The sequence below is a fragment of the Chitinophaga solisilvae genome, from assembly GCF_009928525.1.
Lineage (GTDB): Bacteria > Bacteroidota > Bacteroidia > Chitinophagales > Chitinophagaceae > Chitinophaga > Chitinophaga solisilvae.
On sequence record NZ_JAABOK010000015.1, the window covers coordinates 115,343 to 173,013 of the forward strand.

Sequence of the window (57,671 nt, forward strand, 5' to 3'; positions counted from 1 at the left end):
CACAGGCCCTGCCGTTACTGTTCAGACAGGTTGTTCCACATCCCTTACGGCTGTTCACCAGGCGTGCATGGCCCTGCTGTCGGACGACTGCAACATTGCCCTTGCGGGAGGTGTTTCACTGGGCATACTGGAGAAAGGAGGTTATCTTTATCAGCCAGGACTGATATATTCTCCCGATGGAAGATGCAGGGCTTTCGATGCCAGGGCCGGCGGCATCGTCCGTGGGCAGGGAGCAGGAATTATCGTCCTGAAACGTTATGAAGATGCTTTAAAGGATGGAGATCATATTTACGCTACTATCCTTTCTTCTGCCATTAATAACGACGGATCAGAAAAAACAGGTTATACAGCCCCTTCAGCTGAAGGACAGTCCAAAGTGATTCACGCTGCCCACAAAAAAGCAGGTGTCTCACCGGAAAGTATAACCTATGTAGAAGCTCATGGAACAGGGACCCTGCTCGGCGACCCATTGGAAATACAAGGGCTGACAGACGCTTTCCGCATATCGACCAACAAGCTCCGTTACTGTGCAATAGGCAGTGTAAAAACTAACATCGGGCACCTCGATGCAGCGGCTGGCATTGCCGGAATGATTAAAACGGTATTATGTCTTCACTACAAAACGCTGGTTCCAAGTTTACACTTCGAAACCCCCAACCCTCATATCAATTTCGAGGATAGTCCCTTTTATGTCAACACCCGGACTATTTCCTGGGAAAATGGCGACCAGCCGCGAAGAGCCGGTGTCAGTGCATTTGGAGTAGGCGGAACCAATGTACATGTTATCCTTGAAGAATTACAGCAGCGGCCTCCATTACCTGTTTCCGGAATACCGGCGCAACTCGTTACGCTTTCCTGCAGATCCGTGTCCGCTCTGCAGGAAATAATTACCAGAACATGGAAGTACCTGAATACATCAAAGGATGAACTCCGGAATATTGCCTATACGCTGAATACCGGCCGGTATACATTTCCATACAGATGGCAGGCCGTTTGTGAAAGCCGGCAGGAGATGCTGGATATGCTGAATAAAGCACACGGGACAGTTATGCTTACGGAGCCTGCAAAAGCAGCTTCACCTCCCGTACTGTTCCTGTTCCCCGGAAAGGAATCCCTATACGCAGAAATGGGGAAACAACTATATGATACATTGCCTGTTTTTAAAACAGCGGCGGATACCTGTGTTTCGATCGTCAAAAAAATGCTTCCCCCCTCATTTGCAGATATAGACACAAATGACCTGCTATTCCGGCATGAATCATCTCAGAACAGTCCGATTCCGGAATTATTCATTATCGAATATGCACTGGCAAAATATCTGTTCAGCCTGGGTATAAAACCCGCTGCCATGACTGGATATGGCTACGGTGAATATACCGCAATCTGCCTTGCCGGTATGATTTCAGTGGAAGATACCATTTCCATGCTCATGTACAATACCGGGCAAACAATCTGCGAATCCCTCTCTTCAGACATGACTTTTCTCAGCGTCAATGATCCCGAAATACCCGTACTATCGGGCGTTACAGGCAGCTGGCTGACAGGCGCCGACATAACATCCCCGCATTACTGGACACAGGATATTCCTGATACCGGACGATTTAAAGATGGCCTGAAGTACCTGTATCAGGAAAAACATCTGCAGGATGCAGTATATATTGAAGTCGGGCCTGGGAATATACTTACCCATATATACCAAAACTATACAGATGCGAATACCCGGAAAATGGCTGTAAGTACCATGACATCTGATACTGTAAAGGCAAGTGGTGAAATCCAGGTGCTTTATACAGCAATAGGCCGGCTATGGCAAACAGGTATTGATATACACTGGTATGCCTTCCATACAGACGAGGAAAGGCGTCGTATACCACTGCCCACTTATCCCTTCGAGCGAAAACAGTATTGGACAGAGGAGAAAACCGCTGTAACGGATATACCGCATTCAAATAAAACAGATAAGGCCGCCACAACAGAAATGTTAACCGCCGTTGTGGCTGCAATATGGGAAAAGGTATTAGGCTGCCCGCCGGAAATTGATAACAGCAGTAACTTCTTCAGCCTCGGCGGCGACTCATTGATGGCAGTAGCAGCCACGTCTGCACTAAGTCGTAAGCTTTGCCTTCCACTTGATAACGGCTTACTCCTGCGATTTCCGGAATTCGGAGATCTGACAGACCACCTCCGGCTCCTGGTAGCCACTCAGTCAGAAGTTCAGAAACAGGCCGGTTGCGTAGTAGTCCTGAATGAAGGAATAGAAAAACAAACGGCTATTCCACTGGTATTGATACACCCTATCGGCGGACACGTACATATTTACAGGGATCTGGTATCTTCTCTGGAAAAAAACCGGTCAATATATGCTGTTCAATCACCCTGGCTGTCAGACGATGAACAGTTTACCGCAACAACCATTGAAGAAATTGCAGACTATTATCTGAACCTGCTTTCAGAACACCGTATTGCCTTTCCATTTATCCTGTGCGGCGCATCCTTTGGCGGGGTAGTCGTGTATGAAATGGCCTGCAGACTAAGAAAAGCAGGAAAAGAACTGCCATTCGTTGCCATGATAGATGCGCCCCCCGTTCCGGCTATGACTGATCCGGAACAGACAGACGCCTTGGATCTTACAGACAAAATATCATGGATACATCTCGCTGCTTTAAAACAATATGTACCTCAACCTGACGGCACACCGATCCTCTTCTTTTACCCGGAGAATAAAGTAGCAAATGAGCTGCATGAATGGCCGCATTTCTGGCAAAAATATGCCCCTGAGTACGAAAGCCATTCAGTTGGCGGAGATCATATCACCATGAACTATGTGCCGCATGTAAATGCCATTGCCACTCCCCTGCAGCAAGCTCTTGAAAACTGTGAAAGAAAAAAATCACTTAACCGATAAAAATCAAGCATCAGTTATGAATCCGCTAAAATATTCCTTTCTGGATAATTACCCGGGAATCACAAAACAATTCGCTGAACAGGCCCGTCTTTCTCCTGAATATCCGGCAGTGGTCTGTGGAAATACCGTGCTGACGTATCATCAGTTAGATACAGTTACCAATCAGCTTGCCCGCTGTATTCAGGACAATTATAATCTCCGGCCGGATGATCTGGTTGGTGTCATGATGGGGCGCAGCGTCAATCTGATCATCACTTTACTGGCAGTACTCAAGGCAGGGGCAGCCTATGTTCCGATGCCTCCGGTATATCCTGAGAGGAGGCTTGAATTTATGATGCGGGATAGTAAAATGCGGGCAATAATTTCCGAAGAGGCCTTTAAGACAATGTTTACATCTATCGGCCTCTTACCGGGGAACCAGGTCCTGATATTTGAGGAAATAAAATGGAATATCTTATCAGATGCACCAGTTGAACACCAGGCAGGCCATGGTAATCTGATGTATGTCATGTATACCTCCGGATCTACCGGCGCTCCGAAAGGTGTTGCAGTAGAGAATGGTGCAGTCATAAATGTCATCAGCCACTTTCGCCGGCATGTAGGTATTAATCATGACGACGTAATACTGGCAGCTACTACCTACGGGTTTGACATATCAGTGATTGAACTGATTATGCCGCTTATCTGCGGAGCAACCATTCAGCTGGCTTCCCAGCAGGAACAACTCAATGCTGAATCACTGGCCCGCCTGATAAGAGATAAAAAAATCACCATTGCGCAGGCAACTCCCTCCACCTGGCAGATGATCATATCTAATGAGTACTGGCAGCCGAATAACAGACTGAAAATATTATGCACAGGTGAATATCTGAATCCGGACCTTGGGATGGAACTGTTAAGCGCCTGCGGTGCACTATGGAATCTTTACGGACCCACTGAAGCTACCATATGGGCCACCATGAAGGCCGTCACACAGCGGGCTGACCTGGAAAGTATTGGCCAACCAGTTAAACATACGAACATTATACTTGTAAACGAAGAACTGAAAGAAATCCCACCCGGTGAGACAGGCGAAATCTTAATATATGGTGCATCATTGGCCAGAGGTTATCTTAATCTACCGGAACTTACTTCAGCACGTTTTGTTATGTGCAGTACCACCAGGCAACCTTACTATCGCACCGGTGATCTCGGACGGATCTTGCCCAATGGCGATATACAATATCTGGGCCGGATGGACACGCAGGTAAAAATCAGAGGTTACAGGATAGAATTGGGAGAAATAGAAAATGAACTGATGAAAATGCCCAGCATAAAACAGGCAGTAGTAAATGTGCAAGAAGAAAAGGAATTCTATGACAAAAAGCTGGTAGCTTATCTCGTTCATACGGATGCGGCACTATCAGGGATGGCCGCTTCAAAAAAAGCCATGGAATTACGGAATGAACTAAAAAAAACACTGCCTTCCTATATGATCCCATACCACTATCTGTTCATTAACGCACTGCCAATGAATCTGAATGGAAAAGTCGACAGAAACGCACTGCCCGCATATAATAACAGTATACTGGCAGCGTTAGAGGATGAAGAACCAGCCAATGAATACGAAGGAGTTATCAAAGATTTATGGAAAAAAATACTGGGAATAACAGGAATGCTGATGACAGATAATTTCTTTGAAATTGGCGGGCACTCTGTGTCGCTTACCCGCCTTTATAGAATGTTACCGGATCATTACCGCGAAAAAGTTTCAATGCCGGAAATGTTTGACCTTCCATCTGTCCGTAGCCTTGCGGAGCACATCCGGCTCCGCATGGAAGCCACTACCGATACAGCAGACCCGGTAGCATCGTCATTAAATCAAATACTGGAAGATGCCGAAGGAGTTCCAGAAATACCCGAACTCCCCACACTGACGGGAGACATGGAGCATCCTAAACATATATTCCTTACCGGTGTCACAGGTTTTGTCGGAAGCCATCTGCTGGCGGAGCTGCTTGCCAGCACACAGGCAACAATATATTGCCTGATACGGGCTGACGATGAACAGCTGGCGAAGAGCCGGTTACGGGCTACTTTCGACAAATATCATATTGATAAAAATTTACTGGCAAGTGAGCGGATACATTTGCTGAGGGGAGATCTTTCACGTCCGAACTTTAACCTTTCTCAGGAACACTATGATACCCTTGCCCAAAATGTAGACATTATCTATCACTCAGGAAGCGCCGTTAGTTATATTTTCTCCTATTCAATGGTAAGAAAATCCAACATTGCAGGGATTCATGAAATAATCCGTCTGGCAACTTCACATAAACTGAAATGCATCTCATACATTTCCACCACAGCAGTGTACAGCTGGGGGCACTATTTCACCAGAAAAACCTGGATGCTGGAAGATGATGATATGATACAGAATCTGGATGCTATCAGCCGGGGAACAAATTATGTGAAAAGTAAATGGGTAACAGAACAGATACTGTCAAAAATAATCTCTAAAGGTGTACCGGTAATAATTTTCAGGTCAGGGTTTATTCTGTGTCATAGCAAAACCGGCGCTACCGCTGTAGATCAATGGTACGCCAGGATGGTACTTACCTGTATTAAAGCAAATGCCTTTCCGCTCCTGATGGGCTCAAAGGATGCGCTGATCAGTGTAGATTATCTCTGCAGGGCAATGGTTCACATCTCGGGTCAGCGCAGCGCTGCAGGTAAAAAGTTTAATGTAACCCCGGATCCGATAAATGATATTACCAATATTGAGTTCTTACGCCGCCTCAATGAAATATTTGGATTTACCATGCAACCACTCATGTTTCATGAATGGCTGGGAAAGTGGCAACATGACGAGAAGAGCCCGCTTTACCCACTGCTGAGTTTATACAAGGAGAGTTTAATCAATAACCTTTGCATGGTGGAATTATATCAGAATTCGTATTATTTCAGCTGTGTTAACACAAGAGAATTTCTGACCGGCACAGATATAAATCCGCACACGATAAACAAGGAACTGCTGGAACCTTATCTCCGTTTTATCAAGGCTATACAATAAAACATCTATGTCATGAAGACACAGACCTTTCATACTCCTTTTCATGAAGGAATCAATCCGCTTGCCGCACAATTACAAATTGAAACCAATGCATGGCTATACAGCAGCTTTCATTTTTTAGATCAGGTGAAACGGGAACAATACCTGGCAGCCAATTTCAGCAATGCCATTGCCAGAAGTTTCCCCCATCTTCAGCATTGGGAGCAGCTGTGTATTTTCTCAAAATACCTGCTGTGGGCTACTTTACTGGAAGATCATTGTATGCACACTTGCCCGGAAAAAATCCGGACAGTCTGTGACAGAATCATGGATATATTCAATGGCGATCTGCCAGATACCAACGATCATGAACTTGTACAGCTGTCAGAATATATACTTCGTGAGCTGTCTGTACATGCTTCTGCTGAATGGGTGGCCCGCTTTACAACTGCTTTCAAAGATTATTACTATAACGGGCTGATGGCTGCCTATTCATTTATGGAAGCGCAAACTTTTCCGCCATTACAACTGCTAAAACTGATCCGGCCCAGAGCTTCGGGAAGTTACGCTTATCTGACCCTGCTGGAAATAGCCAATGATGCCGTTGTTCCGGATGAAATCTTCAATCATCCGGTAACAGAACGTTTGCGGACATTAACAGCAAGAATCATGGCCTGGGAAAATGATTTTTACTCTATGGAGAAAAAAATCAACACCCCTGAGAAATACACCAATCTGATACTTGTGATGCAACAACACATGGGATGTTCTGCCCAGGCAGCAATGGAAGCTTCATTAGCCCTGAAAAATGCAGACCTGGAAGAATTTACCATATTGCAAAATCATATTCCTGACTTTGGAATGTTTAATGCCAAAATCACCAGCTATCTGAACAATGCAGCTGGCGTAATACAGGTCGCCCGATCATGGTATAAACTTGACACAAAGAGGTACAGTTGAAATTATTACTTTCTTTACCGTTCCGGGATTCAATGTTTATAATCGTCTGCAGATAGCAAGAGAGATAGCTTTCAGTAAACGGAGATCAGGATCCGGTATCGCTCAGGGCATTCAGTAACATACCCAGAGCGATACCGGATCCTGTTGTCTTATCTTCTTCCGGAAATAATCATCCGGCGTTAAATTTTCCAGACTCTCCATTTATAGCTGGGCCATGTACCCTGTGCAGCGCGCTGTACAAGCGGTGTTCCGGCCGGTCCGTATCCATGGATACCCAGGGAGCTATGACGGCTTACAATAGCCACGTATCCGTCGCCGATATTTACAAAGCGCCATTGCTGGAATGCATCTCCCTTCCATTCAGCCTGCTGTATGCGCGAGCCTTCAGCAAGCGGATTGTCTATAACAGTAAGTACCAGTCCGCTGTGCACAGCGGTTATCTTATAAAAGCCGCTTCCCAGACTGGTCAGCCTCATACGCTGGGTGATGCCTGCATTGTACTGCCCTGTCTGCGCCAGTGCTTCTCCCAGCCATCCGCCGCTGATTTCTACTACCAGCGAAGAATTGTAGAGATACATGTTGTATTCCCCATCCTGGAAATTGACATTTTCATACAGCTCTGTCCTGGCAGTATTATTATCTGCCTTATCTTGTTTTTCCGGCGTATACTGATCTCTTCCATCCTTGCTGCAGGAAGTGAATACGCTTACAATGGCTATTAAAAGGCCACATAAAATTTTTCGATAGTGGGTCATAACTGGTTTTTTTACGGTTAAAAATTCCGTTGAAAGATAAAAGAGCACTGCGCGCAACAGCTGTGTTATCAGCTATGCTGAAACATGTATTTATCCTGCCGGGAAAGAAAAGTAATAAATGAGTTAACTGGTTATCAGCTTAGATTTAATGGTATATCAGTAAAAATTGAGTTACAGATTTCAGGTCAACGCAAGGCCATACGGTTAACAGTTGCAATATATAAATATACCGGTTCCGGTCTTAAATAATTTTGTGCTAGATTATTTTGAATGTGTGTCACCGCCCGTGGTACAATGGCTCTGGCAGTATTATCTAAGGGAAAAACTCCTGTACCAAAAAGCCTTCAGCTCCGTTAAGGCTGAAGGCTTTTAATTATCAAGAAATGGCTGCTGTCTGATATTGCATGCCATACGTTTAGTTCTGAGTCTTTATTATATAATTGTAACCTTTGACAGATCCACGACGCCTAAACCTTTAAGTGCCGTATAGGTGAGCTTATCCATCAGCGCACCATCAAAGCAGACGGTTTTCATGGCGAGGTATGATTTATTGGTCACAGAGAAAGGTAAAATGAAAGACACGTTCCGGAGGGTGGCGCCTTTAAATGAAACATCGTTCAGGGCTGACTTGTCAAACCTCACGCCGGTGAAGGTCAGTCCTTCAAAACAACATCCTCTCAGATCGCAATGACTGAAATCAACGTTATGGAAGACACAGTTCTCAAAGATTGTTTTTCTCAGGTCGGTCTTGTTCAACCTGGCATCGATGAGGTTTACCTCTGTGAATTTCGCGCCTTGCCCCGACATGCTGAAAGAGGTGCCTACCACGATGGATTTATGAAAGCTGGCATCCGTCAGGTCTGTAACGGAAAAGCTGCAGTCTGTCAGATTTGTGCCGTCAAAACTGGCTTCGCGTGCATCGGCTACGTCGAAAGTGCTGCCGGTCATGTCGGCGCCGGAAAAATTGGCGCCGCGTAACGGGCTCGCCTTAAATTTCCCTTTATGCAGCACAACGCCTGCGAAGTCGCTCCCCTGCAGGTCGATGGCAGTAAGGTTTATCCGGACCTGCCGCTCCTGCGAAGCAGCAGGCAGGGGTACCACGGCTGCCGGTTGTGTATCCGGGGATTTGCCGGAAGATATATCACCGGCTGCATCCGGCAGGTTTTCAGAAAAATAGTTCAGGTCAACTCCCAGTATATCCGCAAGGCGGCTGAAAGTAGTGATGTCCGGCATGGATTCGCCACGCTCCCATTTCCCAACCGCCTGGGGGCTGATAAACAGATGTTGGGCAAGTTGTGCCTGAGACAGGCTCATGGTCTTTCTTGCTTTGGCAATTTTGCCGCCGATTATTTTAGTATCCATATGTATGTCTCCTTTTTCTACACAGCAAAGATACACAGGTTCATCGCCGCAATTGCTAAAAAGGCCCCACCTGTTAGTTGTAATGATGCTACTTATGGTGGTAACCTGACAACCTGCGGTTGTATATAGGATATACTACCGGTTTTTATCAGTCAATTAAATCCTGCTCTTTTAAAAAGTCAAAAATCAATTGGTCAACGGCAGAGATTTTGTCTTTATCAGCATACTTTAACCATGTAAAATTTTCTATCTCTGCACATGCTTTCAACGCTCCCCTGTAATGCGCCGTATAGCAGGTCATTTTTACATAAACGCCATCCGGATGACTGTCTGCCTGCGCTTCAAATGTTCCGGTAAACGTCATCGTTTCAGCTTCCAGCTCCACATTAAGCTCTTCTGAAATTTCGCGGCACAATGCCTGTTCATCCGTTTCTCCCTGTTCTCTTTTTCCACCCGGGATATAATATTTCTGTTTTCCGTATGATTTTGTAGATAATATAGATCTGTTCTTAATTTCTATCCAGGCAAGTTTGTCTATTATTTTCATACACTTTTCAAAATAATTAATAAAAATCTCCGGCAAAGATAGTCATTACGCCCAAATGGATTTTACGTGTCCGCACAGCTACCGTCCTAATTCCGCGGACGCCTCATTCCTGCTGCTGTAACCCTTTTTCACAAACGATTTTGTATACAAATTGAGCAATTGCTGGTATTATTTTACCCGTATCAGCAACTTGCTACCTGCGATATAATTTATTCGATAACTTCCTGATGCTGCTGTATAAAACACGGGGCGATGATGCAACCTACAAACCAGGTATTCCGACGGGATCCTTATCCCGGAGATAGCTGTTATCAACTGAAATAGTGCATTTACAAACAACCAGAATAGTGCCTGAAGGTATACTGATGTCACAAACAATAACAGGACAATATAATAACATGGTCAGCTTTACACCGGAGCAGTAAATTTTTTTTGATGAAACATGCAATCGTTTGCATAAAACTAAAACCAACATCTATTCACGTAAAAAACCACATTATGGAAAGGACTTCCGAAAGCAGTAGAACAGCAGCGAATGCAGGGAGCCGCTGCAGCCTTACATCACGTTATCTTCTAACAGTTAATACCAAAAAAATCGTTTTATGAGAGGAATAGTGAAGACAAGCATTGCGATCACCCTGATGCTTTGTGCTGTATTCTCCAGCTCCTACGGACAAGGTAATACCGGCAGTGTGAACGGGGTAGTCACCGATCAGAGCGGCTCACCGCTTCCCGGCGCCACCGTGGAAGCATCAGCCAACGGCAAACGGGTGAATATCGCCATCTCTGATACCATCGGAAAGTTCGCATTTAAAAACTTACCCGCCGCCAGCTACACCTTCAATGTAAGCATGATTGGCTTTGACGCAAAATCATTTGCAGGATATAAAATAGTTCCGGGACATAACTCAGCGCTGTCATTTGTATTATCTTCTTCTGTAAGTGAACTGAGTAGTGTGGTGGTTATCGGATATGGTACCAGAAAAAGACAGGATGTGACCGGATCTGTAGCCAAAGCAGACCTCCAGGTACAAAAACAATCGCCCAATGCCAACGTCATGTCCTCGCTGAGAGGTACTGTTCCGGGGCTGACCGTAGGACAGGTTACCAGGGCAGGCAGTGATCCTACCCTGATGGTACGGGGCCGGAACTCTATCTCCGGTACCACTTCTCCGCTGATTGTAGTAGATGGATTGATCTACAGAGGATCGCTTACTTCCATCAATCCTTCCGATATCGCCAGCATTGACCTGCTGAAAGATGCCAGCGCCGCCGCCGTATATGGCTCCCAGGCGTCTAACGGCGTAGTGCTGGTTACGACCAAAAGCGGGGCAAGCGGGATAGACAAACTCACCGTCGATTACAGCGGTTCCTATTCCATACAGGAAATGACCAAAAAAAGTATGAGGCCTGCATCCGGCGCCCAGTATATAGAGAAACTGGGGGACTGGTACCTGTCTGAAAGCCGCGACCCCAACGATATGACGAAGATGAATCCCAACTGGGACCCTACCACGAAACTTCCGGGCATCGAAGGCAACAATTATAAAAACGGCTATGAAGCCAACTGGTGGGACTTAATGACCAATGGCGCTCCGAGAATCCAGAACCATAACATCGGTATCAGCGGACGGTCAAAAAAGATCCGGTTTTATCTGGGGTATGGTTATTTTGACCAGCTGAACCTCATCAAAAATGATAACTACCGGAGAAACAGTGTAAGACTCAATGTGGAAGCCAAACCAGCCGACTGGCTGACGGTAGGCGCACAGACAGGACTTTCCATCAATGACTTCAGCGGTGTTTCTCCCACCTTTTCCGACATCATGCAGCTGAAACCATTCAACCTGCCCTTTGATCCGCAGACAGGCAAAATGCTGGAGTTCTATGCACAGACAACCACACCTACTGCATTAGAGGTACTCAAAAGATCCAGGGACTTTGACCGTAATCTGAATATATTAGGCAACTTTTTTGTCAGCGTAGACATTCCGTATATAAAAGGACTCAACTACCGGGTCAACTTCGGGAACAATTACATCTATGCCAACCGGTTTAATTACAACGCCCCTTCAGTGGAAGCTACCGCCTATAAAACCTACATGACGGATTACTTCCTGACGCTGGATAACATCCTTACCTATAAGCGGGATTTTGGAAAACACGGTGTAGACCTGACCTTGTTGTATGGAGCAGAGAAAAACAAACATGACGGCACCAGCACCTCCGCCGGCGGTATTACCAATGGGGTATTATCCTATAACAGGCTGGATGTGGGAGATCCGGCACGCCTTACCGTATCAAACGACCTGGCTACACTGCCCTGGCAGGAACAGGCGCTTTATCAGATGGCTAGGCTCTCCTATTCTTTCGACAAAAAGTATATCTTAACCGGTACCGTCAGAAGAGATGGCTTTTCCGGCTTCTCCGCGCAAAACAAATGGGCTACATTCCCCTCTGTTGCTTTTGCGTGGCGTTTAAAAGAAGAAAAATTCCTTACCGCTGCCAGCTTTATCGACGACCTGAAACTGAGAGTATCCTACGGCTCAACCGGTAACCGTACCGTGGGCCGCTACCAGACGCTTTCCCAGATGAGCGTTGGATTATCGAATGGCTATTTATACGGCAGCTCCGGCGGCGCCCAGCTGGGCTCTTATTTAAGCCAGCTTCCCAATGCAGGCCTGCGCTGGGAAACCACCCACTCCTTTAACACCGGCGTTGACTTCTCCTTTTTTAACAACCGGCTCTCCGGTTCACTTGACCTGTATTTCTCCAACTCCGAAAACCTGTTGAATTCAAGGGCTACCCCTACCATCACAGGCTTCAACACCTTCCTGATCAATATCGGAAAAATTCAGAACAGAGGACAGGAGCTGAACATCACAGGCGTACCGGTCAGCAACAAAAACTTCAAATGGGAAGTAACCGCTAATTTCTTCCGGAACCGGAATAAAGTACTGGATATAGACGGTACTAAAAATGATCTCATCAATGGCGCGGATCCTATCCTGAGCTATTTTATCGGTCAGCCTTACGGGGTGGTGTACGACTACAAAATTACCGGTATGTATCAGCTGGGAGAACAGATTCCTGCCAGCCTTGCCGCACAGGGCTTCAAAGCCGGTCAATATAAAATTGAGGACATAAACGGCGATGGCCAGATTACACCGGCAGATAAACAGATACTGGGCAGACTGGATCCCTCCTACAGCCTGGGTATTTCCAACAGCTTCCAGTACAAGGCATTCCAGTTAAAATTCTTTATCAACACCATTCAGGGTGGTAAGAACGGATACCTGGGAGCACCGGGCATCATGCTGCTGAATCCGGATAATATCCGGAACAACAACGGCTTCGTATACGACTACTGGACACCCAACAACCCTGACTCCCGCTACAGGAGCATTGCTGCCTATGTAGCCACGCTGGGAGAAAATTTTGGTCCTTACGTTTCCCGGAGCTTTATCCGCCTGCAGGATGTTACCCTTACCTACATACTGCCGGAAGGAATACTTAGCCGGTTGAAAGTAGTGAAGGCTGCAAGCATATATGTGAATGCACAAAACCTGCTGACTATCACCAAATGGGACGGATGGGATCCTGAATCCAATCCTCCTGCCAGTCAGCGGTCCTCCCTGGGATTGAGAATGCCGGGCGGCATGGGCCTGGATCAGAATGGTTATCCTGTAATGAAGAGCTTTTCACTGGGCGTAAACGTGACCTTTTAAATTTTAAGACATGAAAAAAAGAATCATCATATACCTGCTTGGCATCAGCACGGCATTATCTTCCTGCAGCAAAAGTTTTCTGGATGAAGATCCGCTCTCTATCTATACGCCGGACAATTCCCTGCAGACATCCATCCAGTATCAGCAGGCCACCAACAACCTGTACAACGGTGTCAGGAACATCTACATGGGTAATATGAACCTGGATACCTATTTCGGGTTATACTACGCTACCGACTTCGCCTATAACGCTACTGATTATGAGCCTGCCGCCAAGTTAAATGCATACAAAGCCACGATGGTGCCCAGCTATTTTATTCCGCAGAATATCTGGACGGCCTACTACAAGATCATCACCAATGCGAACCTGATTATCAGCCAGCTGAATAAATCCACCCAGCTGAGTGATGCTGATAAAAAAAGTTTCCTCGGTCAGGCCTTGTTCTTCAGAGCCTATTCCTACAACGTACTGGCCAACCTGTTCGGTGGCGTGCCCGTTGAGTTGAATGAGCTTTCCGCTCCGCGGTACGATTATGTACGCGCCACCAGGGAGGCTGTATACCAGCAATGTAAAAAAGATCTGTTGCAGGCGATCAGTTTATTGTCAGACATCAACCAGGTACCCGACGGTACAGTGAATAAACAGATCGCCCAGCATACCCTCACCGAAGTGCTCATCTCTTTAAAAGATTATGATGGCGCCATTACCAGCGCATCAGGGGTTATCAATTTTCCGGGATTATCGCTGGTGAACGGCCGGTTTGGCAGAAGAGCCAATCTGCCCGGCGATGCCTACCGCGATCTGTTTGAATACAACAACCAGAATTATAGCAGCGGTAATCACGAAGGGCTGCTGGTGATACAAACCGCCCTGAACAACTCTGCCTCCGTAGGCGATCAGACCGCCTGGGCAGTAGTTCCCGGTTTAACAGGCGTCAGAATTCTGGAGTCTACCACTAAAACTAAAATGTCTATCCTTTTCAATGCCAAATTCGTGGACAGCGTATCTTCCAACGGCATCGGCTGGATACGGCCTACCTCCCACTTCCTGTACGATATCTGGACACCCGGTGATATCCGTAATTCTTCCTATAATATCGTCCGGGATATCCGGATCTCCGGCGTACCAGCCACTTCTCCCGATTACGGCAAATGGTATGTAAAGGATGGTTATAAGGATAAGGTACAACCAGCGGACTTCAGAGATACCATCCGTAACTTTTATCCGGTTATCAGGAAAGCATCTCCCGCAGCAGGCGACTTTATATCTGCAGCCGGTCCGGCGGTTCTTACCAATGTAACCAATCCGTTTGGCGGATTTCTGCTGAATGGCGCCTCCCGGTTGTTTATCCAGAAATACATGGCCCGCCTGGCAGAAACCTATCTGTTAAGAGCGGAAGCCTATCTGGGGAAAGGAGAAAAACAGAAAGCCGCAGATGATATAAATGTGTTGCGGAGCAGGGCACAAGCTACGCCCGTCTCCATGGCAGAAATAAATATGGATTACATCCTCGATGAACGTCTGCGGGAATTGTACATGGAAGAGTTCCGGGCGGTAACCCTTACCCGGCTTGGGCTGTTGTATGACCGTGATAAAAAATACAATCCCAGGTCAGGTCTGACGATTGAAGCATTCCATAACCTGTGGCCGATACCGGCGACTGAGATAACACAGAATACAGGCGCTGTACTGGAACAGAATAAGGGGTATTAGCAGGATACTTTTTGCTGATCTGTAAAAGGATACCGTAACCTTTCCCTGAGTTGCGGTATCCTTTTGTATTTGAGGCAGGATTTATACTTTCTGTACTTCGAGGATACTTTCTCCTGAAACCGACAGGTCAATCCTTTTTGTCAACCGGAGCCCGGCCTGCTGAATGATATGTGCAAATTCAGCAATACCCTGGAATTGATGAATAAGGTGATGCCCGCCAGTTTGGTGTAGTGCTGTATGAAGATAAAAAAAGATGCTGCGCTGCCTTTGTACCTGGCATCCGGCATATATAATTCAGAAAACCGGATAATCTGAGAGCAACAAAAACATAAATTTTCCTGTCAAACTCCTTATTAAAATTCAAATAGCGATTTTTTTAACGGACCGGTACTTATACTCCCTAGCCCCCTACTCTTCCAATTCTTTGAATTTCACAATTATTGCTTTGATAAAACCAACTGATGAAACAACGGGTAATCATACCTTTATTTCATCAAACACAACACCATCCGGCATATTCTATCCAGGCAGATTTAATTGGATAAAGGAAGTTGAGAACATCAACTTACTAACCGGATAATACAAACAGTAATTGCGAAAAGACAGACAATAGTACCTTACCATCAGCAAACTCTTTACTCCGGATTGCAATCGCTTAATACCAGCTATGCATTGGAGCGCTTTTAAAAACCAATAATTTTTTGGCAAGATCATGAAAACTTTATCAGAAAAAACCGGCGTAGAAGACGAAAAGCATTTGATACTACTTACGCTTAACGATTATCTTCAGGGACGTCCGGTAAAAGACATCGACCGGCTCCGTGCAGCATTTCATCCCGATGCGTACATCAGAACCATTATAGAGAGGAAGCTGGTGCAGTGGACACTGCCACAATACCTGGACCTGGTTGCCCAGGCAACATTACAGGAGTGCCGGCCCGAACTCCTTTCATATACGTGGGATGGAGATACCGGGGCTGCCCATGTACAATTGACATTTGCCACCTTCCGGTTCATTGACCGGTTTAACCTGGTAAAGTTAGACGGGAAATGGCTGATCGTGGATAAGATCTCCTATCGGGAAGAATTACAGTGAGAAATAATTGAATACCAATACCCGACCAGCACTACCTCCTCCGCCATTACCGGAGGAGGAACTACCTCCTGCCGATCCTCCATCAGATTCAAAACATTCAGTTTTACTGTATAAAAACTAAACGCTGATTAACCTGTATAAAGTATGGGAACGAAATTTTCATTTGAAAAACATCTAAAAGGGGCTAAGAATCACCCGGATAGAGCATTGAAAATTTACCCAAAGGCAAATTAGTTTAGTAACTTCAACTATAACAATTTGCTTATTTATTAAGGTTTCCATTCGGGTCATAATAGATAAAAAATGATATTGGCTTTTAAGCTTAATTTATTAACCAAATGAAAGATTATGTAAAAACAGAGGGATGGAAACCAATTGTGCTATGGGACTGATAGTATATGAAGCATAAGAACGGAAAGTACTTAAATATGGTGCTGTCAAGCGTAGAATATGGATGAAACTACATCCGGAAATGGATGCTGCTAGCCAACAGATACTATTTAGTAATCTGACAACCAACGAGCAGATGATACGTGGGTTGTTAAAGATTAAATAACGACAGTAGTGTATCCTATTAATAAATTTAACGGTGATAGGGATTATGATAAAATGAAAGTCCATAGCATGTTATATAATGCTGGATAAAAACAGATTATCCCTCCACAGCATAATGTTGTTATAAACTAGAGTATTAAACCGTTTCCGTCATATCACAGTAAAACTGTCAAAGACATAAGGATGTAAAGAACGTAAAGTATAGAAGGTATCAAAATGTCATCACAAATATAGTTTGCCCGAAACAGTCATGTTCAGATATCAAACCATTATTGGATCTGGATTGCCATCCGAAACTCTCTCAAATAAAAAGATGGAGGCTATAATCAGCCGTAATATCCTTAATAGAATGCTTCAGCTAACTAAACCTCAATTCTATAAAGTCATTAAAAGCCCGGGAATTTAAAACTGGTATTTATGCAACAATGACCTACTCTTTTGAGAGTCAGCATCATTATTCGCAGGTATATATCCCTTCCACATTGTATTTATCCAGGCAAATAAATTTCAAACTACCTAAAACAATAATTCATGGAAAACATCACACAACTTATAGCATATCTCAAATTAAAGTATGCAGAAAACCCATTCTTTAAATCTTTGGAAGAACCAAATATCAATTTAATGGAAAAACTTTCATTTCTTCCTGACATAGCTTACTTTATTATGTGCTTTGGCGATCTAAACAAGTTCGTTTTCCCATTTACAGAACACCAAAACGAATTCGAAGAAGCGGTAACAAACCACGCGAAAGAAGATGCAAACCATTGGCAATGGTATTTGTCGGACCTTGAGACGCTAGGGTTTGATAAGGAACTCACACTCACCCAATACCTGCGAAATATGTGGTCTGAAGAGTCTTCTTCCACCCGGATATTAATCTATAGACTAATCGAATTAACCAGTAAACAGTCCGCACCGGTAAAACTGGCTGTTATTGAAGTAATTGAAGCAACAGGGAATGTTTTTTTTACGTGTATCAACTCATTACTAAAAAGGGAAAAACCTGAATACTTAAATGAATTACTATTCCTGGGTAATCACCATTTAAGTCGTGAAATTGGTCACACCATGGGGTCGGATGATTTTTCACTGGAAAATGTTTCATTCACAGATGAAGAATATAGAGAAGCAACAATTAGTGTAAAGAGAGCATTCGATGCCTTCTGGGAATTTACGAGTCAATTAACTGTTAAACATTAATAACAAAGTAGCTTCAGGGGTAATTTTCGCTGTCATTAAAATTTATTTTTTTAATAGAAATCCGGTTCACTCATAAGCTGCATTATTATTCATACTGAGAAATGTACAAGGAAAAGAAATGAAAAATTAATTTAAATGCACTGATTCTTTCCTGTATATGGCAAATATTGGAATCATAGCAGCAGGAAGAAGTGACCTTGTAACCACTAAAACACGATTAGAAGAAAAAGGAAGCAACGCATCAAACTAACCTCCGATGACGCATTACCTTCCGCGGTTTCCTTACCTGTCCATCCTGCGGGCGCATACTGACCGTCAGCACATCCAGAGGCAGAAAGCATTACTGTTATTATTATCATAGTATATCGTCATGCGGCGCCAGATTCGATGCAGATAAAACTAACAACCCTTTCATCGCAAATTCCAGTGATGCCTACTTTGGACCAAAGAAGAAAATGAATATAGCGTTTATCCCGGTACAGCCTTATTTCAAGTAAGTCAGAAAATATAGCTGCAGCAGACCGGTTATGGAGAACCGCGACAACTATAAATTCCCCGATTTTTAAGTTTACACACTTATTGAGTGTGTCCCCGGTAAATATCTGATATCTAACAAGTAACATCACCCATCAAACTATTACACACTTCCCTGCATCCTTTCACTGATATAATTGATAATCATCTCTGAAGCGTATTCATTGCAGGTAAGCCTGTCATGATAATCAGCTCTAACCGCAGGATCCAGTGAAGAAAGGGTTCTCAGCTGTGCATGTCCTTCATGATCCAGCAGTAACAGACAGTTTACTAACGGCGCATTTCCCCACCAGGAGTCTGCATCCCATTTTCCCGTATACGTCATTATTAAAGGAACGTTACTCACCGGCATACCATTTTTGACGTAATTATTAAAAATGGCGGAAGCACAATGAACCAGCCCCGTACATGGGCCCAATACCATCTTTGTATACCCGGAGCCTAAAATCGCAATAGATTCTCTTAACTGTGTTCCTTTTGAGAATATTATTTTCTTCATAAGCCTGCTGCTAAGCCATTGCTTATAAAACTCTTCCTTTCCAATATTCTTTTCATCAAAGATCAACACCTTTACATTTTCCTGCTTAAGCAGATACCTTAATATCTCAAAATGCACTTCCACCTTCATTAGCTTCTCCCTGCTGGAAGATGAGTCCAGCAATATCAACAGCCGCTCACCTTCCTTCAGATTTTGATTTTTCAGCCATGTATCTGCCCATTCCTGCTCTTCCGGCGCCAGATACAGCTCATGTGGTTCTTCCAATACATTCTGAAGAAATGAAAACAGTTTCTCATACGAAGGGAACTTAATGTTCAGGTTTCTTCCTCTGATAAGCAACAATCCGGAAAATGAAAACACTGCCAATCTGCATTCATCAGCCAGAAACCGCTCTCCATATCTTACATGCAGCGCTTTCAGCAACAGTTCTTCGTCATAGGCAATACAGACCACAACATCATAAGATGTAAAATCAATATCTTCGTAACCGAGGCTATTAACACTGTTTACATGAGGATTATTCCGGGAAAAGCTCTCATACAATGCAGTATATTTTTTATTCAGACAACTGACGTCAATAGGTATCTGTTCTCCAAAAAAACGCCGGCACAACCTGAATCTGTCAAAGAGAATACAGGTATCTCCAATAAAAAACTCCACCTCTTCATAAACAACCAGTACTCTTCTGATACTGGCTTCCTTTAATTCCCGGTTATTGTTTAAAATAACGTTCAGTGTGTGCTGATATTGATTATTCTCCATATTATTAATTTTAACAGGTTAAATCGATTTTAATAACCCGGAAAGCAGCGCAGCCTCATCTTCCAGAATATTGGCATGATGCACCGTATCTACCCGGATAACCTGCAGTTGTTCTATACTCTCCAGTATATGGTCTACATTGTTGTATGCAAGGCTCATCAGATAATGCTGTGTATCCAACTTTTCAGGCGGCAGATTATTATCAACAAGCGATGCTTTGAACAACACCACCTTTGTATGTTTAAGCACACTGGAAATTTCCTGGTCTCTCAATGCATACTCTGCAAACAGAAAGTCTCTCACACTTTCTTCGAAATCCTCAGCGCTTTCTGCTATGTTCTTTACATGAGATCCTGCCTTTTCCATATCCTGAATAGCTTTCTGAACGTCTTCTTCAGTAGGATCTCTTCGCAGCGCAGCCAATTTACTGTCACCATCAGACAACATTGCATCCAGCAGATAAACAGTAATATCCCGAATCCCTTGTTTTTCCAATACTGCAGCCATTTCTAATGCTATCTGCCCTCCTAATGACCATCCCAGCAGGTTATATTCCTGCTGACCGGTTTCTTTCTGTACTTCATCGATATAAGAAAGATAAAATGCTGCCAGATCATTGAGATCATCTTTCTTTACTTCATGATGCAGATTATAATAATCAACTCCGTAACAGCTGTACTCACGGCTCATCTTATCCGCCAGTGAAGCATATACTTCACAACCTCCCCCTCCCGGATGTACCATAAACATATTGTCTTTACCCATTGCTTTATTCAATTTGATAACAATCCGGTTATTATCCCTGTCTTCATTAATTTTCAGCGACAACTGTCTGATGGTCTGCGCCATAAAGATGGCTGCAATCTTTATAGTTACATGAAACCTGCTATTAATCATATTTACCAGCCGTATTGCCATAATACTATTGCCTCCCATCCGGAAAAATTCTTCATCAATACTGATTTTTTCCGGTTCCAGTGAAAGTATTTCTCCGAAAATATCACAAAGCTGAAGCTGGATTTCATTCTCCGGTTCCTGATATTCCTGGCTGCCGGTCAGCTCGGGAACCGGTAATGCGTTAGTGTCTATCTTTCCATTGATGGTAAGCGGGAAAGATTCCAGGTGCACCAGTACTGCAGGAAGCATATATTCGGGCAGCAACTCCCGCAGACGACCAAGTAGTGCTTTTCTGTCTATCGGGTTTTCTGCTATATAATATGCAGCCAGGTATCTGCTGTTGTCTGCAGTTCGTTCTTTCACAAGAACAACAGACTGACGCACATCCTGACAGGAAGAGAGCGCGGCTTCCACTTCTCCCAGCTCAATGCGGTACCCGCGTATTTTCACCTGGAAATCGTTTCTGCCCAGATATTCCAGCGTTCCATCAGGAAGATAACGCGCCAGGTCGCCAGATTTGTAAAGCATGGCATTCAGCCCTTGCATTCTTTCTGATGCCGACTGAAACGGGTTTGGAATAAACCGCTCCCTGGTCAGTGCCAGATTATTAAGATACCCACGGCTAAGGCCCGCACCTCCTATATACAGCTCTCCGGTGGCGCCTGCAGGTACCGGACGCAGACAATCATCCAGCAGGTAAGTGTACTGATCACTGATAGCCGTACCAATCAGGGAACCTTTCTGCAGTATAGTACTGCTGATTTTAAACCAGGTCACATGCACGGCTGTTTCTGTAATCCCGTACATATTTATCAGTTGCGGAGCCGTATCGGTATAATCGGTGTACCAGGGCTTCAGTTGTATCAAATTGAGGGCTTCCCCACCAAATATCACATAGCGAAGATGATTCAGGCGTTCTCTTTTATTTATGGCAATATCTATAAACGGATAGAAGGCATTGGGCGTCTGATTCAGCACCGTTACCCCCTCTTTCAGACATAAACTATATATCTGCTCAGGATCCTTTACCTGCTCCAGTGAAGGGATAACCAATCTTCCTCCTTTAAGCAGTGCTCCCCATATCTCCCACACGCTGAAGTCAAAAACATAGGAATGAAACAACATCCATACATCTTTCTCATTAAAATGATACAAGTCCTCTGTTGCATTTATCAGGCGCGTCACACTGCGGTGTTCCTGCATCACTCCTTTAGGAGTTCCGGAAGTACCACTGGTATAGATGACATAGGCCAGATCAGACGGCGTTAGGGCTGTATGTAAATTATCAGCAGCATAATTCTCTGTCAGGTGATTTCTGAATGAAGAATCATCGGCAATAATCACCGCTAATGTTCCTCCGGTGTCAATCCGGTTAATCCGGTCTTCCTGCATACCCTCTGTTATTAATACCTTAGTGGCGGTATCTGATAATATATAACCGATCCTTTCATCAGGAAATCCGATATCCATTGGTACATAAGCAGCGCCTGCCTTCAATATGCCAAGTATGGCTACCAACACTTCACCGGACCTGCCCATAAGTACCGCAATCAGATCATCAGGCTGAATATTGTAGTTTAACTTCAGAAAAGCAGCAAGCCTGTCGGACCGCTCATTCAGTTCCGCATAGGTAATACGTTCTGCTCCGTATGTCACTGCAATATTTTGCGGAGTCCGCAAAACCTGTTCTTCAAACAATTGTGGTAATGTCTTATCAACGGTATATGTCTTCCCTGCCCCGCTCCAGTGCATTACCTGTCTTAGCCGCGCACGGTCAAGGTAATTCAGTTCGTTTGTATGTATATCAGCTCCATAAATTATCTGGTCTAGCAATACTTCCAGCCCTGCCAGCAGTTGTTCCATTTTTTCTGTGGCAAACAATTCTCCCGCATATTGCAGTCTTACTACCAATGAGTCCTGTGATTTATATGCGATAATGGCCAGCGGATAATCAAGTTTTTCTACAGACTGTCTGAATTCCAGTACAAGCCCTGTATCACCGGAACGGCTATCGGGCACCGGATAGTTTTCAAAAACAAACAAGCTGTTAAACAAACGTTCTCCGTTCTGCTGCAATCCCGCAAGGTTAATATCACTTCTGTTACCTGCCTCAGTGATAAACTGCTGCAATTCACTTATTGCCTCAGAGACAGTACAGGCGCGATGTTGCAGAATAACCGGCAATGTATTGATAAATAACCCTACAGATTCTTCTATACCGTCAATGTCCAGATTTCGTCCGGAAACAGTCATTCCTACAACTGTGATATTATTTCTGCCATACAGGCTCAATTGTTTATGCCAGCAATATTGCAGCAATGCATTGGGTGTATATCCATTCGCCGCGCAGCACTCCGTCAGCCGCTTAAAACGCTCTCCATCAATAATTAGTATTTGTTCCCCGGATTGTCTGATATGCCTGTAATCAGATAATACCACATGCTTCTGTTCTTCATTCAGCAGCCCGCTCAGATCTTCCCTGTTCTCTATTTGCGCGGTATAGGTCTTCCAGTAGTTTTCGTTGTCGGACCGGTGATCCTGCAGGTATCGTTGAGCGGTTTCGTAACCGTTGTTTGTTTTCAAGCCACTGAAACTCTCTGTAATAAGCTGCAGATAGGTATCATGTACGAAATTAATCAGCAGCGGAGTGCTCCAGCCGTCAAGGATAGCATGGTGACAGCTAAAAACAGCCGTATAGCATTTATCATTTTTCTTTATCAGGTATACCCTGAAAAGATTACCGGCATCCAGTTTATATGAGTCGGCCCGATCGGCTGATAATATATTCCCCACTTCTGATTCCTGGTTTTCAGCACTATAGCCGGCAAGGTCTGTAAATCGCCAGTCAACCTTTACTTCCTTATCTATTATCTGTACAAGTTCCTTTTCCCATGCAAAACGCAGCCTCAATGCGCTATACTTCATTGCTGCCAGTTCCCAGGCATGACGGAGTCCGGATATATCCAGTGTATTATGATAGTCCCATATCAGCTGCACACAATAGGCATCATCACTATCTCCCTGGTTCAGGGAATGATAGATAAATCCTTCCTGAAGACTGTTGGCCATGTAAACAGCTGCTGTTTCACGGGATGCCTGTATTCTGCTGAGATAATCACTGGTAATGATATTGCTGATATCTGATGGCGTGAGATAGGTTCTTGTATACTTATCCAGGTGGCTGAGCATATCCTTCAGAGCATTCAAACAAGCTTCAGACAACATCAGCAACAGCGGTTCCGGTAAACGGGCTTCTATGCTGAAAACAAGTTTTCCATCTGCTACCCCACCTGTAATACTGATCACTGATCTGTTACGGTTGGTAGTATCCGAGGTGCTACCACAGTATTCATTACTAATACGCCATTCACTCAAATCCGATGGCCCGCCTTTATCCAGTTGTCCCAGGTAATTAAAACTGACAACCGGTAAGGGGTTTTGCGTATATCCTATCAGTACACCATACCCCAAACCATGAAAAGGTATCCTGCTTAGCATTTCCTTGACGCCAACAATGATTTCACCATAATTCTTTGCACTTGTATCCAGTTTAACCGGATAAATAGTGGTAAACCATCCTGTTGTACCGGAAACATCCAGCTCCGGCGAAATATCCTCCCTCCCATGTCCTTCCAGCAATACATAATGCTGGCTTTTGCCGGTAACGGCTGATAAGGCCAGGCCTATTGCGCTGAGCAGGAAATCATTTATCTGTGTATTAAAGACGTTACCAGCTTTTTTCAACACCAGTCCTGTTGTGTATTCATCCAGCTCTATCTCAGTATGTTTCCATTCTGCCGTTGACAGCGATTGCAACACAGCGTTTTCCATTGCAACTCCGGCAGCTATTTCCTGCCAGTATACTTTTTCTGCCGCACGCTGCTTTTCATCTTCGCTCCTGTAATTCCTTACTGCTATGCTCCATTGTCTGTAGCTTGTTCTTTTGGAGCCCAGGGCTGCCGTAGCCATTGCAAGAGCGGTAGCTTGTTGTACTCCGTTCACTTGTTCTGATAAATAACAATATATCTTCTGCAGATCATTTTTCAGAATATGCCAACTTACCGTATCTATTGCCAGATGATGTGCTGCTAAAAAAATTCTGGCGCTGCCATCTGTATAACCATCCAGATAACCAATCTGAACGATGTATCCGTTGGAGAGATCAAAGTTGTTTTGCCAACCGGTAAGCGTGTCGTCTATTTCGTCGCCAGACCGGCCATTTACATTCAGGTAATTTAATACTGGTGATACGGGTTGATGGCTGTATTCCTGAACTAAACCTGCTTTCTGCGTAAATCTCAGTCTCAGCGTGTCATGATAAGCCAGGAGGCAGATAACACCGGATTCCAGCAGCGCCCTGTCTAACGGCGGAACCCGCAGCATAAACGCCTGGTTCCAGTGATGGAAGGCCGGAAGCAATTCACTGGCGACATTATCAAAGAACCATTCCTGAACTGGCAGTAAAGGCAGCTCGCCGGCAAGTACGCCCTGCTCTGTCAAGAGCTGACTGGTAAGGCGATCTCCTTTCGTAATCAAATGATTGTGTATTGCCAGGATTGTTCTGTGTCTGAAAATATCTCCCGCACTCAACAGGAACCCTGTACGTTGCCGTAATCTGCTGATGAGCTGTATACTGATAATACTATCTCCACCCAATCTGAAAAAGTCGTCCTGAATACCTATTGTGTCAGCATCCATTCCCAGCACTTCTCCGTAGATCATACACAATATCTGTTGCAAATCATTTTCCGGCGCCTGATAATGCTGTATGTCTGTATTCCCCGGATCCGGCAGGGATTTTCTGTCAGGTTTACCATTTACTGTCAGCGGAATTTTATCCAGATATACAAATACAGCAGGAATCATGTAATCCGGTAACGTTGCTGCCAGCCAGTCAGACAACAAAATACTTTCCACCGGTTTTGCCGCTGTATAGTAACCAATCAGATATCTGCCTGCTCCGTTTGCATGCTCTTTTACCAATATGATCGCCTGGTTAATACCGGGACAGGCAGCCATACGGTTCTCTATTTCTGCCGGTTCTATGCGATACCCGCGGATTTTCACCTGTTCATCATTACGCCCGAAATACTCCAGGCTTCCATCCGGCAGAAAGCGGGCCATATCGCCTGTTCTGTACAAACGGGCCTGATCTGTCCGGAAAGGATCGCTGACAAACCGCTCCCTGCTGAATTCCGGCATATTCATATAACCACGCGCCACTCCTGCGCCACCGATATATAATTCGCCGGGCGTACCTGCGGGCACCGGTAATAAGTTTTCATTCAATACATAAACCGTAACGTTGGATAAAGGCCGGCCGATATTGCGGTTGCTGCTTCCCTTTTCATAGTGGTGCATGGTGGCACACACTGTCACTTCTGTAGGACCATAGGCATTTACTACGTCTGTCCCCTGTTTACGGTAAAGTTCCATAATACCGGCGCCGGTAACATCCCCGGCAACTATTAAAGTTTTCAGCGGCAGCAGATTTGTTTTATCAAGTAATACCGGAGGAATAGTAGCTATGTCAATCTTGTTTTCCTCTACATATTTCTTCAGTAGAACAATATCTGCGCGTATATCATTCTCTGCCAGATACAGCGTATTTCCGGAAAGCAATGTTGCATACACATCCCACACATGCGCGTCAAATACATAACTGGCATACCAGAGACAACGTTTAGGTATATACAGATCAGTATACTGATTCAGGCCCAAATCAGCCGCCTGCGCCTTTGCGAGGTTCACAATACCCGCATGTTCAATCATCACTCCTTTGGGCTTTCCGGTAGTTCCGCTGGTATAAATAACATATGCAAGGTGTTGCTCTGTTGTTTTTGCGTGTGGATTTTCATTGCTGCATGATAATTGCTGCTGCCGGAAGGTATTACTATCAATAACAGTCACTGGTGTATCTCCTGCTATGGGCGTTACTACCGGAAGATATTTTTCATTGGACAGTACAACTTTTGCAGCAGTATCACTGATGATATACCGGCTACGTTCTTCCGGATACGCAGTATCTATCGGCACATATGCACCGCCGGCCTTGAGTACAGCAAGCATTGCAATCAGCATATGTGCCGAACGGTCCACGTACAAGGCTATCACATCGTCTGCCTGAATGTCAAATGTATAAATCAGATAATCAGCCAGCATATTCGCCTGCTCGTTCAATTCCTGATAGGTTAATTGTACCTCCCGGCTCACCAGCGCAATGCCTCCCGGCGTTTTGAGTACTTGTGTCTCAAATAGCTGATGAACCGTACCCGGGGCCGGAAGTAACTCCTGATTATTACTCCACTGTTTTATTATTTTAATATAATCTTCTTCCAGCAACCGGTTAAAATCATACTGATCATTCAGCAGGTTATTTACATTTCGCTCAAAATAACGCATAAAATAATCCAGCTGCTCCTGATCTGCCACATCATCATGTGCTGTCAGCAGAATTGTAAATCCTTTATCTCCATATTGGGCTACATTCAATACAAAGGGAACGTTTGTCTTCTCATATCCGGACCCCTCTTCTATGCTGTTAATACTTTCACTGAAAATATGGAAGTGTACAAAATTGAAAGCAAACTGATATGGATCGTATCCGGTAATTGATTTAATCTTTCCGTACGGATAGGCTTTGTAGGCATATAACTCAAATTGTCCTGACTGAATCTGCTTAATGGATGCGGCATGGTCATGAACCTGTTGCCCCACATTATAACGGTATGGAACTGTATTCAGGAAAAGGCCGAACAGCCGGTCACCGCCTTCTTTTTCCAACCGGTTGTTCACTACGAGTCCGATAACAAGATCCTGTCGCCGGAGAAACAACGCAAGCGTATGCAGATACAGATAGATAAATACTGTATCCATATTAACATGGAGTCGTTTTGCAAGCGTCAGCAGGGATCGTGCTTTATCTTCTTTAATCATTAAAGCAGCTGTATACAATCCTGACTCAGCAAAATCATTATTACTCTTCCACTTTACAGGGTCAACATACAGGTCGGATAAATACTCTTTCCAGAAGGCTTCCGCTGCCGGGTCATTGATTATCTGTTGCTCCTTCGCCACAAACTCGCCATAATGCAACCCTGGTGTATCTTCAGCACCTTCATTACCCATGCTTGCTACTATCAGTTCATTCACCAATGAAGCAATACTCCAGCCGTCAGCAATAGCATGATGAAAAGAAAAAATAAAGTCATACCTGTCACCCATGTCATTTACGAGAATCCTGAACAATCCCGGCCTGGAAAAATCGAAATTATTAAACTGTTCTTCCCTGATCATTTCTTCCGGATTACGATGCTCATAAAAATGCATCTCCGGAATTATATCGTGATATATAATACAATCATATCCGTTGGCAGATAACTGGAATCCAGCCCGTAGCAAAGCATGCTTTTTAATCAGCTGCTGCCAGATAAATACAAACCGTTCTTTATCAAAAACCTGGTTTATTCTGTATCTGAATACATCATGATAGGTACCTGGTTCTCCTTGACCAGATTCAAACAACATGCCCATCTGCAGATAACTTGCCGGATAAATATCCGCTACAGCTGTCAGGTCCGGGATGCTTTCTACTCCTGTATGACTCATCAGGCTGAAGGGAACATATGTTTCTGCTGTACTTTGATGCCCATGTGTTTCCAGGTAACTACCCAGCGTACGTATGCTTCGGTGTGTGAACACATCTTTCACTTTCAGCTGCCGGTTTAATTGCTGGTTAATCCGGCTCACCAGCCGGATAGCTATGATACTGTCCCCTCCCAGGCTGAAGAAGTCATCATGTACACTTATCGTTTCGGTTGACAATCCCAGGATAGCGGCATAAATACCACTCAACTCCTGCTCGGTAACAGTTGCAGGCGCCACATAATCATTGCTGCCGGCAAATACAGGGTCGGGCAGCGAAGCGGTATCCAGCTTCCCGTTCACTGTCAGCGGGAAATGATGCAGATGCACCAGCACCGATGGCAGCATATAGGCTGGCAGCACCGAACCAAGGTAATCCAGTATAGCTGCTGAGGACATTGCCGTATCTGATACGTAATAGCCCGCCAGATAACGCATCCCGTCACGTTCTTTGGCTATTACCACTGACTGACGGATACCGGGGTAGGACGATAAACGGGTGATGATTTCATCCAGCTCTATTCGATAACCGCGGATCTTCACCTGGAAGTCATTACGGCCGCAGTACTCCAGACAACCATCCGAAAGCCGGCGCACGATATCGCCCGTACGGTATAACCGTCCGTTCACACCTGCCCCCGCTTCCTCTTTCGTCTGGAAAGGATTGGCGATAAAACGGTCGGCTGTCAGGTCCGGGCGGTTCAGGTAACCCCGCGAAACACCAGCCCCTCCTACATAAAGCTCGCCCTGCGCTCCCGCCGGAAGAGGACGTAAATAACGGTCTAGTATATACGCTGTCAGGTCCGGTAACGGCTCCCCTATCAGTGAGCCTCCCTCAGGGAAATCTGCATAAAGCTCCTTCCAGGTAACATGTACCGTGGTTTCCGTGATCCCGTACATATTTACCAGCCGCGGACCGACGGCCCCATACCGGCTGTACCACGTCTTCAGCTGAGAAAGGTTCAGGGCCTCCCCACCGAAAATGATATAACGCAAACGATGCAACGCAGATGGCTGTGCCACTGCGGTATCCGCAAACTGGTAGAAGGCGTGCGGAGTCTGGTTCAGTACAGTTACCCCACCATCAGCGCACAGCTCATAAAACAGTACCGGATCATGGATCTGTTCTCCCGAAGGAATCAGCAGACGGCTACCATGCAGTAACGCCCCCCAGATCTCCCATACACTGAAGTCAAATACATAGGAATGATACAACGTCCACACATCTTCGCTGTTAAAGCCATAGAGACCGGATGTGGAACGGAACAGCCGCAGCACATGACCATGCTCCACCATCACACCTTTGGGATGACCGGTGGTACCACTTGTATAAATCACATAGGCCAGATCACCGCTCCCGGTGGCTGTAACAGGATTGGCTGAGGAGTAATCCCCCGATACGGCAACATCCGAAGCTATCAATACCGGCGCACTGCTGAGGTCCGACAAACGGGTATAGTGTGCAGCAGAAGTCAGCACCACACGGGCATCCGCATCCGATATCATATATGACAACCGCTCATCAGGATAGCTTGTTTCCATGGGAACATACGCAGCTCCCGCCTTCAGAACAGCCAGGATACTGATCACCTGCCATAAAGAGCGGTCAAGGCACAAGCCTACCAGGTCGTCACGCTTCAATCCATAAACCGGGATAAGGTACGATGCCAGCCGGTTGGCGCGGGCGTTCAGTTCTCCGTAAGTCAGCGCCTCCCCTTCATATACCAACGCTGTATGATCAGCAAACAATACCGCCTGCTGTTCAAAATACTGATGAAGCGTGCCCGTTACAGGGCTTTCAAGCAGCGTATGACTGCTGTATACCTGTTGCCCACGGGATACTTCGTCTACATAATAGAGCGATTTCACCGGTACGTGACTGGCCCCGTTTTCCCTCAGTGTGGCAAACTGCGTAAGTATGGAGGTGTAGGTATTGATATAAGCATGTATGGTGGTCGCATCAAACAGTGCCGTGGCATAGTTGAACGTTCCGCTAATGGTTTCATCACCATTATCCAGCACGACAGTGATATCAAACCGTGCAATGCCTGCACCGGCATCATTCTTCATGTCAGAAGGTTCAAACAAAAGTGCTATGTCACTATTCTCACTCTTTCCAAAATCTGCCACATCAAAAAGCAGCTGGAACAACGGATGTCTTGAGCTATCCGGCGCAATTTTCAATTCTGCTACCAGTTTTTCGAAAGGCAGGTCCTGATGCTGCTGAGCAGCTACTACATTAGACCCTACCTGCCTGATAAATGTTGCCAGTGACTGCTCATTGTCTATCCGTTCACGAAGTGCGAGTGTATTGACAAAAAAACCAATAACGTCTTCTGTTCCCGGATGATGCCTGTTAGCGACTGGGCTACCGACTATTATATCCTCCTGCCCACTGTAAGCTCCGAGTGTGAGATAGTAAGCGCTCAACAGCAGACTATAGATACTGACTTCCAGTTCTCTGGCCATCACTCTCAATCCATTCGTGGTTGCTTTATCCAAACTGAACCGAATACTGGCACCTTCATAATGTTGCACAGCAGGACGATGTTTGTCTACCGGGAGATTAAGCTGCTGATAACCGGTCAGCCTGTTTCTCCAGTAGCTGAGCTGTTTTTCCAGCGTACTGCCAGTAAGTATCTTCCGCTGCCAGAGGGCATAGTCTTTGTATTGCACGGGTAGTGATGGTAGTTCGGCCACCGGCTCCGCTCTCTTCTGCATTTCATAATACTGATAATAATGATGAATCTCACGCAGCAATATGTCAGCTGACCATGCATCAAAAGCAATATGATGCAATACCATGCAGATGTAATAATTCTTATCCGGCATCAGAAAAAGTTTCATTCTGACCGGATATTCTTTTTCCAGACAGAAAGTCTGATGCGTAAAATCTTTTATGGCGGTGGCCATACTTTCAGCAGAAGTAACTGTTTCGCTGGTTATTTTTAAAGGGCACAGGTTATAATCATTCACCTGCTGATAACCACTTCCATCATCGGTACTTCTGATAAAGCTATGAAGTATTTCATGTCTGCTGATGATTTTATGAAGTGCAGCCAGCAGGCTTTCGTGGCTTACCTCCGTTCTCAGTTTATATACCAGTGGAATGTTATATGCATCCGTGCCGCCTTCATAGGTTTCAATAAACCATAATCGTTCCTGTGCAAAAGATAGCAGTTGTTCTTCAGGTTTGTCAACCGTTACCGGCAACAGTGATGGCATATCAGTTGCCTGTTTGTATAAATCTGCTGCCAGTCTGCGTATGGTTTTATACTGAAAGATATCGGCAATATTTATGCTGGTGTTCATTACCTTATTCAGCTTACTTACCAGGCGGATCGCAAGAATACTGTTACCGCCCAGTCTGAAGAAGTCATCATCTGTACTGATGCGTTCTTTCTCAGTAGCTAACACTTCTGCATAGATCGCTACCAGTTTCAATTCTGTTACTGTTTCCGGTGCGCGATAATATTCTTTAACAGTATCTCCGATTGCTGACAGCGCTTTTCTGTCAAGTTTTCCATTTGCGGTAAGCGGCAGCTGGTCAACAGGTACCAGCAAAGCGGGTATCATGTAAGCAGGGAGGTAAGATGCCAGATACTCCATGATTTCTACTGTACTGATCATAGGATCTCCTACAAAATATCCTGCCAGACAGTCACTGCCGGGTACATTATAATTCTTTACTATTACTGCGGCTTCTCTGATACCCGGGAAAGCAGAAAGGCATGTTGCCGTTTCATTAAGCTCAACCCGGTATCCGTTTATTTTCACCTGCTCATCATTCCTTCCTGCATACATCAGGTTTCCATCCGGCAGATAATACGCCAGGTCACCGGTTTTATATATCCTTTCATTTATTCCTGCTGTCTTTTCAGCTGCTGTACGGAAAGGATTATCAAGGAATCTCCGGGCAGTAAGCTCATCCTGATGCAGATAACCTCTGGCGACGCCGGCACCGCCAATATACAGTTCTCCCAAAGCCCCCTGTGGTACAGGGTTCAAACCAGTATCAAGGATATACACCTGGTAATTGTTATATGGTTTTCCTATGGACAACAATCCATTTTCCTGTTCAATAGTGAATACCGAAGCTCCTACAGTCGTTTCAGTCGGGCCATACTCGTCAATGATGCTGCCGGTAAACCGGAGTATGCGCTCTACCTGTTGCTGCTGCAGTTTTTCTCCTCCCGCTATCACCATGCTGACATTGAATTTCCCATCCCATTCCACTGTATGCTCAAAATCGATCAGTGACAAATAGGATGGAGTAGCTTTTACCAGCTCAATCCGATTATGATAAAGGTGCCGCTGATAATCTATAACATCACTGATTTCTCCCTGATAAATGAAGATGGTTTTTCCGGAACACAATGGGAAAAGTGTTGTGGTCACAGACAGATCAAATGCAAGGTTACCGGAGAAATCCACCCGTCTGATATTATCAGGAATGATATCTGACAGATTAAATATATAATTGACGACATTACGGTGTTCTACCATGACGCCTTTAGGCCGGCCGGTTGTGCCGCTGGTGTAGATAACATAGGCAAGGTCTTCAGGAGCTGAAATCCTTTCCGGATGTAGATTAACAGCTATTGTATCCAGTGCCACTTCAAAATAGATATTGTCAGTGCTGACCACCATCTGTCCGCCGGATGCAGTGATTCGCCTGATCCTGTCTGCATGACGTTCATTACTAAGGATGATACCCGCTTTGGTGTCTGATAACAGATAGGCTATCCTTTCATCCGGATGGGCCGGATCCACCGGAACGTAAGCTCCTCCCGCCTTCAGTACTGCCAGTATAGCTATCAGCATATTCTCAGAACGATCAAAACATATAGCTACCAGATCGTTTCTATGAAGATGGCAGGTTTCCTGTAGGTAGGCTGCCAGTCTGTCGGCGCGGTTATCCAATTCACTAAAGGTGATCCCACCACCTTCCGATGCTATAGCTATTCTGTCGGGAGTTCGTTGTACCTGTGCTTCAAACAGACCATGAACAGTACGATATAGCCCATAATCCTTTTCAGTGGCGTTTCTGCCGTAAACGGCATCATAATACCCGGCATCATCCAGGAAGCAGCATGATTGCAGCGTTTTCATCTGTTGCCCGGTAGAAGTAAGTAAAGACAACTGCTGCAATATTACCTTAAAGGTGGCTACGTAAGATTGAATTACCCTTTCATCAAATACAGCTGTGGCATAGTTGAAGAAGCCAGATATCTCTTCTCCGGAGTTATCAACAAAGGCGGTAAGATCGAATCTCGCTGCTTTGTAACGGCCAGCAGCAGGGCTTTCATACACTTCCATCAGCTCAATGGCTTCCTTATTACGTATATTCCCGAAATCGGCCAGCTCCAGCACTACCTGAAACACAGGATGCCTGGAAGTATCGTGTGGCAGCGAAAGTTCTTCTACTAATTTCTCAAACGGAATATCCTGATATAATTGAGCTTCCTTTACCGCGTTACCGACATTTTTTACAAAAGTGAGGAGTTGCTGTTCGGGATCAATAAACTGCCTTAACGCCAGTGTATTTACGAAGAACCCTATAAGTGGTATCACATTACTGTGGTGGCGGTTAGCAACAGGACATCCCACAACAACATCCTGTTGATTACTGTAAATACCCAGCATCAGGTAATATCCTCCCAGTAACAGGCTATACATACCAATCCCATGTTCTTTAGCTACTTTTCTGAGATCTTCGCTGATTTTCCTGTCCAGGGAAAAATGTACATCTGCACCTTCATATTTCACTACTGCAGGTCTTTGCTTACCAGTGATCAGGTTCAATGGCTCAAAGCCTGTCAGTTTTTTCTTCCAGTAATCCAGTTGATTATCCAGTACAGAGCCAGCAAGATATTGACGTTGCCATTGCGCGTAATTCCTGTATTGGAGCGGCAGGGCCGGCAGAGGGGTTATTACCCCCCCGTTCTTCATTGCCTCATGATAATGGTAATAGTGCAGTAGTTCTTCTACAATAATATCCACAGACCACCCGTCAAAAGCTATGTGATGCATTACAATACCCAGCCAGGTGCCTCCGTTTTCAACGCGGTAGCAGGTGATCTTCATGGGAAATTCTTCCGCAAGATTAAAAATATAAGCTGCATCTCTGGCTATGATTTCATCCATCTCAGTTTGTGAGCTGAACACTTTCCTGTCCACCGGCATGATCAGTCCTTCGTTATCCGGTACAAACTGGTAAGGGGTTCCGTCGTCTGCAGTTCTTATAAACGAACGCAGTACTTCATGCCTCTCAGCTATACGCTGTAATGCCGCCAGCAAACTATCCGGATCTGTAGATTTGTTGAGTCGCAATACTACAGGAATGTTATAGGCACTACTACCTCCTTCATAGTTTTCAATAAACCATAATCTTTCCTGAGCAAAGGATAATAACTGAGATGCTGATCCGACTGCCAGGTTTTCAGCAATCGTTTTCTGAACACCTTTTTGCTGTGATACCGCTGTTGCCAGCCTGCTGATAGTGTTATTGCCATATATCTCCGCAATACTCATTTTCACATTAAACTGTGTATGGAGGCTGCCGATCAGTTTAATTACCAGCAGACTGTTTCCCCCCAGATGAAAGAAATCATCATCCATCCCGACTTCAGCGGCAGGTATTCCCAGTAATCTGCTGTAGGTAGTAACCAGTATTTTCTCTGTTTCATTTTCCGGTGCCCGGTATGGTTGTTGTCTGCTGTATGTGCCTTCCGGCAAAGCTTTCCTGTCAAGTTTTCCGTTTACGGTTAGCGGAAATGCATCAAGATGTACAAACATTGCCGGCAACATATACTCCGGCAGATACTTACCCAGGTATTCCTGCAGCCGCCGCTGATCTATGGCTGTTGCTGACTCGTAGTATGCAATCAGGTATTTGCCATGACCTGACTTAAACTCTTTCGCAAGGACTGCGGATTGTTTGATTCCGGGATAGCTGGACAGATGAGTAGCAATTTCATTCAGCTCAATCCGGTAACCGTTTATTTTTACCTGTTGGTCATTTCTTCCTATAAAAAGGATACTTCCATCCGGCATGTATCGCACCAAATCTCCGGTTCTGTACAGCCGTTCATTAACCTGCAGCCGTTTTTCTTCCTCCGTACGGAAAGGGTTATTGATAAACCGCTCAGCAGTCAATGTATCCAGGTGCAGATATCCGAGAGCTACCCCATTGCCACCGATATACAATTCCCCTGCAACCCCTACCGGTACAGGATGCTGCGCCTTATCCAGAATATATACCGTAGTATTGGCCACCGGCCGGCCAATAGCGGTATTATAGTGCTTTGGTGTATTAAGTTGGTTCAATGACCAGATCGTTGTTTCCGTAGGTCCGTATACGTTAAGCAGGTAGCTGACATCCGTTCCGGTAAATATTTTGTCAAGTAGCTCACCGGTAAGCGCCTCGCCGCCTACCAGCAGCTTTAAAGCAGGATTATTGAACCTTATTTGTTCAAAGTTGGCTGATAACAAACCAGGAGTTATCTGGATAAATGTATACCTGCTGGTATCAGTAGATAACAATTTGTTACCCGCCAATTCAATAAACCCTCCGCTCGTAAGCGTCAGTCCATATTCCAGCCCCCATATATCAAATACAAATGAGGTAACAGACAAAGTACTGATGGATTCTTCCTTTGCAAAAGGATTATTCCTGTAATATTCCAGCAGGTTGACAAACGAGTGATGCGCCACCATTACGCCTTTCGGTTGCCCCGTGGTACCACTGGTATAAATCACATAACAAAGGTCATTGGCGCTGGCGCCGCCTCCTGATAACAGATAGCTGCAATCTTTTTCCAGCATCGACGCGAATGCCGGACTATCCGGGCATGCTACTGTGACTGTTTGATCCGAAAACACCGGCAACATCTTGTACGCTTCATTTGTGAGCACAATACGGGCTGCGGTATCCTTAAGAATATACGCTATCCGTTCGGCAGGGAATGCCGGATCTACCGGTACATAGGCTCCTCCCGATTTCAATACTGCCAGCACTGCTATCAGCATCTGTTCTGAGCGATCCATACAGATTACTACGAGATCATTCGGTCTGATGCCCTGTTTGTCTCTCAGCCATATGGCCAGCCGGCTGGCCGCTGTATCCAGGGCTGCATATGTCAGGCATTTATCATTATAAATTACAGCTGTCTTATCTGGCGTACTGGTAACCTGTTTTTCAAAAATGACATGAATTGTCCGGTCCTGTCTGTGCGGTTCCGGCACGGTATTCCACTGGTAAATCACCTTATTGTATTCTTCCGGATTCAGGCTGCTGAAATTCCTACGGCCGTTTATCAGCTCATACAGGTTACGTTTGTAATACTGCATGAAATGATTAAGAAAATCCTGATCACATACTGTCGCATGTGCAGTCATACTTACTTCATAAACACCTTCACCGGCAGATATATTCAGTACAAAGGGAATATTGGTACGTTCGTAACCGTTAGTATACGGTATTTCTTCTCTCAGCGCATTTCCCAGAATATGAAAGTTGACGAAATTAAATGCAAACTGATAAAGCTCCTGCCCGGAGTCTGCTTTTATTTTTGCATAGGGGTATGCCCGGTAATTAAACAATTCCAGTTTATGATTGAAAATCCGGGTAATATCATCTTTATAATCAGGAGCCAAAACCTGCTTATACCTGAATGGAACCGTATTGAGGAATAATCCAAACTGCCGGTCTCCTCCCTCTTTTTCAAGCCTGTTATTCACTACCAGTCCAATCGTAATATCATCCTGTGCCAGAAACGTACACAGCGTATTCAGATAAACATACAGGAATATACTGTCTGTACTAACTGCCAGGTCCTGTGCCAGCAAAGCAATCTGCTGGCTGGCCTGTATATCGGTCAGGAAAACGGCATTAAAAAACGCTTCAGATGTATTATGGGTTTCATATCGCCATCTGGTGTTTGTAATAGTAATATCTTCCAGATAATTGTTCCAGAATGCAAGGTATCCGGGGTCATTGAGTGCCTGTTGCTCTCTGGCAACAAACTCTCCGTAGGCAGGTATTTTATCTGCGGCTATTGGTTCATCAGATACATATGCCCTGATGAATTCTCCCGAGAGAGATGCTACACTCCAGCCATCCTCAATAGCATGATGTATGGAGAAGATAAAATCAAATCCAGCACTACGCTTGTTGATAATTAACCGGAACAACCCTGCCTTTGTAAAATCGAAACGGTGATATTGTTCCCTTTCAATAATTGCGTCGGTATCGAGGTTATCATACACTACTATTTCAATAGCAGTCTTATGACAGATGATACAGTCAAATCCGTTTTCCGACACCCGGAACGCTGCCCTGAGTAACTCATGCTTACCTGACAACTGTTCCCAGATGTGGGTAAATTTCATATGGTCATATTGATGACGTATATGATAAGAGGAGATATTATGATAGGTCCCTGGCTCACTCCGTTCTGATTCAAACAGCATGCCCGTCTGCAGATAACTTGCCGGATAAATATCCGCTACAGCTGTCAGGTCCGGGATGCTTTCCACTCCTGTATGACTCATCAGGCTGAAGGGAACATATGTTTCTGCTGTACTTTGATGCCCATGTGTTTCCAGGTAACTACCCAGCGTACGTATGCTCCGGTGTGTGAACACATCTTTCACTTTCAGCTGCCGGTTTAATTGCTGGTTAATCCGGCTCACCAGCCGGATAGCTATAATACTGTCCCCTCCCAGGCTGAAGAAGTCATCATGTACACTTATCGTTTCGGGTGACAATCCCAGGATAGCGGCATAAATACCACTCAACTCCTGCTCGGTAACAGTTGCAGGCGCCACATAATCATTGCTGCCGGCAAATACAGGGTCGGGCAGCGAAGCGGTATCCAGCTTCCCGTTCACTGTCAGCGGGAAATGATGCAGATGCACCAGCACCGATGGCAGCATATAGGCTGGCAGCACCGAACCAAGGTAATCCAGTATAGCTGCTGAGGACATTGCCGTATCTGATACGTAATAGCCCGCCAGATAACGCATCCCGTCACGTTCTTTGGCTATTACCACTGACTGACGGATACCGGGATAGGACGATAAACGGGTGATGATTTCATCCAGCTCTATTCGATAACCGCGGATCTTCACCTGGAAGTCATTACGGCCGCAGTACTCCAGACAACCATCCGAAAGCCGGCGCACGATATCGCCCGTACGGTATAACCGTCCGTTCACACCTGCCCCCGCTTCCTCTTTCGTCTGGAAAGGATTGGCGATAAAACGGTCGGCTGTCAGGTCCGGACGGTTCAGGTAACCCCGCGAAACACCAGCCCCTCCTACATAAAGCTCGCCCTGCGCTCCCGCCGGAAGAGGACGTAAATAACGGTCTAGTATATACGCTGTCAGGTCCGGTAACGGCTCCCCTATCAGTGAGCCTCCCTCAGGGAAATCTGCATAAAGCTCCTTCCAGGTAACATGTACCGTGGTTTCCGTGATCCCGTACATATTTACCAGCCGCGGACCGACGGCCCCATACCGGCTGTACCAGGTCTTCAGCTGAGAAAGGTTCAGGGCCTCCCCACCGAAAATGATATAACGCAAACGATGCAACGCAGATGGCTGTGCCACTGCGGTATCCGCAAACTGGTAGAAGGCGTGCGGAGTCTGGTTCAGTACAGTTACCCCACCATCAGCGCACAGCTCATAAAACAGTACCGGATCATGGATCTGTTCTCCCGAAGGAATCAGCAGACGGCCACCATGCAGTAACGCCCCCCAGATCTCCCATACACTGAAGTCAAATACATAGGAATGATACAACGTCCACACATCTTCGCTGTTAAAGCCATAGAGACTGGATGTGGAACGGAACAGCCGCAGCACATGACCATGCTCCACCATCACACCTTTGGGATGACCGGTGGTACCACTTGTATAAATCACATAGGCCAGATCACCGCTCCCGGTGGCTGTAACAGGATTGGCTGAGGAGTAATCCCCCGATACGGCAACATCTGCAGCTATCAATACCGGCGCACTGCTGAGACCCGACAAACGGGAATAGTGTGCAGCAGAAGTCAGCACCACACGGGCGCCCGCATCCGATATCATATATGACAACCGCTCATCAGGATAGCTTGTTTCCATGGGAACATACGCAGCTCCCGCCTTCAGAACAGCCAGGATACTGATCACCTGCCATAAAGAGCGGTCAAGGCACAAGCCTACCAGGTCGTCACGCTTCAATCCATAAACCGGGATAAGGTACGATGCCAGCCGGTTGGCGCGGGCATTCAGTTCTCCGTAAGTCAGTGACTCCCCTTCATATACCAACGCTGTATGATCAGCAAACAATACCGCCTGCTGCTCAAAATACTGATGAAGCGTGCCCGTTAAAGGGCTTTCAAGCAGCGTATGACTGCTGTATACCTGTTGCCCGCGGGATACTTCGTCTACATAATAGAGCGATTTCACCGGTACGTGACTGGCCCCGTTTTCCCTCAGTGTGGCAAACTGCGTAAGTATGGAGGTGTAGGTATTGATATAAGCATGTATGGTGGTCGCATCAAACAGTGCCGTGGCATAGTTGAACGTTCCGGTGATAGCATCTCCGCTGTCATCCATTACAACCGTAATATCAAACCTCGCGACCCTGTAATCAATGAAATCAATATCCAGCGGTTCCAGTAGTTTATTTACTTCCTTTCGCTGTGAGCTGCCAAAATCTGTCAGACTGAACAATACCTGGAAAACCGGATGACGTGAACTATCAGGCGTCAGCTTCAACTCCGCCACCAGCTTCTCAAAAGGAATATCCTGATGTAACTGTGCCGTAGTAACGGCTTTCCCTACCTGTCTGATAAACTCATCCAGCGGCTGCTCAGTATCTATCACCTGGCGCAACGCGAGCGTGTTTACAAAAAAGCCGATCAGGTCTTCCACACCTGAATGGTGTCTGTTAGCAACCGGACTACCAACAACAATGTCTTCCTGACCACTATATGCTCCGAGCAGCAGGTAATACGCGCTGAGCAGCAGGCTGTAAAGGCTTACTTCCAGTTCTCCTGCAAACGCCCTCAGTAAGGCAGACGTTTTTTCATCAACAGTAAAATCAATGTCAGCACCGGTGTAATCTATTAGCGACGGACGTTTTCTGTCAACCGGAAGATTCAGCTGCATATATCCGGATAAATTGTCTTTCCAATAAGACAATTGTTTCTCCAGTAAATCACCTGTCAGATATGAACGTTGCCACAATGCATAATCTTTATATTGAACTGGCAGATCAGGCAGAGGTACTGCAGTTTCCTGATTGCCGGATGAATAATAGAAATACAGCAAGTCCCGGATCAAAATATCTGAAGACCACCCGTCGAAAGCAATATGATGCAATACCAGACTAATATATCGGTTATGATCATCCAAACAGTATATGGTTACTCTAACCGGACACTCATTATCCAAACGGAATACATGATGAAAATCTTTATCAATCGCGTCCGCCAGTGCCTTATGATCAGGAAGTTCAATGATTCCGGCATGTACCGGATACTTTTCATTGATCTGTGTCAGCTGATATCCAATTCCATCTGTGCTGGTCTTTATAAGACTTCGCAATACCTCATGCCTGGCTATAACAGCCTGCAGTGCAGTCAGCAGATTGCCAACATTTACAACCGGCGACAATTTAAATGCCATCGGAATATTGTAGGCATAACTGTTTCCTTCGTATGATTCAATAAACCAAAGACGTTCCTGTGCAAAGGATAATAGCTGTTCTTCCGGATGTGCCACCTCTACCGGCTGTATAACCTGCCAACCCTGCGTTTCTACATAAAGGTAACGGGAAAGCTGACGGATGGTAGGATATGTAAAAATGTTGGCCACTCCCAGCTGCGTGCCGAATGTTTTATTAAGTTTGCTAGCCAGTTTAATCGCCGAAATACTATTTCCGCCTATTCTGAAGAAATCGTCATCTACTCCCGCCTTCCATGTCTTCAGGTCGAGAACTTCTGCATAAATCCTACACATTTCAATCTCAACAGGTGTTTCAGGAGCTGTATAATGGTCTGTCCTGGTAATTCCCAGTTTCTGCAGTGCTTTCGTATCTACTTTTCCGTTTACTGTTCGTGGAAATTCAGGTACCTGGACCAATACAGCTGGTATCATATAAAGTGGCAGCTGCGTTTTCAGATGTTCCAGCAGTACTTCCGCGTTTGTTAAGGATTCAGCAACAAAATAACCGGTCAGATATTTATTATCCGTCTGCGGCTGTTGTAATGCCAGTACTATTGCCTGGTGAACCCCGGGATAACCGGAAATAGCTGTACTGATTTCTGTGAGTTCAATTCTGTGGCCCCGGATCTTTACCTGGGAATCATTGCGTCCCGCAAATACGATATTGCCATCAGACCGATACCAGGCAAGGTCGCCTGTTTTATACAGCAACTCATCTTTACCCGTTATTGTCTGAAATGGATTAATTACAAAACATCCGTTTGTTAAATCAGGTTGACGCAGATAACCGGCAGCCACCCCTGCTCCTCCAATGTATAATTCTCCGGGAGCACCTGGTGGCAAAGGGTTCATATCGACGTCCAGTATATATGTACTTACGTTTCCAACTGGCCGGCCGATTACTCTGTTATGATCTCCTTCCTTATAATGATGAAGAGTAGCACAAACAGTAGCTTCAGTTGGGCCATATGCATTGATTACCCGCACTGATGCACGATGATATAATTGCAATAACCTGTTCTCCGTTACCTCTCCTGCCACTACTAATGTTTCCAATGGCAGTAAATGATTACTGTCAAGCAATGCAGGAGGGACAGTGGCTATATGAATATTGTTACCTGCGATAAACGCCTGTAGCAAAGCAATATCCATGCGGGTCTGATTATCCGGAATATATAAACAGTGTCCGTTAAGCAGACACGTAAACATTTCAGAGACATGCGCATCAAATACATAGCTGGCATACCAGAGGCAATTCCTGACACCCGTGATTTCGTCTCCGATCAATCCGAATTCCCGGCCCTGTGACCTGGCTAGGTTCACCACTCCCTTATGCCGGAGCATTACACCTTTGGGTCTGCCGGTTGTACCACTCGTATAGATCACATATGCCAGCCCCTCTGCAGAGGTAACAACCGGATGATTATCCGGAGACATGAGGCTAAGCGAAATCTGGAAGTAAACATCATCAATGCTCACCACATTAACCTGCTCGTCCACCACCAGCGACTCCAGCCTGGCTTTAAATTCTGCTACAGTAAGCACTACTTTTACTTCTGTATCTGTTAATATAAAGGCTGTACGCTCATCAGGATAGGTAACATCTACCGGAACGTAGGCTGCACCGGATTTCAGTATCCCCAATATGGCTGACAATGTATCAGCCGAACGGCCGATATACAGGGCTACAAGATCTCCGGGTTGCACCTGGCAGGTCTCTTTCAGGTAAACCGCCAGACGGTTTGCCTGCTCATTAAGAGCTGTGTATGTCGTTTGTATGCCATCATATACTACAGCCGTATTTGCCGGTACACGTAATACCTGTTCTTCGAATAATTCCTGTATGGTTTTATGTTCCGGAAAGAATTGTGTGGTATCATTCCAGTCGGCAAGCAATTTCTTCCTGTCGGCGGCTGACAGATACTGCAAGGATTTGACCTTCCTATCTTTCTCGGATGCTTTCGTAATCAGGGCCAGTTGTGCCAGTATTACCCGGTAAGTGCTGATGTAATCCGAAATGGTTGCCGCATCAAACACAGCAGTTGCATAGTTAAAGGAACCAGTTATTTCAGTGGCACTGATATCCATGTCTGTTGTAATATCAAATCTGGCTATCTGAAAAGCATCCGGCAGATCATATGTTTCCAGCAAGGTATCTACCTCCTGCTTTTGTTCCACATTAAACTGGGTAATCCCGAAAACTACCTGGAACACCGGATGTCTGGAAGGATCATGTTCAATGTCCAGCTCTTGCACCAGTCTTTCAAATGGCAGATCCTGATGCAACTGGGCTTTTGTTACGGAGGCTCCAACCTGCCGGATAAATTCGGTTAACGATTGTTCCCTGTCTATTTTTTCCCGTAAAGCGAGCGTATTTACAAAAAAACCAATTACCTCCGTAATTTCAGGATGATGACGGTTCGCAACGGGGCTGCCAATCACTATATCATCCTGATGACTGTACACTGCCATCAGCAGATAATATCCACTGAGCAGCAGGCTGTACATACTCACTTCCAGTTCCTTTGCCACGTTTCTTAAATCCATGCTGACAGCTGCATCAATGGTAAAATGCATATCTGCACCGGCGTAGCTGAGTCTGGCTGGCCTGTCTTTACCTGTTACGAGTGATAATGGTTCAAATCCTGACAACACTTTTTTCCAGTATTCCAGTTGAGTAGCCAGTATTTCATCTTTTAAATAATTGCGTTGCCATATTGCAAAATCCCTGTATTGTACAGGTAATTCCGGCAGCCTGTACTTCATTGCGGATTCATTATCTCCCTGCCTGATCGCTTCAAAGTGGTGATAATGCTGCTGAAGTTCCCGTATCATCAGATCTCCCGACCAGCCATCAAATGCAATATGATGTATCACGATACTGATATACCGGATCGTTTCGTCTGTCTGATAAAGCGTAACCTTCAGCGGATATTCCCTTTCCAGATTAAAAATGTGATTGAAGGATTTTTCCAAAGCAGCATCTAATCCGGAAGCAGTAATATGCAGCCTTTCTACCAATAGTACGTATTCATTTTCTGCAGTTGGTAACTGATAGCTCTTACCATCACCTGTATTCCTTATATAGCTACGCAACACTTCCTGCCTTACAACAATCTGCTGTAAAGCCAATATCAGACTGTCTTCATTTGTTGATTCCCTGATCCGGAATGCCATCGGAATATTGTAGGCATTGCTCCCTCCTTCAAACTGCTCAATAAACCATAAACGTTCCTGGGAAAAGGACAGCAGTATATCTTCCGGCTGATCAGGGATTATCCGGGTAATATGGGGTTGTACAGTATGGTGTTGTTGCAGATAGATAGCTAACTGCCCAATTGTTCTCTGCCGGAAAATATCCGTTACGCTTAAGGCTGTATCCAGTGTTTTATTTATTCTTCCAGCCAATCTGATAGCCAGAATACTATTACCTCCCAATGCAAAAAAATCATCAGCAACACCTATTTGTGCAGTATCCAGCCCAAGAATATCTCCGTATATGCGACCCAGCTCCTGCTCTGTGGCAGTTGCAGGCGCCACATAATCATTATTGCCGGCAAATACGGGGTCGGGCAGCGAAGCGGTATCCAGCTTCCCGTTCACTGTCAGTGGGAAATGATGCAGATGCACCAGCACCGATGGCAGCATATAGGCTGGCAGCACCAAACCAAGGTAATCCAGTATAGCTGCTGAGGACATTGCCGTATCTGATACGTAATAGCCCGCCAGATAACGCATCCCATCACGTTCTTTGGCTATTACCACTGACTGACGGATACCGGGGTAGGACGATAAACGGGTGATGATTTCATCCAGCTCTATACGATAACCACGGATCTTCACCTGGAAGTCATTGCGGCCGCAGTACTCCAGACAACCATCGGAAAGCCGGCGCACGATATCGCCCGTACGGTATAACCGTCCGTTCACACCTGCCCCCGCTTCCTCATCCGTCTGGAAAGGATTGGCGATAAAACGGTCGGCTGTCAGGTCCGGACGGTTCAGGTAACCCCGCGAAACACCAGCCCCTCCTACATAAAGCTCGCCCTGCGCTCCCGCCGGAAGAGGACGTAAATAACGGTCTAGTATATACGCTGTCAGGTCCGGTAACGGCTCGCCTATCAGTGAGCCTCCCTCAGGGAAATCTGCATAAAGCTCCTTGTAGGTAACATGTACCGTGGTTTCCGTGATCCCGTACATATTTACCAGCCGCGGACCGACCGCCCCATACCGGCTGTACCAGGTCTTCAGCTGGGAAAGGTTCAGGGCCTCCCCCCCGAAAATGATATAACGTAAACGATGCAACGCAGATGGCTGTACCACTGCGGTATCCGCAAACTGGTAGAAGGCGTGCGGAGTCTGGTTCAGTACTGTTACCCCACCATCAGCGCACAGCTCATAAAACAATACCGGATCATGGATCTGTTCTCCCGAAGGAATCAGCAGACGGCCACCATGCAGTAACGCACCCCAAATCTCCCATACACTGAAGTCAAATACATAGGAATGATACAACGTCCACACATCTTCGCTGTTAAAGCCATACAGCCCGGAGGTGGAACGGAACAGCCGCAGCACATGACCATGTTCCACCATCACACCTTTGGGATGACCGGTGGTACCACTTGTATAGATTACATAGGCCAGATCACCGCTCCCGGTGGTTGTAACAGGATTGGCTGAGGAGTAATCCCCGGATACGGCAACATCCGAAGCTATCAATACCGGCGCACTGCTGAGGCCCGACAAACGGGTATAGTGTGCAGCAGAAGTCAGCACCACACGGGGGCCGGCATCCGATATCATATATGATAACCGTTCATCAGGATAGCTTGTTTCCATGGGAACATACGCAGCTCCCGCCTTCAGAACAGCCAGGATACTGATCACCTGCCATAAAGAGCGGTCAAGGCACAAGCCTACCAGGTCGTCACGCTTCAATCCATAAACCGGGATAAGGTACGATGCCAGCCGGTTGGCGCGGGCATTCAGTTCTCCGTAAGTCAGCGCCTCCCCTTCATATACCAACGCTGTATGATCAGCAAACAATACCGCCTGCTGCTCAAAATACTGATGAAGCGTGCCGGCAGTTTCACCTGCAATAAACTTTCCCGACCCGTATACCTGCAGCATTTCCGCTGGCGTAAGATACTGTATCTCTTCCGTATTGATAGAAGGCGTATATACCAGCTGATCCAATACTGAACGGATCCCCTCAAGTACCCTGCGGATAGTATCATCCGTAAACAATTCCCCGGCATACTGTAGCTGGAATCTGACTGCTCCTTCCTGTTCAGAAATGGTAACAGCCAGGGGATAATCAAGTTTTTCGAAACCCGGCCTGAACGTTATCTCCAGTTCATCCTGCCTGAGGTTAGCTGGCATCGGATAATTTTCATACACAAAAAGACTGCTGAAAAGCCTTCTGCCGGCAGAATGCAATTTTGCCAGATCAATATCACTACGATTATTTATTTCATTAATATCAGCCTGCAGTTGCTGTATAGCTGTGATTACACTACCCGCGGAATGGTGCAATATTACCGGCAGCGTATTTATAAATAATCCTACAGACTCCTCAATTCCCTCTACAGGCAGGTTACGGCCGGAAACAGTCATCCCAAGCACAGTAGTGTCTGTATTACCATAAACACGCAACTGTGTGTGCCAGGCATATTGCAAGACAGCGTTGATAGTAATTCCGTTTACAGCACATAGGGCTTTCAATTGCTTATAATAGTCTCCGTCAATGACGAAAGACTGAACGAGACTCCTGGTAACCTGCCGGTAATCACTCAGCTGCAGGTTACGCACCTCTTCCCGGAGCAGACTGCTAAGATCTTCCTGTTGTTCAAGTTGGGAAACATAATTTTCCCAGTAACCGGCGTGACGGTTGCGGTGTTGCTGCAAATAGTGCTGTGCAGCATTATAACTTTCATCCTGTACAGAAGCCCCGGGAATATCATTGCACAGCTGCAGATATCTGTTATGTACATAGCTGATCAGCACAGGCATACTCCAACCATCCAGGATAATATGGTGACAGCTTAAAATGCAGCTGTATCTGTTGTCATCCCATTTAAAAATATATACCCTGAACAACTGGCCTTCGGCCAAATTATATATTTCTTTCTTGTCGGCAGCCAGTAAATCATCAAAAAAATGCTGCTGCGCTTCCAGGGGTTGATTGCTTACATCTGTAAACTTCCATGCCAATAACTGTTCAGCATCTATAATTTGTATCAGTTCATCTTCCCAGCTAAACCGCAGACGCAGAGAACTGAACCGGACTTGTGCAGATTGCCATGCCAGCTGCAGCTGTGTTACATTCAGCGGATTATGATAATCCCAGATATGTTGTATATGGTAAGCTTCATCCGTCTTTCCCTGACTCAATGCATGATAGATAAATCCCTCCTGCAGGCTGTTTGCGAGATATACTCCTGTTACTTCCTTTCCCTGTTGCAGATGTGACAGGTACTCAGGAGAAATAATGTAATCAATATCTGCCGGTGTGAAATAGCGACGGGGATGTTGCCGCAAATAAGTTATTATAGTCCGCAATGCTGTACCAAAAAGCTCTGAGAGCCGGGTAAGCATATCATCACTGAGTGCTGCAGTGATTTTAAAACGGAGTTGTGCATTTACCACTCCTCCATTGATATCAATGATGTTATGATCTTTGTTAACGGGAGATACTGCCACTCCCCTGCCTTCTCCGCTGATACGCCATGAGGCCTGCCGCTCCTTATTCTCTTCATCGAAACGCCCAAGATAATTAAAAGTGATACGGGGCAGCTCCTGTTCTGCATACCCTTTCAGTACACCGTAGCCGAACCCGTGCTGCGGTACCTTCCGGAGCATTTCCTTTACCCTTGTTATATCTGTCTCCATCTTCCCGGACACTTCCAGCAACACAGGATACATCGTGGTAAACCATCCTACGGTATGCGTAACATCCAGTGCCGGCCACAGTTCCTCCCTGCCATGTCCTTCCAGCACTATGTGGTGCTTTTCCGTATCTGTGAGCATCCATAATGCCCTGCCCAGTGCAGTCAGCAGCACATCCGTAATATCAGTATTATAAATATGGTTGCACTCCGTTAACAATGCAGTGGTTTCCTCTTCCGTAAATATTACGGATGATTCTCTGATAACCGGTTCTGCCAGCTTCTCCCACAAGGCATTGCTGTTATTAATATCCTTGACTACATGCTGCCAGTAACTTTCTTCTACTGCCCGTTCTGTTTCATCAGCTATCTTGTAGTGGTTTGCTGCGTTTACCCATTGACGATAGCTGCTTCCCTTTTCCCCGAGAATCAGGCTTACCGGTATCCCTGTTAATGTATGGTAACATACTTCACCTTCGATTGTCAGATTTGACGCTCCTGCGGCGCTGAACAGATAATCGTATATCTTCTGCAGATCATTCTTTATGATCCGCCAGCTTACGGCATCGATAACAAGATGATGGAAAGAAAACCAGAGCGTGGTCCTCTCCTTTTCAAACCCTGTCAGGCATGCGACCTGGAATATTCTCCCGCTGTGAATATCAAAATCTGCCTGCAGGCTGGTAAGCAGGTGGTCCAGTTGTTCTTCTCCTGAAATATTATCTGCATCAATGTATGCTATGGTAATAGCAGGTATTTCCTCATTGTATTCCTGTATGAATGAAGATTCACCCGTATTACCATGGTAAACAGCACGAAGCATATCATGTTGCTGCAGCAGCTTTAGGAGACTGACATACAGTATCTCCGCTTCCAGCTCCGGGGTATCAATAGTAAAGGATTGATTCCAGTGATGATACCTGGAAAAATTTCCATTCTGCACATTATTGAAAAACCATTGCTGTACCGGTAACAGCGCGAATATTCCTGACAGAATGCCCTGTTCTGATTCAATGCCTGTATGTTGGTCTGTTTCCCTCTCCAGCAGATGCTTATACAAGGATGAAATAGTTCTGTAAGCAAAGATGTCTTTTACATTCAGCCGGAGACCCAGCCGTTGCCTGATCCTGTTAACTACCTGGATACTGACAATGCTGTCGCCTCCCATTCTGAAAAAATCATCCTCCACACCTACTCTCAGTATATCTATCCCAAGAGCTTCTGCATAAATGACGCATAGTTGTCTTTCCGTTTCATTCCGTGGGCTGGTATATTTATGGTGCACCTGGAAATCCGGATCTGGCAATGCCCTACTATCCAGTTTACCATTTGGAGTTAATGGTATATGCGTAATGGGCAAAAACATTGCCGGCAGCATATAATCCGGAAGAACAGATTGCAGATGTGCTAAAAGATCAATATGATCAACTGCTGTATCTGATACGTAATATGTAACCAGAGACTTCAGTTCCTCCTGCTCTCTCACTACAACCACGGCTTGTGTGATACCTGCGAATGATGTTACAGCGGCAACAATTTCTTCTGTCTCAATCCTGAATCCACGGACTTTCACCTGCGCATCATTTCTGCCTATATACTCCAGATCACCTTCCGGCAGATATCTGACAAGGTCACCTGTTTGGTAAATCCTCTCATATTTACCCGCTAGTTTCTGCGCAGCGGTGCGGAATGGATTGGGAATAAACCGTTCTTCCGTTAATTCCGGAAGATGCAGATACCCCCTGGCCACGCCGGCCCCACCCAGGTATAACTCCCCAATCACACCAACCGGCACCGGGCGCCGGAATTTATCCAGTACATAGGCTATAGTATTAGCGACGGGCCGACCTATGTAGTTATTGTCACCTGACAGATTTACAACTGAAGTAACGGCCACTTCAGTTGGTCCGTATGAGTTAATAACATCCAGGTTTCCCTGCTGCAGCTTTTTCAGTAATTTTTGGCTGAGATGTTCTCCTCCGGAATTGATACGCCGCAACGTAGGGACAGCTGTAACGGGCAGCTGATACAAGAAAGATGGGGTCATTTCCATGTATGTGACCCTATTGGCGATCAGTGTATTAACAAAATGCTGTTCATCACTCCAGCTGTAATTCTTTATGATCAGTAATTTATGTCCACCAAGCAGCGCAAGGAACATTTGTTCCACCGAGGCGTCAAACACATAATTAGCGAAATGCAGAATTACCTCTTCTTTCTGAAATCCATACCTTACCTGGAGGTCTGTAACCAGGTTTACGATACTGTGGTGTTCGATCATTACGCCTTTCGGCCTGCCTGTAGTGCCGCTCGTATAAATAATATAAGCCAGATCGTCAGCAGAACATGCATCTTTCATATCAGTAACCGGATATGAAAGATTCTCCAGAAACTCCCTGTTATCAATACTTTCAAATACTACATTCGTATTTCCACCGATACCTCTTAATTTACTGACATGATGCTCATCACACAAAACAACAGCACAACCACTGTCGGCAAGCAAATAGGCGATTCTTTCTTCCGGGTAATCCGGATCTATTGGCATATATGCGGCGCCGGATTTAAGTACTGCTAATATGGCGGTTATCATATGCGGAGACCGGTCCAGACATAAACCCACAATCACATTTCTCCCGGTTTGATACCTGCTTCGTAGCCACACGGCCAGCTGGTCAGAGCGCTCATTTAAACTTCGATAAGAAACAGCTATTCCTTCATACAGCAGGGCAATACTATCTGGCGTCAGGGATACCTGCGCCTCGAACATGGCATGAATTGTTTTATCATCAGGGTAAGGTTGGGTAGTATTATTCCAGTCGTATACAATTTGCTGCAACTGTTCTTCGCCCAGTAGGTCATACCGGGCAATCAGCGTATTATTTCTGTCCTCCAGTAGATCGTTTAAAATTTCCGGGAATAATTTACGGTATGCTTCGATAAAGTTTGTTACCAGTCTCCCGTCCAGTTCCCTGTTATTGTATCTTACACGATAATTCAGTAATCCATCAGCAATCTGTTGTTCAAAGACCAGTTTATCAGTAAGGTCGATATGTAATTCATCATTGCTTTTTAAGGCTGTCGCTCCTTCAAACTGCAAAACGGATGTCCGCAGATTGGATTGAACGAACCCCACATCCAGCACAGCATTATTGACAGCACAGGAGATAATTCCAGTCACCGGAAAATACCTTGCCATACTTGATTTCAGTTCACGGAAATACTCCAGGTTACGTGTAATGAGATCTTGCAGGGTTGTAGTATCATCAAACCTGTAATCTGCGACAAGGGTATTAACATGCGCTCCATAAATCAGGTCCTTTCCTTCTGTTATCGCTACAGGGAAGTTGACTCCGATAATTTCCTGCCCTGACATCCTGTGTAGCAGAATCGCATAGACCAACTGTCCGAATGTATATGGTGTGAGCATGTATTTACGGGACAACTGTTTGATACCGGATAATACATTATCATCAAAACTGAACCGGTATTCACCCACCGGGTGCCCGCCGGCGGTTTCAACGGGAATATTGGCGCTGCTTAAAAAAGTTAGATCTACGCCGGCCACTCCTTCCATATGCTTCTGCCAGAATGCTTTCATTCCCGTTGTATGCTGCTCCAAAACTGCTGTAAGATCTGCTGACAACTGCTGATATAATCTTTGTTGCTCTTCCAGGCTGAACGGCCCGGTATATGTTTCATCATTATAAAACCTGGTTATTTCCAGCAGCATATCCTCGTAACTAAGACCATCAATGAGTATGTGCGGCATACAAAATATCAGCCTGAAATTCCCGTCATCCAGCCTGATGCAATGAAACCGCATAAGAAGGTCCTTTTCCAGGTTGAAAGGTTGTTGTACCAACTGCAATATTTCTTCTCCGGAAAGACCACCGGGATAATAATGCAGCAATGTGGTATGGGCTGACAGAGCAGGCCTTTTAACCCAATACAACTGATTATCCGCGGCATTCAGGACATTGCTGCTAATAAACAGGTAGGCATTTACTAATCTTATAAGACTTGTGTTAAGACGGTCTGTATCCAAATAACCGGTAAATGACAGATCCATCACCATATTATAGTCACTCCGCAAAGGATTCAGCACCCATTCATGATAAAAAGTAATCTGGTATATGGTCAACCTGGATATAAATGATGTTCCCTGTAGTGCATTACTATTGTCTGGGTTTTCCGCTATTTCATTCTTCATGTGTCTTTTGTTTGGTTAATGAGAAGTAAAGATGAAGTCCGTAGTATGATTATACTACAACACGGGTTACAAAGCAGCAATACTGCATTTGAGCTAAACAAATTTCATTTCTGATGCTTGGGAAAGTTTGTCTTGGGTTTTCGTGCAAGGCAGGTACTTAAAGCATGTTAATATAAATACTATAAAATACTCGGGTTAATTGGGTCTTCTGGTTATTGTAACGAAATAAAAATAAAATAAGCAAAACACAAAAAAAAATCGTCTGTTTTCCCTGCGGATAACAGCTGTTCCTTATATATAAATAAGATTTCTCAGTGAATTGTTTCAGCAGTTGCTCCGGGATGCCGGCAAATGATTCTGTGACTGACCGGTAAATTCAAAACAGTAAATATTCATTTTTGAGAATACCGGAAAAAAAGGCTGTGATCTTGTCTTTTATCGTCAGCCACTTTTCTCTTGCCTACCTTATCTTTAAACTTCCCATTATGGGAATCCATCACTAAGCATGTTCGTTTTTCCTGATGAACACCCAGGTAAGCGTTTTAATCATAGCGTGTAAATTATCTGAACCATAAATAACATTTACATTTTCAATTCACATTTATTCAATCAATCTTTCCTAGTTATAAACAATTAATAAACGCTAACAAGTTTTAGGGTTACCAGCACCTGCCGGCGATTTTTTATTCTGAGGGAAGGCAACCCCTAAAAAGCTTGCCATTGCGTCCTGTATTGCTAAATTTAGGCCCTAATTATCCTGCAACTTGTCTAGCCCATTTGTTCAAAGGAAACAACTCGCTATATTTGGGGACGGGAACTACGGAGAAATGGCTGTAGTGTAAAAAACATTTTATATGAATTTTAAGATATTATTAGCACCTTTATTTTTTACCATCAATTTTGCACTTGGACAAAACACAGCATTAAAAGGGCCGGGGCTACTTGACAAATCGCTGAAAAAAGACAGCATTATTACCGAGTTTTCAGAACTATATAATTTAATAAATACAATTCATCCGGGACAATTTATGTTTTGTTCAAAAAATGAATTTGACAAAACATATTTCTCTTTAAAAAACACCATAAAAACTGATCTTTCACTTGTAGAATATTATAAACTAACAGCCACCTTAATGGCAAAAATCAAAGATGGGCATACAACAGTTGACAGGGGGCAAATGTTTACCTTACTAAATGACAGATTAGTTTTTCCTTTCAGCATCTATAAAATTAAGAATAATTACTATTTGGATAAATCATCTCAGGAAAACAAGGAATATGCCGGATGTAGAATTTTAAAAATAAATGGAAAAGACATCAACGCTGTAGTTAACGAAATTAAACAATACATTCATCTTGAAGGAAGAAATGAAACAGGGTTAAATACACGATTCCGTAATTTCCCCTTTTATTATTTTATCTACAATCAAACAGAAAAATTTGAAATTGAATATATAGACAGTAACAATCATAAGCTGAAAGCCGCATTCAGGGGAATACCATTCAAGACACATACAAATAACATTTCAGAAAAAAACGAACCTTTAACAACAGAATTCAGAACAAACAATTTGGCTATTCTGAAATTTCGTTCATTTGAAAATGGTTATAATGAAACGGACAGAAAAATAGCAGAGAAACAGTTAGACCGCTTTTTCACACAACTTGACAGCTTAAAAACTGAAAATTTAATTATCGACTTACGAGATAACGGTGGCGGTTCTGCAGATATTGCCAACTACTTATTTTCATATTTAACCAGCACCCCCTATTACTATTTTGATTATACAGGAGCAAAATATAAAAGTGTAAATGAATGGAAGCATTACGCTCAATATCCAGACAATATCGAAGAAATAAATCTGAATGAAACAAAATTCAAGGATGGATTAAATTGCTATACAGAAACTGACAGTACAGATTATTGGTGGTTTGAGCTACAACAAAACAAAGTGAATTTTTACAAAGGAAAGATCAATGTTTTGATAAATGGTGGCTGTTTTTCAACCACCGGACACTTATTAGCCTTGATGAGGGAACATAAAATCGGGAAATTTTACGGAGAATATTCACAAGGGAGTAATTATAGTAATGCGGGCGGACAAGCATTTATTTTACCTTATTCCAAAACATTGGTGTGGATACCTACTTTTCAATACAAAATGAGAACACCCCATTTCATAAACGACCCCAAAGGCATTAAGGCAGACGTTGAAATACCAACACAGCCGAATGACCTAAGAACAAAGTTTGACAGACAAATCGATTTTGTCATTAAGCAACATTCGTGATTGAATGTATGCTTTGAAGTCTGCGCTAAAAGCAAAAAGCCTGCAATTATTTTAGTTGCAGGCTTCTATATTTTTTTACTGTTTCTTGTGAACCCTATGGTCCAAAACGCGAACCTTTTTCTACCTGATTGGGCGTAAATTATCCGAAATATACCATTAGTGTTGCTGTTATCGCCAATTTTGCATCCATTATAATTTCAAACCTTTCTTCCTCATTTTTCTTCATTTTAATAGAACCCTGGTTTGTCTCCGTAAACGCCGGGCTTATTTACACCTACACTCGCTTTAACATCTTTTCCAGGATGTTCTATAATATCTACGACGTAGGCTGCAACAGCTTTTCTTGCAACTTCGGTTCCTACGAACGGTTCTCCTTTCTGTGTGGTTTCGTAAGCTGTTTCATTTTTATCGGTCAACCAGGATGGGCGGATAATGGTATAGTCCAATGAAGAAGCTTCGATAATATCGGCTGCGTGACGATAGCGAATCAAGTCGGAACCGATCATCCGTTCATTCCATTGTCCGAATTTGCCCGGTATTTCTTTATAGATTCCCAAAGAGGTAATGAATATTAAACGTTTTACTCCGGCGGTTTCCATTGATTTAACGATTTCTCCTGCCATTTTATCAATCTGCCCGGCAAGATTTGCATATACAATCTCCTGTCCTTTGACAGCGTTGTCCAGATCGGGCTTGTGCAGTACATCGCCTTTGATGATGTTGGCATTGGGAGCTTGTTCTGCCAGACCGTTCGTGTTTCTTGCAAACAAGGTTAATTCAATATTCTTTTTGTCTTTAAGATAGTCAATTACATGCTGGGCAATTGCTCCGCCAGCACCTAACACTAAAATTTTTGTTACCATCTTATTTTTTATTTATTCTATAATATCTAATAAGTCATGAAGAACAACGAAACAACGTAGCGCATTTTTTGCTTACGCTGTTTCGTTACATGAAATTACCCTTCAGAATTAAGCACTTGCCTCACAAACACCTGTCATCATTGAATTTCATTGTGTTTTTCCTCCTCTCTACTTCATATACTTGTCCAGGAAAGCCAATACTTTTTCGGGCGTTCTGCCGAAATAATTATAGCCATCTTTAAAACGATTGTCGCTATCTACCCAAATCAGTTCTTTGTTGTTGCTTGGGATAGAATCGAAGGTAGATTGCGAACTGGCCTTGGCATTTTTAACCCAGGAATCTCTTTCCACCTGCCACATGATTAAAGGCATTTTCACATTCCTGGAATATTTGCGCGGATCCATTTCATCGCGGGTAAAACCACCTGCTTTCAATAGTTCAAAATCGAGCAAATCCAGGTATTGTGAAATGCCATTTGCTTCGGAAAATGCCTGATAAACATCCTCCATATTTGGCACTAAGGGATTTACAAAACATCTTACATTTTCAAATAATTCAGGATGACGGTACAAAGCATGCCACTGCGAAAGCCCTCCCAAACATTGGTTGAACAATGCTACTTTCATTTTGCTCAACCGGGGATGTGCATCTACATATTTTTTTACGCCCACGCAGTCGCGCCATTCCAAATGACCGATGCCGCACATTTTATTATTGGCTTCGCCGCTTTGGCCGTGGTTGCGCAAATCGTATGCTATAATGTTGTAACCCGCATCGGTCAGGATTTTCATTTGAATTACGAAATCAATTTCACAATCAATAAATCCTGCCCACGGCAACCCCATGTGCCCTTGAAAACCCGCGCGGCACATAGGCAAAGCATGATTAAAAATAATGAGTTTATCGCTTTCGCCACCTTTTGCCGGAATATACCATCCGCTGATGGGCACGCCATCGTCGGCAGGAAAATAAATATCTTCCCAGCCCGTCATGCCGTAATCGTCGGGGGTCTTGTGCAGGATGCTGCGCCATTCTCTTTTGCAGACATTTACCAGACCCATCACTTTGGTATAGTCTTCTTCCGAAATTTCGTCGGCTTGTTTTTTGGCTTTTTCTAAAAGTTCCTTTGACATTCTTGCGGTGGGAGTGGGTTGCACCTCAATACCCGATAAATTGATTTGATTTTTCATTTATTTGAATTTTTTAAACTCATGATTAAATAATAGAATTTATTTTAGAGCTTGTTTATACCTTGTTGGCATTTTATTGTTGTATCATGATATTTTTTAAAGTTATACTTCTTGTTTTTTGACAAAATAAAATTAGATACAATTACATCCTTTAAACGTAGACAGATTACTGAAAAGAGGAGACTTTTTACTGATTGGTATTTCTTTAAAACAAAAAAGCAACCCTGAAGGTTGCTGTGTATTTAAACTATCCGATTGTTTTAGATTACATTCCCCTGAACACCTTGGGCGACATGCCTGTTTTCTTGCGGAAGAACTTTGCAAAATAGTTGGGATAATCAAAACCCAGACTGTAAGAGATTTCGCTGATAGAAAGTGAAGTATTTTTGAGCTTGTCTTTTGCTTGTTTTAAAACAAAATTATGGATATGCTCAATGGGCGATTCACCAGTAAAGTGCTTGATCAAATCCCCGAAATAATTAGGTGACAGGTTGGCTTTTTGTGCAAACCAGGCAACCGAAGGAAGACCGGAAACATCTTCGCTTTTGTCGAAATACTGCTTTAGGTTTTTATAAAAATTATCAATCACGGAATTATAGATGCTGCTTCTTGAATCAAATTGTCTATCGTAAAACACTTGTGTGTAAGACAGTATCAGTGCGATGTAGGACATGATAATATCTTTGGAATAATATTCTTTCTGAAACTCATCATAAGCCTTTTTGTACAGATCCCACAGGATCGCTTCTTCATCTTTAGTAAGAAACAGTGCTTCATGATTGTTATAGTGAACAAAATTATAGTCTTTCGCCAGTTTGTTTACATACCTGGCACTCACCAGAATATTGTAGCCGGCATCAGGGGCATTAATATCCCAATCCAGCGAATTCTGCGGACAGTCAACATACATAAAAGATTTTGACTGATCTTCCAGAAGTTGTGTTTCCTTAAAGCTCTTTTCCAAAGGTGGCTTTATAGCCAATAAATAGAAATCTATTGTAATGGAATTGGATTGCAGCCTTATGTTCTCCTCATTTTCATAGTTTACAATGAGCAGATTATCATTCTTTGGTTTATCAACGTTAAGATAGGCTGCGAACTCTCTTATGTTAAATATTTTATTGACCATTGCTTACAAATAATACTTATACAAAGATAGTTTCTTTACTTGCTGAAAGATGGAGACATTTTAAGTCAAAAAGGATACATTTTACTAATTTGATGTTTTTTTTCGTTCTCCTTTTCTTCTGCTAGAATCTGACGGAGGGTGGTTTGCCGGAATCTCAAGGTAGGTAAAAAAAAATTGAA

General features: G+C 44.5%; 16 protein-coding genes (1 of these 16 cut by a window edge). 8 read left to right on the forward strand and 8 right to left on the reverse strand.

Annotated features, from left to right (window positions below; translation table 11 throughout):
• The 3 genes in view from GWG06_RS25300 to GWG06_RS25310 are tightly spaced (at most 16 nt apart) and all read left to right on the forward strand, a layout consistent with a single transcriptional unit that may run on beyond the window.
• Positions 1 to 2,905: the 3' portion of a type I polyketide synthase gene (locus tag GWG06_RS25300; protein ID WP_160716945.1), read on the forward strand. 503 nt of this gene lie to the left of the window's left edge; only the last 2,905 of its 3,408 coding nucleotides appear in the window; its start codon lies beyond the left edge, outside the window; the stop codon is at positions 2,903 to 2,905.
• Positions 2,906 to 2,921: 16 nt separating this feature from the next.
• On the forward strand, positions 2,922 to 5,957 hold the full coding sequence (locus GWG06_RS25305) for a non-ribosomal peptide synthetase (RefSeq protein WP_160716947.1): 3,036 nt from the start codon (positions 2,922 to 2,924) through the stop codon (positions 5,955 to 5,957).
• Between the two features lie 12 nt (positions 5,958 to 5,969).
• A complete protein-coding gene (locus GWG06_RS25310) occupies positions 5,970 to 6,896 on the forward strand; it encodes a terpene synthase family protein (protein ID WP_160716949.1) in 927 nt (308 codons plus the stop codon).
• Positions 6,897 to 7,075: 179 nt separating this feature from the next.
• Here the strand turns inward: GWG06_RS25310 and GWG06_RS25315 are convergent, their stop codons facing one another.
• The 3 genes from GWG06_RS25315 to GWG06_RS25325 all read right to left on the reverse strand — a co-directional run bounded on the left by GWG06_RS25315 (position 7,076) and on the right by GWG06_RS25325 (position 9,560).
• Positions 7,076 to 7,651, reverse strand: a complete 576-nt coding sequence (locus GWG06_RS25315; protein ID WP_160716951.1) for an RICIN domain-containing protein — start codon at positions 7,649 to 7,651, stop codon at positions 7,076 to 7,078.
• A gap of 432 nt (positions 7,652 to 8,083) precedes the next feature.
• Entirely contained in the window at positions 8,084 to 9,013 is a 930-nt protein-coding gene (locus GWG06_RS25320) for a pentapeptide repeat-containing protein (protein ID WP_160716953.1), read from the reverse strand.
• A 148-nt stretch (positions 9,014 to 9,161) separates the two neighbouring features.
• Positions 9,162 to 9,560: an NUDIX hydrolase gene (locus GWG06_RS25325; RefSeq protein ID WP_160716955.1), complete on the reverse strand. Its 399-nt coding sequence runs from the start codon at positions 9,558 to 9,560 to the stop codon at positions 9,162 to 9,164.
• A gap of 602 nt (positions 9,561 to 10,162) precedes the next feature.
• Here GWG06_RS25325 and GWG06_RS25330 point away from each other — a divergent pair.
• The 4 genes from GWG06_RS25330 to GWG06_RS25345 all read left to right on the forward strand — a co-directional run bounded on the left by GWG06_RS25330 (position 10,163) and on the right by GWG06_RS25345 (position 17,856).
• Positions 10,163 to 13,288 carry a SusC/RagA family TonB-linked outer membrane protein gene (locus GWG06_RS25330; protein ID WP_160716957.1) on the forward strand — a complete coding sequence of 1,042 codons (3,126 nt, stop codon included), beginning with the start codon at positions 10,163 to 10,165 and terminating at the stop codon, positions 13,286 to 13,288.
• Between the two features lie 10 nt (positions 13,289 to 13,298).
• A complete protein-coding gene (locus tag GWG06_RS25335; RefSeq protein ID WP_160716959.1) occupies positions 13,299 to 15,002 on the forward strand; it encodes a RagB/SusD family nutrient uptake outer membrane protein in 1,704 nt (567 codons plus the stop codon).
• A gap of 712 nt (positions 15,003 to 15,714) precedes the next feature.
• Positions 15,715 to 16,098 (forward strand): nuclear transport factor 2 family protein, encoded by a 384-nt coding sequence (locus tag GWG06_RS25340; RefSeq protein ID WP_160716961.1) that lies wholly within the window; start codon positions 15,715 to 15,717, stop codon positions 16,096 to 16,098.
• 1,086 nt (positions 16,099 to 17,184) lie between these two features.
• A complete protein-coding gene (locus GWG06_RS25345; RefSeq protein WP_160716963.1) occupies positions 17,185 to 17,856 on the forward strand; it encodes a hypothetical protein in 672 nt (223 codons plus the stop codon).
• Positions 17,857 to 18,493: 637 nt separating this feature from the next.
• Here GWG06_RS25345 and GWG06_RS25350 read toward each other — a convergent pair.
• Both GWG06_RS25350 and GWG06_RS25355 read right to left on the reverse strand, forming a co-directional pair.
• Positions 18,494 to 19,651 carry a glycosyltransferase family 9 protein gene (locus GWG06_RS25350; protein ID WP_160716965.1) on the reverse strand — a complete coding sequence of 386 codons (1,158 nt, stop codon included), beginning with the start codon at positions 19,649 to 19,651 and terminating at the stop codon, positions 18,494 to 18,496.
• An 18-nt stretch (positions 19,652 to 19,669) separates the two neighbouring features.
• Positions 19,670 to 52,018 carry a non-ribosomal peptide synthase/polyketide synthase gene (locus GWG06_RS25355; RefSeq protein WP_160716977.1) on the reverse strand — a complete coding sequence of 10,783 codons (32,349 nt, stop codon included), beginning with the start codon at positions 52,016 to 52,018 and terminating at the stop codon, positions 19,670 to 19,672.
• An 854-nt stretch (positions 52,019 to 52,872) separates the two neighbouring features.
• On the opposite strand from GWG06_RS25355, the gene GWG06_RS25360 reads away from it, so the two are divergent.
• Positions 52,873 to 54,309, forward strand: a complete 1,437-nt coding sequence (locus GWG06_RS25360; RefSeq protein ID WP_160716979.1) for a S41 family peptidase — start codon at positions 52,873 to 52,875, stop codon at positions 54,307 to 54,309.
• 227 nt (positions 54,310 to 54,536) lie between these two features.
• Here the strand turns inward: GWG06_RS25360 and GWG06_RS25365 are convergent, their stop codons facing one another.
• The 3 genes from GWG06_RS25365 to GWG06_RS25375 all read right to left on the reverse strand — a co-directional run bounded on the left by GWG06_RS25365 (position 54,537) and on the right by GWG06_RS25375 (position 57,492).
• Positions 54,537 to 55,172 (reverse strand): NAD(P)H-binding protein, encoded by a 636-nt coding sequence (locus GWG06_RS25365; RefSeq protein ID WP_160716981.1) that lies wholly within the window; start codon positions 55,170 to 55,172, stop codon positions 54,537 to 54,539.
• 168 nt (positions 55,173 to 55,340) lie between these two features.
• Positions 55,341 to 56,363 carry an alpha/beta hydrolase family protein gene (locus GWG06_RS25370; protein ID WP_160716983.1) on the reverse strand — a complete coding sequence of 341 codons (1,023 nt, stop codon included), beginning with the start codon at positions 56,361 to 56,363 and terminating at the stop codon, positions 55,341 to 55,343.
• Between the two features lie 265 nt (positions 56,364 to 56,628).
• Positions 56,629 to 57,492: a helix-turn-helix domain-containing protein gene (locus GWG06_RS25375; protein ID WP_160716985.1), complete on the reverse strand. Its 864-nt coding sequence runs from the start codon at positions 57,490 to 57,492 to the stop codon at positions 56,629 to 56,631.
• Positions 57,493 to 57,671: the final 179 nt, after the last annotated feature.

What these genes read in the sequence shown, in the direction of transcription:
- GWG06_RS25305 (WP_160716947.1), top strand. Translation starts at nt 2,922, where the DNA reads ATGAATCCGCTAAAATATTCCTTTCTGGATAATTACCCGGGAATCACA.
- GWG06_RS25310 (WP_160716949.1), top strand. Translation starts at nt 5,970, where the DNA reads ATGAAGACACAGACCTTTCATACTCCTTTTCATGAAGGAATCAATCCG.
- GWG06_RS25315 (WP_160716951.1), bottom strand. Translation starts at nt 7,651, where the DNA reads ATGACCCACTATCGAAAAATTTTATGTGGCCTTTTAATAGCCATTGTA.
- GWG06_RS25320 (WP_160716953.1), bottom strand. Translation starts at nt 9,013, where the DNA reads ATGGATACTAAAATAATCGGCGGCAAAATTGCCAAAGCAAGAAAGACC.
- GWG06_RS25325 (WP_160716955.1), bottom strand. Translation starts at nt 9,560, where the DNA reads ATGAAAATAATAGACAAACTTGCCTGGATAGAAATTAAGAACAGATCT.
- GWG06_RS25330 (WP_160716957.1), top strand. Translation starts at nt 10,163, where the DNA reads ATGAGAGGAATAGTGAAGACAAGCATTGCGATCACCCTGATGCTTTGT.
- GWG06_RS25335 (WP_160716959.1), top strand. Translation starts at nt 13,299, where the DNA reads ATGAAAAAAAGAATCATCATATACCTGCTTGGCATCAGCACGGCATTA.
- GWG06_RS25340 (WP_160716961.1), top strand. Translation starts at nt 15,715, where the DNA reads ATGAAAACTTTATCAGAAAAAACCGGCGTAGAAGACGAAAAGCATTTG.
- GWG06_RS25345 (WP_160716963.1), top strand. Translation starts at nt 17,185, where the DNA reads ATGGAAAACATCACACAACTTATAGCATATCTCAAATTAAAGTATGCA.
- GWG06_RS25350 (WP_160716965.1), bottom strand. Translation starts at nt 19,651, where the DNA reads ATGGAGAATAATCAATATCAGCACACACTGAACGTTATTTTAAACAAT.
- GWG06_RS25355 (WP_160716977.1), bottom strand. Translation starts at nt 52,018, where the DNA reads ATGAAGAATGAAATAGCGGAAAACCCAGACAATAGTAATGCACTACAG.
- GWG06_RS25360 (WP_160716979.1), top strand. Translation starts at nt 52,873, where the DNA reads ATGAATTTTAAGATATTATTAGCACCTTTATTTTTTACCATCAATTTT.
- GWG06_RS25365 (WP_160716981.1), bottom strand. Translation starts at nt 55,172, where the DNA reads ATGGTAACAAAAATTTTAGTGTTAGGTGCTGGCGGAGCAATTGCCCAG.
- GWG06_RS25370 (WP_160716983.1), bottom strand. Translation starts at nt 56,363, where the DNA reads ATGAAAAATCAAATCAATTTATCGGGTATTGAGGTGCAACCCACTCCC.
- GWG06_RS25375 (WP_160716985.1), bottom strand. Translation starts at nt 57,492, where the DNA reads ATGGTCAATAAAATATTTAACATAAGAGAGTTCGCAGCCTATCTTAAC.